Consider the following 57,671-nt stretch of genomic DNA (forward strand, 5'->3'; position numbering starts at 1 on the left):
CGGCCGCCACACCCCAAACACCTAGCGTTTCAGCGTTGATGCCAGCACTCCCCCAGTCAGGCATCGCGCGCACGCCCCGGGGATCGTTTTGCAGCACGAAAGCCATGCCAGCGGTTGCAGCGGTCCCCTGATCGCCAAAGTAGAGCCACAGCGATAGGGTCTCGTTGTGGGTTAAATCAAAGTTATTGTCATCCGTCGACCAAGTTGACCCAAACTGATCTGCGCTGTTTGTTACCACCGCGGCTTGCGTTCCGGGTGCTTCCGGATTCGTCGTATTCACGACGGTAGCAGAGCTCTTACTAGCCGTTGCCACCGTTAAGATGGCGTTGGGCTTGTTGAGTAGAATCCCCTGCGGCGCGGTCGCCAAAGCATGCGGATAATCGCTATCCGCACGCGCCGTGACCGGACCACCCCAACAGGCCAGGGCCAGCAGAATCAAGCCAGCGTCCAACCACCGTCTGAACATGGGAAATCCCCCCTATTCACTTACGAAAGCAGCCGCGGGTGAGGGCCACCAGTCGTGCGGGCGAAATGAATCGTACACGACTGGTGGAGACCTCTGGAAAATTATGACTAAACTAACTGACGAACCAGGTGCTAAGTTGTATAGGTTGCGTGCTCCGACCACAGTCGACTTGCCTGCTACCGGCTACAGTCACCGGAAAATATAACCATAGCTCAATAGCGCGACAACTATAATCAGCACGACCGATCATCCACAACGTTGCCGGAGTCGGAGGCTGACAGATTCGGAGCCCAGTGAAAGCGATCTTAGACCGGAAAGCCCCACCCGGTCTTAGAACGCTGGCCGTCTTTGAGACTCGGTCTAGGAGGCTCAAAGGCGCCCTGAAGACCGCTCCCCAGGCTTCAGGTCTGCCTCACAGGGGCGGAGAACCTGTCAGCCGCAGACGGAGAACACGTACAATCACACTACTCGTCAACATCATCATCGTCGCGGTGCCGGTTGCGGTAGAGCAGGTAACCGATGACGGCAAGCAGAATGGCAATCAGGAGTCCTAACGCCGCGTACAGCCAGTAATTTGGCCGTTTAGCTGGCGCCAAGACCGTCTTGTTCAATCGCTTAACGGTCTGGTCTGCAATCGTGAAGTTACGGGTAAACTGCCAGGTCTGGGCACCCGCCTTGGCCGTTAGATAGAGCGTGTATTGGCCGGCGGGAAGGTTCTGGCTGCCCCACGGAATGCCAAAGTTAAAGTTACTGTTCGGCGCCATCCCCATCCCGCTTTGTTGCTGCCGAATCAGGGTCTTGACCGAACCAAACTTCGTCACACGGGCATTGACCGTGAGTTTTTGCATAATGCCAGGCTGCGGGTTTTGCAGATTAGCCGTGACGTAATTCCGCCGGTTGATCTGCGTGGCCTTGACCTCGTGCAGGCGCAGGTCGGGTAAGACCGTCTGCGCGCTCTCGCGAAGTCGTAAGCCAATGGCATAAGCGAACGCGTTTTGAATCGTGATCTTCGCCGTCGTATGTTTCGCGGCGGCTGGGACCTGTTCCACGTACACCCCACCTAAAATAATTCCCGGTAGCTTCTTCGCAGGCATGGTGTAGGTAAACGTCACCTTTTTCTGGGCATTAGCCGCCACCGTCACCTTTTGGTCGGCCCCCTTAGTGAAGATGTCTCGCGTCCCCACTTTTAACGAAGGGTCCAACTTAGGCTTGACCTGACTGTAATCAATCACCCCGTTATCGTTTGTCACGGCTTGATTGATGCTGACCACGTACTTCTGTTGCCGATCGCTCGTATTGGTGATGACGATTGCCAACTCCTGCGTTTGCCCCGGTTTGACCCGCAAGGCAAAATAGTTCACCTGCTTGTCATCTTGGTTACTTGGGAGCTCGGCTCTCACCGTGTAGCCCACGCTATCCGCATAGGCCGTTGGCATTTGCCATATCAATCCGACTAAGGCTAGACTCAATGCGAGTAAAAGTTGCCATCCTCGTTTCATCGTTGTCATCCCCCCATCAACCGCCAGAAAAACCGGTGCCACGGACATGACACCGTCAAAATGACTTGTGCTGCTTGCTTGCTGGCGGCCTAGTCGTCGCTTTTAGGAAACCCATTTAGCATCAGCACGGCAACTTTCCAAAATTACTGTGGCGTGTCGCTTAACTGCCACGTCAGCGTTGAACTGTAGATACCGCTGACTTGCCCAGCAGGAACCGTTAAGTTGACGTTGGCCAAGCTATACTCGGAATCCCAAATCCCCAAACCACCCTTAGTTGGAGCCGCCAAAACGATTTGCGTCGTCCCGGTCCCATTTAAAGGTGAGTTGGTTGCCACTGGTGCGGTGGACGGGTTCCCCGTGTTCGCTGCGGCCACTTCTGGTGTCCCCAGCGTCAATTGGGCACCGCCTAACGTGTCACCCGCTGCATCCGTAAACGGCGTGTTCTTTAACTGAACGTTCCAACCACTGCCTAAGCCGGGGTTGGAAACTTCAACAGGATTGTCGGCCGATACCGCAAAGTAACTGCCGTTGGTCTTACCGTTAGGAGTGACATTCTTGCCAAAGCTGATGTTTGGCGCCGTATCCAGAGAAATCGTGGCGTTAGGACTCGTGTCAAATTCGGCTGACGTGGTGGTACTTTGCGTCGTTACAGCCGAACTGCTACTCGTCGAATCGCTGCTACTTGTGGTGGTCGTTGTCGAAGAACTACTGCTACTCGTATCAGTGGTTGCCGCGTAAACTGGTGCGGCGGCCAACAAACCAGTGCCTAGGCCCAAAACGGCTAGGGCGCTGAACAGTGAAACCTTCAATTTACGAGTCATTTTACTCACTCCTTCATACTAATATCATGATTACCAGTATTAGAGTAAACGAGGCGCCTCGGTAATGGCTAAGCCCCCCGCTAGCTGACGCCCTAAATTGTTCCGTGCCGGCCACGTTGTTCGCCGACTATCTGACCGAATTAACCTTTCAGTGTCCATACGCTTGATTCAATAAAGATGATAACCGCTATAAATTAAAAAGACCAGCTTTTCGCCAGTCTTTCGTACCTAGACCTTTAGTGGTGAAAGTCCCCCACCTTTAAGCCTAACAACTCATTTAACCATTGATGTGTCGCGTCATCAGCGCTTGCTGAAATCTTAAAACCAAGCGGTGAAAACAACGAACCAACTGCCGACCACTGGACCTGTCCCCCCACAAAGAAGCTGGCGGTCAATTGTTCACGCTGTGTGGGCGTGACGGGTGTCGCCATGGTCGTTAGTAAGTTTACGGCCAGTTGATCGGCCACTAAACCCGCGTAAGCCGTTGCTGTCAGGGGCTTCACGATTTGCCGCGGAACCGATAATGGGACGACCGGACCTTCGCGCAATAATAACCGTTGCCAATTCATAATTTGACCGAGCAACACGCCATAGAATTGCCAGGGGACCTGATTACCGATGCGTTTGAGGGTCGTCGCTGTGATGGCAGCCACGTCCCACTGAACCCGTTGTTGGCCCTGCGCCAATGCCGTTTGCAGCCACTCGCTAAAAAAGCGCTGGACCGTGGCGTCGACTAGCGGCGGAAACTTACTGCCCTGGACCAAATGGTAACGACCGAGTAAAAAGTCCTCGACTTGGTCCCAGTCAATGGTGCGGCTGGCCTGTTGTTGCTTCCGCCGTTTGAGCTGACGTAGCTGTTTTAAACGGCTTGATTTTCCGTAATTTCCTGGACGACTCATGGATTCGCCCTCCGTTTCTTTTTTGTTTTGTTCAATGCTTAGCTAGGTGCACAGGTAATTGCCGCACTGCGGCTGCCAGGGATTCCGCCTGCTGTGGAGACGCTTCAGCCTGTGGAGCGGGCTTCTCGCTCGCTTTGAAGCCACGAAGACCACGTGTCTCCAAAGTCGCCCATCTTGTTAGCTAGCCAGCGGCCAGCTAACAAGATTACCACGGCCGGCTGCATCCCTGGCCTCCTTCGGCTACGATGATGCTTTGCCAAATACTCACGCAAAACACGCAGCGTTACTAGAGAACCTAGCTTCGTGTGACCTACATTATACAACATGACTAGTCAAATATACGCTACAAACCCGGAATCCTCAATTCAACATAAATCGCTGGGAACAGACGTGGCCCTGACCTCCGCATTCAAGAACGACCTCGTCATTTAGCCCTCTTTTTACCGCTAGAAAAGTTGCTGACTCATTCCGAATATCCAATATCCGACCGGAACGAATAAGATCGGCGTTCATAGTTCTCTTGAACTGTAGCAAATTTTACAGTCCAAAACCAACCCAAGTCGGAGGAGGGCAGGGATGTAGCCAGCCGTGAAAGTGGTGTTAGCTGGCATTTTTCAGCCAGCTTACAGCACGGGCGACTTTGAAGACACGCGATTTCTGTGGCTTCAAATCGAGTCGGAAGCCCGTACTCCAGGCTGGAGCGTCCCCACAGCAGGCGGAATCCCTGCCAGCCGGAGTGCGACCAAGTTTGATCAATCTAAGCCCCGACAAAAAGCCCCGCGGATATTTTCCACGGGGCCCCTTGTTGGCGATTAGTCCCTGACAAAATCAGTTGTGCAGGACCAATACCTTATTTTTCTGCCGTTTCACGGGCGTGATATTTTCTGAAGTAAATGAGCGTCATGATAATCAGGAAGACGACCCCAACTAAAATGGAGATGCGCGTTTCGGGATTCAAGAACATGAAGATCAACGTGATGGCTAGAAAGACCAGCGTAATGTAGTTGGACCACGGTGCAAATGGCATCTTGAATGGATGGTTCGCCATGTGCTGTGGATTTTGCTTACGGAACTCAATTTCACTGATCAAAATCACGAACCATGGCACCATCCCTGGCAACACGCTGGAGCTGTAGACCATGACGAAGATTTGACTGGCGTCCTTGAAGTACATCGGCAAAACGACGTTCAAGACGACCCCAATCCCGATCCCGATGGAAATCGCGATGACCGAGTAGAACGGAACCCCATGCCGGTTGAGTAGCGTCACCTTTTTCGGCAACTGACTCTTTTCGGCTAAGGTGTAAGCCATTCGACTCGCGCTGTAGATCCCGGAATTCGATCCGGACAAGGCGGCCGTGATGACCACGAAGTTAATGATGGAAGCCGCGGCAGTAATCCCAATCTTAGCAAACGTCTGCACGAACGGTGAGCCGATCTGGTTGAGTTGGTCCCACGGGTAGATGGAAACGATCACGAAGATGGCGCCGACGTAGAAAATCAAAATCCGAGCAACCGTCGAACGAATGGCCGTGACCAGTGTGTGTTGCGGGTTCTCGGCTTCACCGGCCGTGACCCCGATCAACTCAATCCCCTGATACGACGCGAGCACAATGGCCAGCGCGTAAATGAACCCTTTGGCCCCACCGGTAAAGAACCCGCCATGCGTCCAAAGATTGCTGATGCCGACCGCGTGACCGTGGTTCCCAAAACCAAAGAGAATCACGCCTAACCCCGCGATAATCATTAAGACGATTGTGACCACTTTGATCAGGGCAAACCAGAATTCGAGTTCCCCGAACATTTTAACCGAGATCAGGTTGGCCACACACAAGAAGGTGATGGCGACTAACCCCGGGATCCAGTCCGGCAGGTTGGGCCACCAGAAACGGAAGTACCCACCCAACGCAATCATTTCACTCATCCCAACCACGATGAACTGGAAGATATTACTCCAGGCCGTTAAGTAGCCGAAAACGGGATGCATGTATTCGGAAGCAAAGGTTGCAAATGACCCGGTCGTGGGATGTACGTAAAGCATCTCCCCGAGGGCCCGCATAATTAAGTACAGAAAAACACCAGAAATGATGTACGCGATGAGGACGGAAGGTCCCGTCCACTTGATTGTGGAACCAGACCCCATAAATAATCCAACGCCGATCGTTCCGCCCAACGCAATCATTTGCATCTGGCGAGCGCTTAGTTTTCTTTGCAATCTAATTCCTTCTTTCTATTCTATTGAATATATTTTTGAAATATCGATAAACAATGGCTGACTAAAATTGCTTCAAATCGTACAGACCATAAATTAAAACTTTATGAGAACCAGTTTATCTGGTTCTCGACCGTAACGCAATCTTTTTTTGCTGAAACGACCCCCATGACCAATTTTGCTGCTTAACTAATTTGCAGCCGAACAGCCTAAAATAGAGTGAATCTCTCCACGCCGTAGCTGTCAGAAAATCCGACTGCTGCGATTGACCCTTTACAATAACCACAAAATTTACTCTACTTAAACCAACGATAGCATTGACATATTAACTATTGATCGGTAATCCACTATGTAAGCCGAGAGGTCGGTAAATATGGGCTCAGGCGCGTCGTTCTGCTTAGTTGGTGGTGTTTTTCCACCGGCTTAGCAGAAAACCAAGCTTGAAGACTCGTGATTTTCGAGGCTTCAAGTTGTGTTCGCACCGTTCCAGCCCATATTTTCCGACCGGTAAGGCGCAAGACCATCCACATAAATAGCTAAACTTGTTCTTAATTATGCAGCAGTTCCCCGTTTTATTCAAATTGATCTAAGCAGCAAAAAGGCCGCCACCAGCGCTACGCCGGCAACGGTCATTGGTTAACTTTTTTAGACTAACTTTTCATATACAAAACAAACGTCAGTTGGGTGGTAGACACCCACTAAATCGCCGACCTTTTGGAAACCGAATTTCTCGATCAGGTGTTGCATCTTCTTATTGTCCCGGTGGGTGTCGATGCGAATGCTATCGGCATCGGGATGGTTTTCTGCGATGTAATCGAATAGGTCGCGGAAGAGTTGGGACGCGTAGCCCTTGCCCTGATGATGGGAGAAGATGGCGACCCGGTGAACCGTGACGTACTTGTCGCTGGTCGAGAGCCATTCACCGTCCATGGTGTCGTACGCGTGGTCCGGTGATTCGATGATAGCGGCCACACCTAACGTTTCGTGGTCGTCACTGTTATAAATGACTGCCCGGCCGTCTTCAATGTCACCCTTGATGACGTTGCGGTTGGGATACTCATTTTGCCATTGATCGATACCGGCATCGGCAAGTTGCTGCTTGCCGTCTTCAATGATGTCACAAACTAAGTCTAATTCTTCGATTTTTGCTTTCCGTAAATACATGTCGTGGTCACCTCATTATTAAATTCCGAAACTTTTTAATACCCGTTGCGCCAATTGGTCGATGCGTTGGTAATCGTCATCGTCCGGATTCTGGTCAATTTTGACCGAATCGGCGACCTGTTCACCGTTACTGGAATTTAACTGCATGGTTAAATAATCGACAGCGCGACCAAAGTGCAGGTGTTGTTTGGAGCTGGACCCCAATACGGCAAACTTGGTCCGTTTCAGGTCAACATCCTTCAGGTCGGCAAAGAAATCTTGCGCTTCATCGGGCAATTCACCGTCATGATAGGTGTAGCACGCAATAATCACGGCATCGGTATTGGGCAGGTCAAAGGCATCAGCCTGTGAAATCTCCGTAATGACCGTTTGTGCGTGAGCTGCCAACTGGGCCTGTAAGTGGCCAGCGATGGCTTGGTTACGTCCAGTATGACTGGCATAAATAATCTGAATTGATGGGATCATAAGTTAAATTTCTCCTCGATACAAAATAGCCGGCACACATTGGCGGCACCGGCCAAAAGTAAACTGGTAAGTATTATAGACTATTTTCCAGAAATCCCCTAGCAATTCACATCAAATAATCTTGGCCTTGTGAAAAATCGTGGCGGGTGTAAACGATGCCATTGCACCACTCACTGGACTCCCACTAGAATGCCAAGTCAGCAAACTTTTTTTCATCAAATTCGTTGGTCACACCCGGAACGGCAAACCCACTTAACTGACGGAATTCACGACGAAATTGTTGATACCCTGGGAGATCTGTCGTGAAATTGACCGGCGTGATCTGCGGCAAGAGTGTGGCGACCTGCTCCTGAACGGCTGGCGACAATTCAGTAGCATCTGGGCGTAACCGACCAAGCGTATCGACCTCACGCCGGCTCCCATAAACCATGTCGCGGAACAACCGGTCTTGCTGGTCGATGGGCCGCTCGTGGGTCCCCAGCGCCTGTTCGACTTGGTACAACGCCGTACAATAGCGCGAAAATCCCGGAATGACCACGGACGCTTTGGTCGTCACAGAGCGGTTCACGCTGATCAGCGCTTCCCCACCACTGGGCAAGAGTTGCTTGTGAAGCTGCCGGGCACTGGCCTCCGCCGCCCGTTTTGCCCGGCCCAAGGTCCCATCATGATAAATGGGGGCCGTGACCGCGGGACCTTCATAGGAAAAGAGAATCGTTTTGCAGGTCGGCGCTAACACCCCAGCGGCCTGCAACGATTGCACCCACAACTCCCAGTCCTCGCCGCCCATAACGTGTTCGGTAGCTGAAATTTCGCTTGGCGTGGCCGCCTCAATCGTCGTTGCGAGTAGCTGATTGCGTTCTAGGTCGACCGTAAAATCGGTGACGGGCTTGCCAATGGGTTTGATGACGGAGCGCCAAACCTCATCCGAGTCAAACGGATTCACCCGTTTCGGTGCTGCAATTGAATACACGAGTAGGTCGATTGGCCCATCTAGCTCGGATTGAATGTAGTGGATAACATCACGCTTCGTGGCGGGCAAAAAGGCGTTGGCATTAAAGTTCTTGGCAACCAGCCCCGCGGCTTCGGCGGCCTCCTTGAAGAAAACCTGATTCCACCAACCCGCGGCACCTAAGAAGTCATCCTTGGGTGGCCGCGCATAGCCTACGGAAACGGTCGCAGCGCCTTGACCAAACGCGGCAGTGACACGACTGGCCAAGCCATAACTGGCGGAGCCACCCAGAATTAAGGCGCGCTTGGCACCGGTATACTGGCCCTTTTGGCGCACAACCTCGATTTGTGATTGCAACATCTGTCGCAGTCCTTCTGGATTGACCGACCGGGCCACGTTTCCTTCAATCTTTTCTGTTAGCGTCACTTGCCCCATGACGTTCCCACCTTTCCTGTTCCCTCTAAGATACCACTTTCCTTAGGCGGTCCCAGCGCATTTGCTCATTGAAATACTAATAATCAGATTGTGCGAACTGGTCGCGCTACGGCTGTCAGGGATTCCGCCTGCTGTGGGGAACGCCTCCAGCCAAAAAACGGGCTTCCGGCTCGCCCAAAAGCCGTGAAGACCACACGTCTCCCGGACGTCCCATGCCGTAAGTCGGGAAGGAACCCCGACCAACGCCATTTTCATGGCTGGCTCCATCCCTGACCTCCTCCGGCTTAGATTAGGTTTACCACTAATATGCTTCGAAATCCGTCATTCTCTTCTAGTAGTTATTCGCCATAACACCACGAAAGCTAACGCAGAGTGGTTCTACCCTTTTCTCGTTTGACCAATTATTAAATCCTAAATATTCCCACAATTATTAATAATAAAATTAAATATAAAAAAGCGCACCGCCACCGCCTATAACTCAGGCCGCAACAGTGCGTTGTATTTTCCTTTAGCTCTAATCCGTAAATTCCGATTCCACCAACAACTTGCGAACTTCATCCGTCGTATGCGTCTCCATCAAAGCATTGCGGAGACTGGCAGCGTTGCGCTGGTTGCGGATGTAGATTTTGAAGAACCGCTTTAGTGAAGGGAACCGTGACGTATCGAACCGCTTTTCGAAATCGTCGTACAGGTCAAGCTGGTAGTTCAATAACCCCAGCAACTCCTTGATGTCGTGTTCCTGCGGTTCCTTTTCAAAGGCAAAGGGACTGGTGAAGATGCCGCGACCGATCATGATGCCATCGACGCCCGGATGGTCCTTGGCCAGTTGCACACCTTGTTGGTAGTTCTCGATGTCCCCGTTTAGTTGTAACAACGTGTTCGGCGCAATTTCATCCCGTAGCTTGACGATGTCATCGATCAGCTCAAAATGGGCGGGTACCCGGCTCATTTCCTTTTTCGTTCGTAAATGAATCGTCAACAAAGGAATATCTTGTTGAAAGAGGAACGTCAACCAGTCGCGCCATTCGTCCAAACGACTGTAGCCTAGCCGCGTCTTGACGCTCACCGGTAACCCGGCCGTCTTGGCACCGGCAATGACTTCAGCGGCGCTATCAAAGTTGCGGATCAGGTCGCTCCCACCGTGGTTCTTGATAACCGTGGAATCCGGGCAACCCATGTTCAAGTCGATGGCTTCATAGCCGAGGTCCTTGACGACCACTGCGGCTCGCGCAAAGGCGTCACCCTCATTGCCCCAGAGTTGGGCGACTGGCATGTGGGCCTCTTCAGGCGCGACGTAGAGCCGACCCTGAACGGTGAATTTAGCCTTGGGATGGGTCACACTGATAGCGTTCGTAAATTCGGTGAAAAAGACATCGGGTGCCGCAGCCCGGGCCACGACTCGCCGAAAGATAGCGTTGGTGACGGCTTCCATGGGTGCCAAGCTAAAGAATGGCCGGTTTTCGGCCTGCGCGTGGTCCGCAATATTTTGCCAGTAAGATGAGTCAGACACGATAAAATCTCCTTGATCTCATTAAATTTGATGTTTAGTCCGGTTTTAAGCAGTTCCTACATTCTACCACGTTTCGTCACCGAAACCAGTAAAAAAGAGTTGCCCACAACGGACAGCTCCCCTAAAACCTAGTCTGTACTGACAGTAATATCGCCGTCAGTGGTCGTTAATTTATACTGCGCCTGGGCGTTCTGATGTAACCAATAGCCGCTGTGACGCGCCTTCCCCATGACTTTAATGTCGTCCATGTCCGCATCCTTACCGATAACCTTGGCCCCGGCTGACTTCGCGATGTGGGCTGTAATGTCCCCATCATCTGTGTAGGCCGTCAACGTCTTGGTCAACCGATTATTCTGCAAATGAACATCCCCATTAGACGAGCTGACACGACCGCCGCCTAACTTCGTTTCAGAGACGCGAACGTCCCCATTCTCCGAGACCATTCGATTAGTGTTGGCGGTCAAGCGACTGTTGCTGACCCCAACATCCCCATTTTCAGCGACAACGCTGAGCTGCTGCGCTTTAACATCACTTGCCCAGACGTCACCGTTACTGGAGTTGACCGTTAGCTGCTTGTCGACGCGGACGTCCATCAGGCTAATATCCTTGCTAGCGGCAATCGTCATGCTTTTGGCCTGCAGATTACGCAACGAAATCGCCTGACTCCCCTTTTTTACCGTCACATCGGCGAGCTGCTTGTCCCGCGGCACGGTCACCAGCACGCCACCATTGGTATCGCCACCATCGCCCATGGAAAAACCCGTCTGGCTTAAGTGGGCAGTGGAATTGCCCCCCTTAATCGTGAGGGTTCCCTTCGACACGGTCGCGGTCGGATGGCCTTTGACATTGTCTAAATAACTCACGGTCACGCGATTACTATTGCCGGCCTTGATGGTAACGGGCGCCTTGGCGTCAACCACGATGCGTTGGTAAGCCCCCGGTTGATAGCTCTGCTGGGCCTTGCGAATCACCCGAAATCCCCGCGGGTTATTGGACCACAGCACGCTCTTGTTCCCGTGATTCCACCAACCGACCCCCATTAAAATTAACCCTAAGATAACTAATACAATTGAAACTTTCGTGCTCCGCTTCATAGTTTCCGCCCCCGTTCTGCGCGACTCCGTGGAATAAAGCGGTTATAAATTTTCTTCGCCGCCCACGACAACGCCCATATGACCTTACTCCCGAACCATTTCACGATTAACCAGCCAATCCAGCTGGCCCCCAACGCTGCTAAGCCCATTCCCAAATAGAAAACTCCGGTCCAGGGTGCTTGGAAAAAGGTGGTCACCCCGACCACGACGCCAACGATGCCGACAGCAATGATACTCAGGAAAACGGCAAAGGCGGCCACGACTAAACTAAAAATAACGGCCGCAAACGCGACAAATAGCGCGCCGATAACGATTAAAATCGGAATCGTCACCGGCGTCGACAGCAGGGCCAAAATAATCAACCATACCGTCTTCACATTATTCTTAGTTGCCTGAATGTCCGACCGTGACTTGATGGACTGACTCTCCTGGCTACTCGAACGAATCGAATAGTCGGCCAACACCTTTCTTGCTAATGACCGCGGCGTCCCCAGTTCGTCGACGGCCTGTTCGTACGTTTCAATGCCGGCGTCCATCAAATACTCCTGATAGTACTCGATGACGTCTTGCTGTTCGGCCGTTGTGAGCTGCCCCAGTAGCTTTTTCACGGCCTGAATGTAATCATTCATCTACGTTCCCTCCCAATAACTTGGTAATTGCTTGATTAAAGTCAGCCCACTCGCTTTGAATCTCGGCGAGTCGCTCACGACCACTGTCCGTCAACCGGTAATAGCGTCGGTTACGTCCCTGAAACGGTTCATCGTAAGTTTCTAGCCAGCCATTTTTCTTTAGCCGCCGCAACACCGGATAGAGGGTCGATTCTGAAATGGGAATCACCTGCCGTACCGCCTGTGTCAACGTATATCCGTAATGGTCGCCCTTGGTGAGTAACCCCAAGACACTGCCGTCCAACAACTCCGTTGGAACCTGAATGGCCATTTTCCTTGCCTCCCCGCTATGCTATATGACGTATAATATCAATTCACCAATAATATACCGTGTCAAAGACTATCTGTCAACTTAATTTGGCCGTAAACTTTATAAATCGCGAAAATACTCTAATGACCGTTGATCACTGGATTCACCGATTCTTTATTAATAAACCCGCAGCCCATATAAAATCCCTTATCACCACAGTCATTGACATTCATTCACTGTCCCTGCATACTGGAAAAAATCTCTTGAGGAGGTCGTCGTATGGCAACGAACCAAGCATTATTAATTATCGATTACACGAACGATTTTGTTGCGGATAAGGGTGCTTTGACTTGTGGTAAACCTGGGCAGGTCCTCGCACCAGCCATCGTCAGTCTAGCGGATGACATTCACCGCAAGGGGGGCTGGGTCTTACTCCCAACGGACGTTCACACACCCAATGACCCCTACCATCCAGAAAGTAAGCTGTTCCCACCCCACAATGTCCGTGACAGCTGGGGCCGGGAACTCTATGGTCCGGTCAAAACCTGGTACGACGACCACGCCGCCAATGGGAACGTCTGGCAGTTCGACAAGACCCGCTACAGTTCATTTGTGGGTACCGACCTCGACTTACGACTGCGCGAATGCCACGTGGACACCCTCCACTTAGTTGGCGTCTGCACGGACATCTGCGTGCTCCACACCGCGGTGGACGCCTACAATCTGGGGTACCACTTGATCATCCACGAAAATGCGGTCGCTAGCTTTGATCCGGCCGGCCATGCGTGGGCACTGAGCCACTTTAAGAACGCTCTGGGCGCGGAAATTATCTAACTGGTCATCCTTTAGCTTTAAATTTAAAAACGGCGTCGTCACAGCATTTAGCATGAGCTAATGGTTGTAACGACGCCGTTTTTTTGCACTGCAGTCTCCATTGCAGAATGCACTACCGCGCGATATAATTAATTCCATAATAAGTGATTAGCGGTTTTATATTTAGGTAGAGATAAAAAAGGATGGCAACTATTTATGAAGAGGTTCATCGGAGTTTTAGCCTTGAGCTTGGGGCTAATTGGGGGCGGCGCGCTAAACGCACAGGCCGCAAAAATGACAGCGTCATCGACATCAACGGTGACTAGCAGTTCATCGTCGACCGTCAAAGGTGGCTCGTCATCCACGGCAGAGGCGACCAGCGAGAGCACGACAAAACCAGCAACGCCTGAATACCGGGCGGTGCTGAGCACAAAAAAGGTCAATTACTACACGAAGGTCGGCCTAAACTTAACGCACAACTATAAGGTCTACAAGACCGGTGGCGCCAAGTCCGCGGCAAAGAACATGAAGCCTATTGCGACCGGCCGGCAGTATGCCAATCTAAAGGTTCATATCACCCGTGAACAGAAGATGGCGGATGGCACGTGGTTGAAATTTACATACAATCATACTCAGACTGGCTGGATTCATCGTAATGGGACGGTCAAGAGCTATCGGTATCTGAACATCCCATTGATTGCGCAACGGCCACAATTACCGACCGGTTGCGAGATTACGGCGACCGCGATGATGCTGAAGTACGCGGGCGCTGACGTAACCAAGATGACGCTGGCAAAAGAAATGCCGCGTAGTTCCAACCCTAACAAGGGGTTTGTGGGCAGTCCCTATTCCGAGTCGGGATGGTGGGTCTACCCCAAGGGCCTGTTGGGTGTTGTGAAAAATCACGTGGGCACGGCGAAAGATATGACGGGTGCCTCGTTTGCCACGCTCAAAACGCAGATCAATCAGGGTCACCCGGTCGTGATCTGGGTCGCGGGCGTTGATGGCTTCGTCAATCATGCCATTACGATGTCGGGCTACAGCAAGACGCGCGTGTACTATAACGATCCGTGGACCAAGAAGAAGACCAGTATGACCCAGGTCAGTTTGAACACGCATCGGAGTCATGATGGGTATCGGGCGTTGAGTTATTAGAAAAGGGGAGATTATTTTGAAGAAACAGTGGTTAATGGGACTATTAGTGGCCTTAGGCTTAGGGAGCCTGGGCGCTGCTACACCAGCACAAGCGGCTGGCAATTATTACACAACTAATCCCGGCATTATTCGCGTCAAGAAAACGGTGGCTTATTACAAGGATGCTGCCAAGACAAAACACGACTCTACGGTCAAAGTTGGTCACTACGCCAAGATTTCCAAGGTCGTGACGGTCAAGGGCCACGCCCCCGTTTTAAAGACGAATACTGGGAAGTATGTGACGGCCAATAAGGCATTTGTCGCTAAGACTAGCGGTTATCAAAATCCCAAGGCCTACTATCAAGTCAACTACACGCAGATCAAGCCTTACGGTAAGGTCGGTTATACGGTCAAACGGAACTATGAGGGCATCAAAACTTGGAAGATCATGCGCCGCTTGGGAACTGCCAATGGTTATAACAAGTATAATCAGGCGACCTATAACGCGGTTCGGAACTTCCAGAAGGCCCATCACCTCAAGGTCACTGGCAACGTTAACGAAAAAACGTGGGTCAAGCTCGGCTTTTCCAAATCAAGTTGGACTAGCATCGATGCTTATGTTGCCCCACTTGGCGCCCACGCTTGGAACGGCCGGACGGAACACATCAACGCGATGATCAAGCAGGCTTACCAATATAAAGGCAACCCCTATCTGGTGGGGTCATCATCCAAACCAATTTACGGCACGGATTGCTCAGGATTAGTGATGCAGGCCCTCTACGCCGGTGGCATCAATCCGGCCCCAATCAGTTCCATTCACCACGCCTACCCTGGCAACGAATGGAATTCACGGAACCTGTGGGCCAGCAAGAAGTTCAAACACGTTGCCTACAGCAACCGTCAACGGGGCGACCTGGTCTTCTACTATCAACCAGGCACCCATGTGATCTGGCACGTGGCCATTTACCTCGGCGGCAACAAGGTCATCGAAAGCTGGCCACCACGGATTATGGTGCAACCCATCAAGAACGGCCAACGCTCAGACGTCGCCGGAATTGCCCGGGTATTTAACTAAATCGAACAAACAATTAAGCGGTCACTTCAATTGTGGGGTGGCCGCTTTTGTTAGGCGCTTCGATTGCTATCACTGGGTGGGCATGGTAAGGTCGGGGTACTGTGTAGTTGAACTTTTTTGTAAATAATTTAAAATATCTGACTTCGTTTTACGGAGTTAACCTTGTAGCCTAAATTTTAGACCTGAGGTAAATTCCGTGAATGATGAGTCAGATATTCAGTTCATTATCCAACAGATTCTAAACGATTACCGTGCAGGCAGACTTAAATACTACCTACACGAAAAATCAAGACTCTATCTCAAACAAGAAGGTATCTCCGCTAGCAAAGTGCTTAAGCTGGCAATCGCACAGCTTCCGACCAGCCACTTTTACAGAGGACCATCAGACCATCATTGGCTCCCAAAGTTTGTAGTCTACGAATTCATCGAACTTAATCATGGCGTCAATTTATACGTAAAATTCGACGTTGGTCCTGAATACACCCAACTTGAATCCTATCATCCCCAGGAAAAGGCACTTAATGTGACTTGGTTTTTTCACTAATGAAAGCAGGCAATCTTATGCAAATAATTGATCAGGTGTGTTCTCCAAATATCTTTGGTAAGCCCGTCTACTATAATGTGCTTGAGCTCAAGGAAACCCAGATGATTGGGCATGACCCGCTTACCAATACTCACCGCTACTGGATTCCCGTGGATGCCGACCTAGATGACACCTCCGCCTACATTGATCCGCTCGACCAAATCGACTACAATTTTGAAGCCGATTTTGCCCTCTACCGGGAGAAATTTAATTTTCTTACTGCGGCCGAAATTACAAAATCCCGCGAAAATTTAGGACTGACACCTGATGAGGCTGCCCTTATCCTAGGACTGACTACCGAAAAGCTCTCTGATATTGAAAATGATGGCTGCTTGCAGTCCTTCGACCAAGAAATCCTACTACGCCTGCTGACCACCCCTGACAGTCTCCACCAACACGTTCAGCGATACCACGCCCTCATTGAACTCCGCGCTAAACAGGCTGATATGGACGTTGATGCCTTATTTGCGAAATTAGAGAAAATTAACGCAAAATAGAAAAACCGGCATCGCAATTTTTCTGCGCTGCCGGTTTTAACTTACTGTCTTAATCAATTACAAACGTGTTAAATGAGTTCGGTGCTAAAGTAGCTTCAACACTCTTTGAGGCGTCCTCTGGATCAGCAAACGTAAATGGTAATGCCCGTTCCAAAGCGTTCTGAACGACAACCACTAACTGCCCATCTGGGTTGCGGAAGGCCTTCCCCATCGAGTTGAAGTGACCCGTCGTTTCCAGGACCTGGGCACCCGGCTTAACGTAGTGCGCATAATGACGCATCACGTAGTATTCCGGATTGCGAGTTACCGCTTGGGTCTTGGAATCAATCGAGAACATTGAGTTTTGGTGCCAGCCCCAAGTACTAATGGAATCACCTAAAATGATGTTCCAGTACGTGTAAGCTGTAGCGCCAGCCGTGAAGTAGTGGTTAACCAGGTGGAAAATGTATTCGGCATATACCCAACTATTGTCACCGTAACCACATTCTGATTCGGTTTGAATCAGCTCAATTTCTGGCCATGAGTTGTGGGTCCGTTCAATCGCGTTTTGACCAGCCCACTGGTAACCGATTCCCTTGATGTACTTCCGGGCGTCGTCATCGAACAAGATGTTATCGACATACCGGTTGTAGTTGTCCAGCTTGATGCCAGAGGCATTGAACGACATGTCTTCAGGACCATTTAACGTTCCCAAGAAGATTTCCGTGTCAATGCCTTCCTTTTCAAAGGTTGGCCCAAGGTAATCGCGAATGAAGACCTTCAAGTCATCACTGCTCCACAAGCAAGATGGGAATTTCTGATCGGCGAAGACTTCATTTTGAGGACAAACGCGTTCGATGTGAATGCCCTGTTTTTCATAGGCCCGAATGTACTTAACGAAGTAGTTGGCGTAAGCCTGTAAGTTTTCCGGCGTCATCACAATGCGACCGAAGTTATACACCTTAGGGAACTTCATCCAGGTTGGTGGCGTCCAAGGACTAGCGAACAGTTGCAGGTTGGGTTGATACTTTTTAGCATTATTGATGTATGGAATCAACGTTTGCTTATCATGGTCAACGGAGAACTCTTTCAAGTCATAATCGCCGTCGGTTTCATCGTAGCTGTACCAAGTTTCGGCGAAATCGTTAGCACCGATTGGGGTCCGGTTGAAGGTAAAGTTCAGTTCATCCGGTGAGAACAAATCCTTGTAGATCTCCTGTTGCTTATCGTCGGCCAACTTGCTTAATGGCAAGTAACCCAGTTCATTAAAGCAACCACCGAAGCCCCGCAATTTTTGGAGCCCCTTCCCGGTCAATTGTAGATCCGTGGAAGCCGTCACGTTCGCGGCAGTTGGTGTCTTTTCTTGTAAATAATTATCTGGTGTACTTTCAATCCAGGTGGTCATTACTTTTTTCCTCCTTAGAAATCAGTTCAAGTTATCTTTTGCTTACTTCGTAGAACGAATCATTTGGATAAAGATGCAGGCGAGCAGGACGAAGACAATAGCAATTGGGAAGACCAACTTGTAGCCACCCATGACCACGACGATACTCGTCACGATAGGGCCGACCGTTTGACCTAAAGTCGTCGCAATGTTCAAAATCCCTAAGTCCTTACCAGCTTCTTCTTTGTTTGGTAAGACATCAATGTTAAGCGCTTGGTCAACGGCACCATAAACAGCGTAACCTAAGCCGGCGAACCCAGCAAACAAAATCATGGAGAATGGTGAACGCATCACCCATGGTAATAAGTATCCAATCGCTAACAGCACAGCGGAAACAATAACCGGTAGCTTCCGGCGACCGATGGCATCAGAAATCGCACCAGATGCCAACGACCCAACTAATCCAACAATCATCGTGACCACGGACATAATTGAAATCGTTGCCGCAGCATCCGCCTTGCCTTGACCAATGTAGCTTTCCAAAATATATAATTGATAATTCAAGATCATGTAGTAACTGAAGATTAATAATGTCCGGCCTAAGAAAGCTAACCAGAAGTCACGGGCACCCTTTAACGGTGGCCGGAATGACGCTAATAATTCGGCAAAGCCACCTTCAACAGCGGGTAAATCCTTCGCTGACTCTTCGTGGGGCCAAACGATAACGGTACAGATACCAGCAATTCCCATTAAAATTCCGGCGATAATGAATCCTGGAATTTGAATTGAGATAAACCGAGCCCCAATCAAGGTCCCCACGGAAGTCCCAGTGGTCGTCCCAGCGGACATGAAGGCAGACATTGTGGCCCGCATATCATCGGAAACCCGGTCAGATAGCGTTGCAATGACGGGCGCAATCATCATGTTCAAGCCCACCATGCTAAGGCAGTAAGCAATACCAATGGCCCAAGCGTTGCTCAAAATACCAATTGAGAAAAGTGAGAGGCCCCCAATAATCCCACCAGCAACGACCCATGGTGTCCGGCGACCGAAGCGTGAACGCGTCCGATCAGAGAGGTTCCCGAATAACAGATTTGCTACCAAGGAAGTGATTGCCGTTGCAGCGTTCAAAACACCGAAGATAGCGGTTGACGCGTTGGGACCAACTAAATCCTTTAGATGTTGTGGTAACAGAACGGCTGAGACAATTCCCAGGCCACCCATCCATAACAAGGCGAAGATAAAGAAACTAGCCGAGAAACGAATCTTATGCGATTTACTCATCGTAATTTTGCCTTTTTCATTTTCCATGATGTTTTCTCCTCAAATGTTTGCGCTTTCATTTATGTACCAAAGAAGAGGATTAATCCCCTTCGACGATGGCAACGCCCCAAGGTGCAAGCTGTAATGGTTGTTGCGTTGGCTGACCACTGATCAATTCATTTCCAGAAACTGGCTGTTTAATCGTCTGTTCTGTACTTGAGTAATTAAAGTAGTAGGTCAATGTCTTACCCAAATCATTTTGTCCCTGCTTCACAATGACTGGGAAGTTTTCGGCAAAAGTATTCAGCTTAATTTCCTTAACGTAGTCGCGAACCAAGTCCGTAATGACCTCAGCGGATGGGTAGCAGCCCATATAGATGACGGACCCCTTACCAAATTGGTTCTTGGTAATTGCGGCATAGTCGGACCAGTTCGGGTCATCATAAGTGGCTAACACTTCGGCCGTATCCGGAACTAACAGCTCCATCCAGTCCTTTAAGGAATCATCCTTGACGCCTTGGAGGCTATGGGTTTGTCCCACTAATTTCGTCCCATCTGGGTCAACGAACAGTTCGTAGTGCACGCCGCTGGCTTCGGAAATGATACCAGGTTGGCGGTCAGTGCGGACCTTAACGTGTTCATCGGTAAAACCAGACTTGAAGGTATAGATGACGTGACCGCCGCGTTTGACGTAATCGTTCAACGCCTTTAGGAAGTCATCGCTGATGCTGTAGAGTGCTGGCACAACGATCAACTTGTAGTCGTCCAGCTTGATATGGTGTTCGTCGGTAATGTCCGTCCGCACGTTCAACCGGTAGAACTGGTCATACAGGGACCGGAAGAGATCGTTGTAGTTTCGTTCATCAGAGAATGGGAAGGCGTTGATTGCCGTTAAGCTTTGATTGCTGACCAGGAAGGCCACTTCTGATTTAATCTTGAAGTTCACGAGATGTGACGACAACTTCTTCAATTCGGCACCGGTCTGCTTCACTTCGTTGTAGACTGGGTTGGGCTGGAAGTCGTGACTCAAGATCCCCTTCCAGTAAGTTTCAGCCGAGTTGTGAATGGAATGCCAGTGCCAGTACTCAACCATGTTGGCGCCGGAAGCCAAGTGACTGTAAGCCAATTGCCGCAATTGCCCCGGATAAGGAACTTGTTGCTTAAAGGCTTGTGCTTGCGTTTCCATTACGAGATAATTATCATGTTTAAGGGTTCTCAACTCATCACCGGCAAAAGAGACTTCCGTTCCAGTGAGGTGCTTACGGGAAGGATGATAAATGTCACCCCCGGCGTAATCCAAGGCTTCACTCGCATCGAAGTGGTTCACATCCGGCTGAACACCGTATGAATACCCGCGCCATTCAAAGTCAAAGTTATGGGTAATAAATTGATTTGGTTGCCGATATTCTTTAACCAAATCGACTTGCCATTTTAAATAATCGGTGACGAGTTGTTGGCGATATTTGTCAAATTCCGTTTTCAAGCTTCCGTTGATGGTACCGTCCATGGAAGGAAAATCCTCCCAGGCGTTGATGCGGTTGCTCCAGTAGTCTAAGCCAAATTCGTGATTAAAATGATCCAAGTCGTCATTAAATTCTTGCTTGATATACTGAATGAACCCTTTTTGAACATTTTCACTAGACGTCCCGTAATGCTTAGTTTCGTTATCAACCTGGAACCCGATGACGGCTGGGTGATGGGCAACGTGCGCCATCATTTTCCGAATAATTCGTTCTGCATAGCGCAGAAATGTTGGGTTGCTAATATCGAAAATTTGGCGAGCACCATAAGGCTGGCGCTGGCCGTTGATTTGAACCATGACCTCTGGGTACTTCTTAGCTAACCAAGTTGGGATGGCGTAGGTTGGCGTGCCGACAATCACTTTGATGCCGGCAGCATGCATCGCATCAAGAACTTTATCCAACGGGGAGAAGTCAAAGACCCCATCTTGTTTCTCATAAGTTCCCCAGGTGCTCTCACCGATACGGACAACGTTAATGTTGGCTGCGGTCATCATTTCGATATCTTTATCGAGCCGGTCGACTAGTAAATATTCGTAATAATAGGCTGTTCCGTACAAAATATTTTTCATTTTTTATCCCTCATTCATTTCTTGTAAACGCTTACCGTGCTTATTATTACCGATTTAGCAAAGCTTGTACATGGCTATCTTCGGCCAAAAAAGACCCAAATCAAACTTTTTAAGGAAGGAAAGACCCCATGGATATCCTCAAAAACGCCCACCGGCTCCCGGTTCTTGACTGGAACCTGAACTTCTTCGGCGGTCATTATCAAAAAGTAGCCAATGAGTGGCAAGTCCCAATGGATAAGCACCAGGCCTTTGAGCTGATTTTTGTGATTGAAGGGCGAGAACGCCTCTCCATTGAGCACGAATCCTATACGCTCAACCAAGGTGACTTCGTTTTGATTCCGCCTGGATTTCGGCACACCGCGCACGCCATCGATCACCTCACCTACTTCTGTTTTCACTTTGACCTAGACGAACCCAACTTCATTGTCCAGTTGATTCAGAACTCGCCAATTTACTTTCCTAAGGGAGAGGGCCTGAATCGCGACATCTGCCCTATCTTGCATGAACTGATTGCCCTGGTGTCCCTGGCGGCCGATTATTCATTTAAGGATAAAATGCAGATTCAGATTTACCTTTCGCAGATCCTGATGATCTTCAGTGAGCTCATTCCAGCTAAATCGGCCGCAACCAACGCTAACCAATCACGTTACGCCAAAATCATTGCGGAATCACTAAAATCCACGTTAAATGATGCTATTCTTCACCCTGTCGATGGCGATACCGAACAGATTTCAATCGCCGACCTCATGGCTTCCATTGGTATCAGCGAGGGCTACGGCAACCGGGTCTTCAAAGATGCTTATGGCTTCTCGCCACAGAAATACTTGTCTGAGTTGAAGTTGAAATGGGCCAAGAAAATGCTCTTAAAGCCGCAATTCAGTGTTGCCGAGATTGCAGCAACACTCGGCTACCAGAACGCTTCTCATTTCAGCCGTCAATTTAAGCGCTGGACGAAGATGTCGCCCAAAACTTATCGGCAAATCGTGGCGAAGACTTAATTTTACAGATATTTCCTAAGCAATACACGATTGCGCGTTACTAAACTTGTGAGCTTAGTCTGATTATTCGGACTAAGCCCTTTTCATATTACCCGGTACCTCATTCGCCTTAAATCTCCGCACATTCTAGAAACTATCTATCATCTAAAGTGGTGTTCATTGTAACCCGTTCAGGTCAGCTTTGGGTCATTTCAAGTCTGATTAACCGCTTTCATTAGGTTGGTTGTCCTGTTAAACTAGTGGTGAAAACGTTTCACTACATAACTGAAAAGGAGCTTTTTTATGACATCACCAATTAGCAATGAATTCATTCAACAGTTGACGCTGACCGAAAAAGCCAGCCTCGTTTCGGGTAAAGACTTCTGGTTCACTGCTGGCATTGACCGGTTGAACCTGGAAAAGATCATGATGACCGATGGCCCGTCTGGCTTACGGAAACAAGCCGATAGCGCCGACGCCTTGGGCCTAAACCAAAGTGTCAAGGCCATCACCTTCCCCGCCTCAGCTTTGACCGCCGCTTCATTTGACCGTCACGCCCTGACCACCCTGGGTAAAAACCTCGGTGAAGCCGCCAAAAACGAAGGCGTTAGCGTCCTCCTCGGCCCCGGCATCAACATGAAACGCAGTCCGCTCGCTGGCCGGAACTTCGAATACTTCTCCGAAGATCCCCTCGTTGCCGGCGAACTCGGTGCCGCTTACGTTAACGGTGTCCAGAGCCAAGGCGTCGGCGTTAGCGTGAAGCATTTCGCCGCTAACAACCGCGAAAACCAACGCTTCACGTCCTCTTCCAACATGAGCGAACGGGCGCTGCGTGAAATTTACCTGGCCGCCTTCGAACGCATCGTGGTCAACGCCCACCCCGCAACCCTGATGTGCTCTTACAACGCCATCAACGGAACATTAAACTCACAAAACTTCAAACTACTGACCAAGATTCTTCGCGACGAATGGGGCTTCGATGGCGTGGTCATGTCCGACTGGGGTGCCGTCGCCGACCACGTGGCCGCTCTGCGCGCCGGACTGGACTTGGAAATGCCTGGTAAAGGCCCACAATCAGTGACCGAAATCGTTGATGCCGTCAAGCACGGCGACCTGACCGAAGCCACCTTGGATATCGCCGTTAAGCGGGTCCTCAAGATGGTTCACGACTGGCACGTCGACAGTCAACCCAAGGCTTACGACAAAGACGCGCAACACGAATTTGCCCGTAAATTGGCCGCTAACAGCATGGTCCTTTTAAAGAATGAGGACCACACCTTGCCACTGGCCAATGCCAAAGACGTTGCCATCCTCGGTGAACTCGCCGACAAGCCACGGTACCAGGGGGGCGGGAGTTCTCACGTGAACGCCTACCGCATCACAACGCCGCTGGAAGTCGCCGAAGCCGCTGGCAATACCAATTACCAAGCCGCTTACAGCTTAGACGCCACGGAAGCCGATGCTGATCAAATCGCCAAGGCCGTTGCCGCTGCTAAGCAAGCCGATAAGGTCGTTATCTTCGCCGGTGTGCCCGAAGCCTTAGAATCTGAAGGTTTTGACAAGACTTCAATGGCTCTGCCCGACAACCAAAATGACCTGATCAAACAAGTCGCTACCGTTAACGCCCACACCATCGTGGTCCTTCAAAACGGGTCCGCCGTTGAAATGCCATGGGCCGATGACGTTGCGGCCATCCTCGAAACCTATTTGGCCGGTGAAGCCGTGGGTGAAGCCACGTGGGACGTCTTGACTGGCGCCGTTAACCCTAGCGGAAAATTGGCGGAAAGCTTCCCCATCAAGCTCGCCGACAACCCAACCTTTGGGACCTTCAATGCTAGTCCATTGACCGAAACCTACCACGACGACATTTTCGTTGGGTACCGGTACTACGACCTGAAGCAGCGCGCCGTTCGTTTTCCATTTGGCTACGGCTTAAGCTACACCCACTTCAGCTACCACGACTTAACCGTTACGGACAAGGATCAAAGCGTCGAAATCAGCTACCAAATCACCAATGATGGCGACGTAGCTGGTCAAGAAACATCTCAAATCTACGTGGCCAACCACGCTAGCTTGGTCGAAATGCCCGTCAAGGAACTTCGCGACTTTGCCAAGACCGAACTGGCCGCTGGCGAAACCAAGACGATTACCCGGACGTTGCCACGGCGCGCCTTCAGCTGGTACAACGCTGAGACCAGCAACTGGCAAATGGACGACGGTGACTACACCATTTTCGTTGGCCGGTCATCACGCGACCTTGACCTACACCAAGACGTGACGTTAGCTTGGAACCCCCAAACCGGTGCTCCAGTAACGCCGAACACGTACATCGGCGCCATCATGGCCCGTCCCGACCTTCGTGCTGCGTTGGAAGAAACCGACATGGCCAAGAGTTTCGACGCCCTGGCTGGCAACGACACCAACAGCGAAATGATGAAGAACATGCCACTCCGTTCCGCCATCATGGTTGGGGTCAGTGTTGACCAACTCAATGCTTTTCTTAAGCTTGCTAATCAGGTGAAGTAAACTTAACGATTATCAACTGTAAATAAGGGTCTGAGACAAAAGTCTCAGACCCTTATTGCGCTCCGAATGTATATGGTCGAAACTGCGACAAAAGGCAGTCAACTCCGCTTAGCCCTGATAGACAAACAATCCCAGACTAGGATTATTCGTCTATCGACGTTAATGCTTATCGCCTACCCGCCATTTGTCGCACTCTTTTGTTTTTTGATTAAGTCCAGCCTCTAAGTTCCGTAGTACGCTAAATAATCCGGCCAAACTAAAAACCTAGCCGTTCCCTGGAATCGAGGAGAGCAGCTAGGTTCGTTTTACCTAAGTAAATGTGAAATTCAATACCTTATTTCGTCACTACCGCGTCAAGGTTAAACGCCTTCAATGCCGTGTACCCCGCCTGTGTCAACAGTGGCTGGACATTGGCAATGGCTTGATCAACAGACATTGGTGTAACCGTTGACGAGAGCACTAAATCGACGCCCGCGTTATAAACGGCTTGAATGTTATCGCCAATGCTCCCGGCAATCAAGATGACTGGCAATTGATGTTTCTTCGCTAACCGGGCAATCCCGATTGGCGCTTTGCCCATGAGAGACTGGCCATCAATCTGGCCTTCACCGGTAATGACCAAATCTGCCTGGGCAATTCGGTCATCAAGCTTAGTCAGCCGCATAATCTGTTCAATCCCAGGTTCGAGGCGACCACCCAAGAAAGTCAGAATACCAAATCCGGTCCCGCCAGCAGCGCCAGCACCCGGCAAGTCACCGCAACTACGCTTTTGATAGTCCATGAGCACCTGATTTAAGTGGTCAAGACCGCGATCAAGTGCCTGAATGGTCTCCTTGGTCGCCCCCTTTTGCGGTCCAAAGACGGCTGAAGCCCCCTGTGGTCCGGTCAATGGATTGGCGACATCCGTCAACCCTACGATGGCGGTCGATTGTAGGCGATGGTCGAGTTCCGACAAATCGACGTGGTCCAACTGCAACATCCCGTTGCCGCCGTATGCCAGTTCTTGGCCTTTGGCGTCGTAGAAGTGGCCGCCGAGGGCCTGGGCCATCCCAATACCACCGTCATTAGTGGCACTGCCACCAAGGCCAATGTAAATTTTTTTTGCGCCTTGGTCGAGCGCGGCTTTGACCAGTTGGCCAACCCCGTACGTGGTGGTCAACATGGGATCCAGGTCGTTTTTGGCCAAGTTGAGTCCGGCCGCTTCGGCAACCTCGATGATGGCCGTGGTGGCATCGATCATGCCCCACTGCGCCTGAACCGATTGCCCGAGGGGACCGACAACGGTCTCCTCGCGCATCTCACCGCCAACAGCTGTGAGAACGCTAGCTACGGTTCCTTCACCGCCGTCCGCGATGGGAACGGTCGTCACCTGAATCGTCGGATCTGCTTGATGGGCCCCCGTCGCAATGTAGTTAGCGACTTCGACCGATGTTGCACTTCCTTTAAACGAGTCTGATGCAATTAGTACCCTTGTCATAGCAAAAACCTCAATTCGCGGCTTTAGTCCCCAACAACTTATCCATTTCGGTCTTCATTCCAGCCAAAACATCACCACTAGATGGTTGACTTGGCAGGATTGGCTTGCCGACATTCATACCAAGCAAGTTAGCCATATCCTTCGTTGCAACCGGGAAACTAGCCTTGTTTTGAACCAGACGAGCAGGATTGAAGGCGTATTGGGCCTCACGAGAACCCTTGTAATCACCGGCTTCGAACTTATTGTAAATATCAACAACTTGTTCTGCTAACCCATTGGCAGTGGAGCAAACACTCCCGTAAGAACCAGCACATAGTCCTAAGAAAATTAGTGTATCTTTACCAGTAAATGGCCGGAATTCAATGTCACTAGTCAAACGAACAACTTCTTCAAAGTAGGTCAAATCACCACTGGAGTCCTTGACACCCACAATATTCTTAACGTCATGAGCAAGGTCACTAACCAACGAGGCGTTCAGCTTGTAGCCAACTCGAGGGTTATTGTATAGCAACATTGGCAGGTCAGGAACCGTATCTGCAATCGTCTTAAAGTGGTCGTACAATTCTTTGTCAGTTGGCTTTAAGAACATTGGTTGCAAGACGGAAATTCCGAAGGCCCCTAACCGTTGGGCCATCTTAGCTAATTTAACGCCGTGACTGGTCCGGATAGGTCCCATACCGAAGAAGACAGGAACCCGATCAGCCGTTTCATCGACAATAATCTTGAAGATGGTTTCCATCTCGTCATCAGTCAACATATAGAATTCGGAGTTACTACCGAAGGCTAAGATGCCTTGGACGCCGCCATCGATTACACGGTCAACGACTTCACGTAACTTAGGTTCATTTACAGTTTCGTCATCATTTACGGGAATCAGTAATGGAACGATAATACCTTTGATCCGACTAATATCCATGATTTATTTCGACCTTTCTTTAACGAACTAAAGCGGGTTGCTTAGGATTAAATTTCCAGTTTGGCACTAAGTACTGCATGGTCTTGGCGTCATCACGCGCGCCCAGATTATTTTCGATGTAAACGCGGTTAGCCGCCTTGATGGCATCGAGATCAATTTCAACACCCAAACCTTCATTAGAAGCAGGCACGGTTAATTGGCCATCCTTGATTTGGTAAGGATTCTTGGTCAAGTTTTGACCGTCTTGCCAGATCCAATGCGTATCGATGGCATAAATGTTACCAGGAGCAGCTGCGGCTGTGTTGGCAACCATGGCTAAGGAAATGTCAAAGTGGTTGTTGGAATGAATTCCCCAGTTAAGGCCGAACTCGTGGCACATCTGAGCAACCCGAACGGAACCTTCCATGGTCCAGAAATGAGGATCTGCTAATGGCACGGAGACACTGTCCAAACGAACGGCGTGTGACATTTGACGCCAATCGGTATCAACCATGTTCGTCGCAGTTGGTAAGAACGTTGCCTTTCGGAATTCAGCAAGAATTTCGCGACCAGAGAAACCATCTTCAGCACCACAAGGGTCTTCGGCATAAGTCAAGATCCCCTTAAGTTCCTCAGCATAGTGGATGGCATCCTTTAAGGACCAAGCACCATTTGGATCTAAGTCTAATTTAGCTTCTGGAAAGGCTTCATGCAAGGCCTTGATGGCAGCAACTTCTTGTTCACCATCAAAAACCCCACCCTTCAGCTTGAAGGTCTTGAACCCGTAACGTTTGTAAGCAGCCTGTGCTTGCTTAACAATTGCTTCCGGCGTTAAAGCTGGTTCGCGACGAACGCGACCCCAATCGTCGGAATCGTCATCGTCACTAATGTAGTCAAGGTCGGTCTTGGTCTTGTCCCCCACATAGAAGAGATAGCCCAACACATCAACCTTTTCACGAACTTGACCGTCGCCAAGTAAAGCAGCAACTGGAACGTGAAGATGCTTCCCTAGCAGATCCAGAAAGGCCGTTTCAACGGCAGTAACAGCATGAATGGTCGTCCGTTGATCAAATGTTTGTTGACCCCGACCGCCGGCATCTAAGTAGGAGAACTTGGCACGCATGGCTTGCAGCACACCCTTATATTCACCTAACGTCTTGCCAACAACAAGATCTTTAGATTTCAGGAGAATCTCTGTGATTTTTTCACCACCAGGGACTTCACCGACCCCGATTTGGTCGTTGTCTGCCGTTAAAATCACAATATTACGGGTGAAATAAGGACCATGAGCCCCACTTAAATTCAATAACATACTGTCTTTCCCAGCAACTGGGTAGACATCCATTTTCACAATTTTAGGAATCGTCATGATTTGTTCATCCTTTCACTTTTAGGGTAAAAGAAAAAGGGATATCAACTTAATCCCATTTTCTTTAATTTCATCTCGACTAATTAGTCGATCGTTAAGTCATTGATCTTTTCGTAGAATTTAGCAATTGCAGAGTGATCATCGCTACCATTACCGTCGTTCTTAACAACTTGCAAGATTTCCATGACTTCAGCAGTCAAAGGCAAGCCAACGTGTAAGGCGTGTGACGTGTCCAAAGCATTTTGCAAGTCCTTGATGTGTAAGTCGACCCGGAAACCAGGTTTGAAGTTACGGTCAATCATCATTGGAACCTTGGCATCCATAACAGTACTGCCGGCTAAACCAGTGTGAATAGCGTCAAAGACCATCTTTGGATCCAGACCAGCTTTCTTAGCTAAGGCAAACCCTTCACTAACAGCAGCAATGTTTAAAGCAACAATGACTTGGTTAGCCAACTTGGTTGTGTTCCCGGCACCAACGGCACCAACATAGGTAACAGAACCACCCATGATTTCAAGTAAGTCTTTGTTCTTTTCGTAAAGATCTTTGTCACCACCGACCATGATAGCAATGGAACCATCGATAGCCTTTGGTTCACCACCGGAAACAGGGGCATCCAAGAAACCAACGTTGAGTTTAGCTAAACGCTTAGCAAAGCCTTGGCTAGCTAATGGGTTGATAGAACTCATGTCGATAACCGTCTTGCCGGCAGTTAACCCTTCGGCAACCCCGCCTTCGTTAAACAATGCAGCTTCAACGTTTGGAGAGTTAGGAACCATAGTGAAAATAACGTCAGACTTTTCGGCAACTTCCTTACCAGTCTTAGCCTCAGTAGCGCCATCTGCAACTAATTCTTTAACGGCGTCTTCCTTGAAATCAAAGACCGTCAAGTCGTGACCTGCTTTGACCAAGTTCTTTGCCATTGGCTTACCCATGATACCTAATCCAATAAATCCAAGTTTCATAATAAATGTGCCCCTTTCAATTTCTATCTTTCTACAGTTAAAAGTATAAGTTAATTACCACACAAAGTGTATGGCGCAACTCTCTAAGTTCGACCATGTTATTTAGTCATTTGCACAAATTGGCAACGGTTACAAGATTTAACGGAATGCACCGGTAAGTAGCCCTAAGCCAATCCAAACAAGGCTCATACCCCAAATTGGGATAAACGCGTATTTGACATATTGTGACAAATCAACTGCACCATGGGTCAAATCGACACCAATGTAAATTTGTGGTTGAGCAATTGGTGTTAACAGAGCCCCCATGTTCATAAACAGTGTAATGATAACGATATCTGATGGAACACCGTAAGCCTTCATCAAGGAAACAACGATTGGCATCAGCACGTAGTACCACGTATCGTTGGTGAAGATGAACATCAATGGTGTACTGAAGACGGCAATGATAATGTAAACCCAAGGTCCCATGGAACTTGGAATGATTTTAACCAAAGTGTTAACCATGGCCTTCATCATGCCACTGTATTGCATAACCCCAACAACAACCCCAGATAAAAGGATGGCTGGCATGATTGGCAATAAAGAAGCCGCATATTTCTTCAGTAACTTGTTTTGTTGCTTCAAGTCAGGGAAGTTGTAAGCTAACGCGATAACTAATCCAAAAGCAAAGACGTAATATGAAGGTACAGAAGGCATTAAGCATAATGCCAAGATAACTAAAACAGTCAAGGCCACGTTGATCCAGAAGAACTTTGGCCGTGCCAATTCAGGATCATCAACGATATCACTAATGTCGACCTTGCCGGCAGTCATATCAGTCGTTGCACATTCCTTCTTGATCCGTTTTTGTTCACGAAAACCTAAGAAGGCTGCCATAGCGAACAGGAGAACCGTAAAGATAACTTGTGTTGGGAACATCATACTGAACAAGTGGTTCGCGCCACCAGGAACATTAGGAATTAGAGAAGCACTCCGTAACATCCGCGCACTCCAAGGAACATCGAATGTATTGATGGCCCCAACAGTAGTCAGGAAAACCAGAATAATCGGTTTCATGTGTAATTTCTGGTAAAACGGCAGTAACAGTGGAATCGTAATTAAGTAAATGGATGTGATACTGACATCAAACCCGGTGATCATGGCAACCAGCAAGGTTAAGCAGGTCAAGACCACTGGACTTAAGTTAATATGTTTCAGGATTCTCCGAACAATACCGTTGAAGAATCCTGTATCTGCCATAAGTAAGAAGTATGGCAGCGAGAATAACATGATCAAGGCAACTGGGGTCGTCATCCCCAACCCTTTTGTCAGGTAATCCCCAATCTGTGTCGGTGATGCACCTACCAAGATTGCACCGATGATTGGAATTACCGTAAAGGCAAACATCGTACTGGTCTTTTGTTTCAACAAGACCCAGACAATGACGATCATCATAACGAAACCAATAATTGCCGGATAACTCATTCGAACTCGCCAACTTTCTCAAAACTATATTTTAAGCAAAATGTTATTTAGTGAGCAATGAAACGAAGTAAGCATGCCTTACGCTCCTTATACTATTCGGAATATCAGGAGCGAACAACTGACATAATGCCCAAATTACAGTTTGGATTTTTGTGATTTTGGTTGCGCTTCCTATATAGCAACCAAAGTAGTTATGCGACAGTTGAAAAAAATAATAATCTGCGTTTAAATAGATATCAGGCGCTTTCACTGTTAGCGCAACAAATCTTGTGTTTTACTTGAAAACGTCGCAAATCCGTTTGATGAAAGTATCACAAGCGGTTGTATTGCCCTTGAATAAGCTTCAAATTAACGACCATGATAGCGCTACCATTATACGTTTTAAGCCTGGTTGCTCACTAATCCTCAATTGGTTTTGTTTAAGTTCTGCACCACAAAATGACCAATCCTCTTTCTAACGGCTTGGTCATCTGCCCAGAATTCAGATGTACAGTTTAAAATTTACCCATTAATCAAAAAGTAATGTCAATTGAAGATAATGCTTAACTAATTACTGACTTATTCGCTATTAATGCGTACACTTACTGTTAAGGGGTCATTTATTCTATCTCCCTACATAGTGCCCGACCTGGTACATTTTTTGTATTTTCTCTATATTTTTACGGGGCTCCCCCAAAAACATTTTTTGCTTCAACATGACCCCGTTTCGTTTTACTCTGCCTGATTATTATTGAGAAAGTAGGTAATTTACTTATGAAAATTGATCCCGTATTGGCACAATCCATCGTGAACAAAATGATGGCCCAGATTCCATATAACGTAAATATGATGGATGAACACGGCTACGTAATTGCTAGCGGTGACGAGACCAGAATCAACACCTTACATGTCGGCGCTCTCGACGCAATCGAACAAAAAAAGACGCTCCCAATGGCCAAATCCTTTGGTCAGCATGGCCAACCAGGTATCAATATGCCCATCTTCTTCGACAAGGCAATTGTAGGTGTCATTGGCATCACGGGCGATCCGGAAAAGGTTACCCCCCTCGCTTCTTTACTCCGCGTTGCTACCGAACTTTTACTGAGTCAAAATCAGAATAACTTGCGAGAAAAGAAAAAAGAGACCGCTCTCAATCGATTCCTTTACCAGTGGTCCCAAGTTACGGATCACATTGAGAATAAGACTGACCTTCTGTTAGAAGCTAGTCAATTGAGTATCGACATTCTCAAAGAACGCACAGCGATTGCGGTTCAGTTAAAAGCTCTGCCAATGAACCTATTGGATCCAACTGATTTTCAAATCTCCCTTTCCGCTAATACAGTCATTGTTCTTACCCTTCAATCAGTCACTATCGACCGTTTCACTAGCTATTGTCAGAAAAAGAAAATTGGCTTGGGAATCGGTCTGCCCAACGCTAATATTGGTGTCTCCGTCAACCAAGCGCTTCAAACATTACGTATTAGCAATGTCTTCAACCGACCTGATCAGATTAACTACGGCCAGGTTGCTTTTATTGACACGCTACTCAGCAGTCATCTTTCACTAACTCCCATTGTCGAAAAGTTTCAGGACGCGAACGGTAGCGAATCTGGTAGCGACCTGATCCAAACACTAGGCATGTACATTCGCCACAGCGGCAATATGGTTCAAACCGCAAAAGCCATGCATATTCACCGTAATACTTTAGGTTACCGTCTCAGTAAAATTAAAGAAGATTTTGACCTTGATCCCCACAATACGATTGAACTCTTTGAGCTTTACCTCGGCTACCTGTACTTCAAAGATGCTAGTTACCACCATAACTTGAAGAATCCCGCGACGTCAGGAGTTAATTAATAATTCGACCAGGTTGCACAAGGAATAACTTCTAATCCTGTTAATTCGACTGATTATTTCTGATAATTAAGCGCTTACAATGAAATTAAACTTTGTGAGGAGCTGTTCAAAATGGTCGTTATTCCAAAAGTTACTGATGTTCAAGTTGTCCCCGTTGCTGGTTACGATAGCATGTTGCTGACCCTTAGTGGTGCTCATTATCCTTACTTTACTAGAAATATTGTAATTATTACTGACGACTCTGGTAACCGTGGTATCGGTGAAATTCACGGTGGCGATGTGATTACTAAGTCACTTAATTCATTCAAATCAATTATCATTGGTCGACCGATTACGGAATACCGGGCTATTTTAAATGACATGAAACACCAGGTCGCTCACCCCGATGCTGACAAGGGAGCTGGAATTCAGCAACTAAATATCAGTAATCTTCAGTACGTTGTCCACGCTGAGGCTGCTGTCGAATGCGCATTGCTTGATTTGTACGGTAAATTCGTTAATCTTCCAATGTGCGATGTCATCGGCTCCGGTCGTCAACGCGACGCCGTAGAAATGCTAGGCTACCTCTTCTACATTGGAGACTATACCAAGACGGATCTACCCTACATTCAGAATGACGACAATTCTGATGCGTGGGGCAAGTTACGGCGAAAACCAACATTGACTGTCGCTGGTATCGTCGAACAAGCCAAAGCCATGAAAGAACGTTATGGGTTCCGTTGCTTCAAGCTCAAGGGCGGGGTCTTAGATGGTGCTGAAGAAATGAAGGCCGTTAAAGCCTTGCACGAAGCCTTCCCTGACGCTCGAATTAACCTAGATCCGAATGGCGCCTGGACACTCGACGAAGCTGTCAGCCTTACTAAGGAATATGGTGATGCCTTAACCTACGCTGAAGATCCATGTGGGCCAGAAAATGGTTTCTCTGGTCGTGAAGTACTCAGTTTCTATCAAAATGCGACACACAAGCCAGTAGCAACCAACATGATTGCTACCGACTGGAAACAACTCTACCCAACTCTTCTCATGAAGTCCGTCGACATTGTCTTAGCCGACCCCCACTTCTGGGGAATCGAGGGTAGCCTGCGAGTCGCTAGCATCTTAAATGACTGGGGATTAACTTGGGGATCTCACTCCAACAATCACTTTGACATCACTTTGGCATTGTATGCACAGGTCGCCGCAGCCGCTCCTGGCAACATTACACCAATTGATACTCATTTCGTTTGGCAAGATGGCCAACAATTATGTGATAATGCCTTAAACATCAGAAACGGTGAAATTGCTATTCCAAAGCGTCCCGGTCTAGGTATCGATATCAATGATAGCAAGTTAGCCGCCGCTCACGAACTCTACGAACGACTTAGTTTCCATGGTCGTGATGACGCTAAGGCTATGCAATATCTGATTCCAGACTGGACGTTCGATCCAAAGACGCCAACATTATTACATTAAAACTCAATGCCCAAAACGCCCCAACTGCTTACCGTAGCTGGGGCGTTTTTTTATGGACTGACTTTTGACAGAAAATATTAACCGCCGAGTAAGGGAACAAGTGTCACAGTCACCAACATCATTGGGTTGTTGACATTCTAGTTGTATATATGTTTTAGTCTGAATTTATATTTTTTCTATTCTTTCATCGCCGACTAATTCATTTAGAGAAACGTCAAAACTATCCGAACAGCTACAAGTAACACGCCCCAAAAGCTACGTGACCTGTGTCAAAACTGGTAATTTGAAGACATTCCATGACTAATTATCTATTGAAAAACCAGCTGGTAAATGCTGATTCATCGGCAATTGCAGCACTTTACAACACCCTGACATCCGTCAAATTGGTTGTTTTAAAATAACCGCCAACTTATCGTTACATTCCCAACTTTCACAATTTCATCACATTTTTTTCGTTAAAATATCGAACTTTGTTAACATAACTAATTTATATGAAGTGTATATTGTAGCTGTTACATACTTTTGGGGCGTACTGGGACTTAGGGACCAGTGCCCCCTTTTTTACTATTTTTGAAGGAGATGGCTCATTTGCAATTCAAACACCCCCGGTTGGTTACGCTTGCCGTAGCCTCCCTGGCAATTCTGACGGTTGGCCTCGCTGGTTGTTCCTCGAGTAACGCGTCATCCTCAAGTTATAAGATCAAGAACAACAAGGTCGCGCTAAGCACCGCCCAGATCAAAAAAAATCTGGACACCAAGATCATCACGACGCGGCAAGACGCTCAGAAGAGTTTGACAGCAACGTACAAATCTGCTGCACAAAACGACAACTATACCCTGAGCGAGCCATACGTCAAAATCAACCCTTACAAGTCTTCCCCGCTATCCGCACTGGTTATCTTTAAGACCAGTGACGCGGTCAAAGTCACCTACACCGTCGTCGGCAAGACGGACAAGACGTCCATCACCAACACGGTCAACGGTGGCTACACCAAGACGCACCAGGTTCCCGTCGTTGGCCTCTACGCCGACTACAGCAACCAGGTGAAGATCACCGCCACCACCAAGGATGGCAAGACGACCACGCAGACGCTGACCATGAAGACCAGCGCCCTGCCAAAATACATCAAGGACGCCACCATCACCACTAAAAATGTCAAGAAGTCCAAGATGGACATTGGCAAGAACAAATTGACCATCGTCAACCGGACCACGAAGCAACCATTTGCCATTGACGCAGATGGCGCCGTTCGTTGGTACGACACGAACTATTCCCAACACACCATCGAACAATGGACGAGCGGTCACATCATGATTCTCTCAAAGAAGAATGTGAACTCCGACGTTTATAACGATTTAATTGAAACCGACTACCTCGGCCGCGTTTACGAGGAATACGGTTTTGCCAACAAGACCAGCAGTACCGATGGCGGGGTCGAAACGACCGTCATTCATCATGACCTGGTCGAACTACCCAACCACAACCTGTTAGCGACCGTTTCCGACGGTTCAAAATACAAGGAAGACACGCTGATCGAAGTTTCGCACAAGACCGGTAAAATCGTGAAGGTCATCGACATGAAGAAAATTCTGCCGAAGTCCATGTGGGACAAGTACAAGAAGGGTTCCGATGGCAAGGTCGACTGGCTGCACAACAACGCCGTGGACTACGACAAGAACGACAACTCCATCGTCCTCTCCAACCGTAATCAAGATTTAACGTTGAAACTGGATTACAAGACCAATCACATCAAATGGCTCTACAGCGGCAAGAAGAAGTCCAGCTGGCCTAAGGCTTACCGCAAGTACGTGTTGACGCCAACCAAGGGCACCATCACGACCGGTGGGCAACATGGCCTCTACCTCCTGAACAACGGTGGTAAGAACTCTGCCAACAGTGAAGACTTCATTCTCTATGACAACAACATCAATGTCACTAACGGTGATAAGAGCACGTCTGGCAAGTACTCACAGGCCGTTAAATACCACGTTAACACCAAGAACATGACGATCAAATCGACCTGGTCCTACGGGAAGACCTTGGGCAAAGCCAACTTCACCAGCGTTATCGGTTACGCCGAGCAGCAAAGTAACGGCAACGTTCTGATCGACTTTGGATTCAAGGCCGGTGGTCAACAGAGTAACATCATCGAAGTCACCAAGAGCGGCGAACAGGTCTTCAACGCTACCATGAAGAATGCCGCGGCTAAGGCCTACGCTTACCGTGCGTACCGCGTACCGTTCTACACGTCCAGCTACGTCTTTGACGCCACGAAATAAAGGCTAGTAACCACCTACGTCTGCCAAGATTCCGCCAGCTATGGGGACCGGAAAAGAACTCCGACTAACATCCTTATCACAGCTGTCTCCATAGGCTGTAAATCACAGGGTCCAACTCTTCTTCCTGAGTTGGACCCTGTTTTTATGCCCAATTGGTAAGCGCTGTCATTTTCAGGTAAACTAGACTTATCAGGTTGACGTTTTAACCACAAACTAGCTGATTCACCGACTAAGTTTCCTATTAACCAAACGTTGACCTAACCCATTCCAGAGGAGTGTTTGACATGACAAAAATTATTTTAGACTGCGACCCCGGCCATGACGACGCCATTGCATTGATGCTGGCGCTCGCCAATCCCGAAATCGACCTGCTCGCGGTGACGACCTCGGCCGGTAACCAAACGCCGGAGAAGACGCTGAACAATGCTATGCGCCTGCTGACGCTGATGCACCATCAGGAGATTCCCGTTGCCGGTGGAAACCGCACCCCGCTGCTCAAACCGCTCGAAACGGCCGGCAACGTCCACGGCAAGTCAGGGCTCGACGGCGCTGAGTTGCCTGACCCCGATTTTGCCGTCCAGGACATGACCGCCATCGAACTCATCGCCAAGACGCTGCGAGAAAGCACCGATCCCGTCACGCTGGTCGTCACCGGTCCCATGACCAACGCCGCTCTCTTTTTACGCGTCTACCCCGAACTGAAGGCCAAAATCGACCGCATCGTCTACATGGGCGGTGCCATGGGCTTAGGCAACTGGACGCCATCCGTCGAATTCAACATTTACGTCGACCCCGAGGCTGCTAAAATCGTGATGAACGCCGGAATTCCCCTCACGATGGCCCCATTGAACGTGACTCACAAGGCCCAGATCCTCAAACCGGAGATCGAAGCCATCGGTCAAATCGACAATCCCGTTGCCCACGCCTTCTATGGCCTGCTGAACTTCTTTGAGCTGTACCATGAAAATCCCAAATGGGGCTTCCAGGGCGCCCCTCTCCATGATCCTTGTACGATTGCCTGGCTCCTGCGCCCCGAAATGTTCAAGAGCGACCTGATGAACGTTGACGTGGAAACGCAAGGCGAGTTGGTTCGCGGCGAAACCGTCTGTGACTACTACGAACTCACCGGCAAACCGAAGAACACCGACGTCCTCCTCGATGTCGACCGACTAGCCTTTATTCAACTGATCACGGATTCTTTAAAGACATTTAATTAACGCCAAAAACTGCGTCACCACTACGGTTAACCCCGCTCAGTGGTGACGTTTTTTAGTAACGTGGTTTCCCGCAATATAAATTACGCTATACTAAATGGACAAAATATGTCGCCGAGGTGAACAAAATTGAGACAGCAAGCTTACCCCGCCCACGAACAACTTTTGTTCGGCAGCGGACTAACGATGGTGGCCGGTGCACTAGACGCCTATTCCTATCTGGAACACGGCGAAGTCTTTGCCGGCCTCCAAACGGGGAACCTAATCCTCTTGGGAATCAACTTAGGAAAATTACAGGTGGCCGTTGTCGGTCGCTATTTGACGGCGATGATTGCCTTCATGGTGGGCACCATGCTCATTCGGGGCCTGCAACACTTTCTGGAAAAGAAGCAGAAAAATCTGCAAGCCACCGTTCTTTGGATCGAACTGGTTCTGCTGGTCTGCGTGGCCATCACGACTAGCATCTTGCCGGATATCGCCATTACGGCGCTCTTATCCTTAACGGCCGCCGCAGAACTCCAGGCTTTTCGTAAATTAAAGGGCGCCCCCTTCACGCCACTCATGATGACCGGTAACTTCCGGGCGGTCGCCGAATCCCTCTTTGATGGCGTCCGCTACCGCGATAAGGCCGCTCGCACCAAGGCCACCGACACGTTGGCCGTCATGGGCAGCTTTGCGTTGGGCGCCGCCATTGTGGGCTTATTTTCCAAAACGTTACAAGGCTTTACCGTCGTGATTCCAATTATTATTCTCGTTGCATTGATTGTCTGGCTTCGGCAGCAGACGCAGCAGCGGCGATGGAAGCACTAAGCCATGATTGACAACTTATTTTAAAAAGGGCCTGAGACAAAAATCGTCTCAGACCCTTCTTGTACTCCAATTATACATGGTCGAAACGTGCGACAAAAGGCAGTCAACTCCGCTTAACCCCGATAGACAAACAATCCAAGCCCGGGATTATTCGTCTATCGACGTTAATGCTCATTGACTAACCGCCTTTCGCCGCACTCTTTTTACCTGTAACAAAAAAGGAACGAGACCAGCTCGTTCCTTCCTGTAAACCTCTGATTGGGCTAACTGGGTTCGAACCAGTGCATCACGGGATCAAAACCCGTTGCCTTACCACTTGGCTATAGCCCAAGAATTTCGGTCATTACTGACCCAACAGGATATAATTTTAGCATTGCACCCCGGGTGAATGCAAGTCCTTTTTCGCGATTCTCCAGAAAAAATATTTTGAAATTAGCGCTAATGGTTGACGTTACCGGCATAAAAACGCTACCATAAAATTTGTAAACCGTTTTAAAAAAATGTGAGGTGAGTCCTTTGTCCGAAAAACCAACGATCAAAGACGTGGCGAAAGCAGCCGGCGTCTCGGAAGCAACCGTCTCAAGAGCGCTGAGTCACAGTCCCCGCGTCAAACGCGCTACCCGTGAAAAAGTACAAACGGTAGCCGACCAACTGGACTACCGACCGAACAGTCTGGCCCGCGGCATTCGGGTCAAACAGACCCACACGCTTGGCATGATTATTCCCGACATTCTCAACGATTATTTCACCCAGTTAACCCGGGAAATAGAGGACGCTGCTGGCCGCTCTGGCTACGATGTCCTCATCATGAACACGGATGAAAGTCTCGCCAAAGAGGCACACGCCCTGAACTTAATGCTCGAAAAGCAAGTCGATGGCGTCATCATCGCCAGTGCCGGTGGTCAGACGGACTACGCTAAAATTTTAGGTCCCACCCCCGCCATCTTCGTCGACCGCATGCCCCCGGCCAATATCAAGACGCCCTATGACCGGGTCATCGTCGACAACGTCAAGGCGACCTGCCACATCGTTTCACAGCTGTTAGCTCAGGGGGCTACGCGAGTCGGTATCATCAACAGCGCCGTCTCCTTTACTGCGACCGAACGCCTCGCCGGCTATCAACAGGCCCTCCATGACGGCGGCATCGCCCTCGACAGTGCCATCGAGGTGGCCGCCCGTACCGACAACAGCAACGTTCAGCAAATGACCCGCCAGCTTCTGATCAATCAGAAGTGTGACGGCCTCTTCGTCGGGGACAACACCATCATGGAAGAGGTTTTGCGCAAGCTGACCGAACTCGACCTGCCGAACCTGCAACTCGGCGGCTTCGATGATCAGCTGTGGTTCGACTTCTTACCGCGCCCCATCGTCACGGCCCGTCAGCCTATCAAGCAGCTCGGCCAGACTGTTGTGGACCGCTTGCTGGCCCATCTCGCCGATCCGCAACTCGCACCGCAGGAATTTCGCCTAGACGCCCAAATCATTACGCGACAGTGATCCCGAGAAACTGGCTGGCAAAGTAGGCCGCCTGCGTTTCGTTCAACGTGCACCCCACCAAATCAAACGTGGTTGCCCGCAACTCATCGAACTGGCAGGTACTCAAATCGACCTTCTTCAAGCTGGTCTCAGAAAAATCAGCCTTGTTCAGCTGACATCCACGAAAAACAAGCTTGCTCAGCTGACTCGCCAGACAGTTGAATTCCGTTAGGTCGCTCTGATCAAACATGACCTGGGTCAATTTTGCTTCGTTCACGTTAGCCAACGCCAAACTGCACCCCGTGAACGTCACGTCCTTTAAAGCCGAGTGGTCGAGCGTGCTACCCATCAATTTACAATCGACAAAATGGACGCGATAAAGACTCGCCGCCTCGAACTGACAATTCGCCAACGTACAGTTCTTCAGGACCACATCAGTCATTTCTAGTCGGTGGAAGTCAGCGTTCAGAAAGGTCATCCCCTCCAGCAAGCACTGGTCAAACGTGGGGTGCTCAAGCCGCTGATTCTCCAGAACCTCTTGCTTTAGATGACCGAGTTGTAAAATGTGATCTTCCGCCGAGTAAATGTCAGCGAAGGCGACCGGTTGTAAGGTCGATTCGAGTAATTTTGGCTGATTCATAGGGGAACATCCTTTCGCTTTTGGTAAAAATAGTATAGCACGCTTCTCGTGGCAACCACAATGACTTGTGGCGGCCATTTTTACTTCACCCTAAAATTCTCCAACCAAATTAACCACTAGCCCCCTGAATACGACTCTTCTAGGCATTTCGGTACGTAACCAGTATACTCAGAGTTGGGGAGCAGTTTCCCCGCGCAACTGGTTTTGGTGACACCGATTGATTGGCGATTTTCGCTAGCAACTTAGAAGTCAAAATAACTTTTGAACGACTAGGAGGGCTTTCAATGGATCACAGTCAACTTTCCCGCAAGACACAGCACCGCGCACAACCAACTCTGATGGTGGCCCAACCACAGGCCACTACCTTGACGATGACACCGGAATTAACGCTGGTCACCCCGTCAGGAACCAATTTAGCTCGCCGCACGGAACCTCCTTGCGGTATATCTGGTCAGGACGACCTCGCTAAAGTCCTTCGCGACATTCGCCAGTGTTTATTACTGGAGGCTGCCTATGACTGAGGACATCGCGGAACTCTTTGCGGAACAAACCGCTGCTAAATTTCTAAGCGCGACCCCCACTAATGGCGGTTTCATTGGCGCCGATATCGAACGCCTGCTTGCTGAACGAGCCACCGTGATCTACCGCGACGTGGCCGATGTCAGCTATTATGGGGCGTTGATTCAACTAAAACAACAAAACTTTGCAATTCTCAATACGGCACAACCGCTCCGACAACGTTACTACCACGCGGCGCACACGCTGTGGGACCTCATCGCCACGAGTTATCAAAGCAATGTGACTGCCCGCACCACCTTTACCACCGCAATCATGTTGCCAGCCCGGCACACGGTAGCTACTTGGCATCGCCTTCAACGAAAATCCACTTCACCCGAAACGGCGTTATTACGCTTGGCCGACCAAACAGCCATGCCTTATCACGTGGTCGCCCAACGACTGGCAGCGTTGCATCTGCTGATGCCCGATGACTTGTTATATCGTTCGGAAACCGATTGGCTGGTGTGGCGCACCGCCCATCACAACTTTCCCAGTGCACTCGACCGGCCACTTCACATGGTCCATTTCGACCGGCTAACAACCGATGTCATGCGCTATCTGGAGCACGACCAGTTGACGACCAACGACGCCGCACAACTGTTGCACAATGCCAATCCCGACTTGGCTCAACACTATGCTGCCCGCTTCAACGCGTAGATTACTCTTAAATTTAAAATAGCCATCACAAAAGCCGCTAGAAATCCCAATTTGATTTCTAGCGGCTTTTTTCAGAAATTCCAACGACCTACTTAGCTAAGTCATAGACCGCTCGCGGACCGCCAACATACTTCGGTCGGGACCGCAATGCCGTGACGTGCGCGCCACCCAGTTCACTAATACTTGGTCGAACCGGCACCTGCACAAATTTAACGTGCATGCCGATTGCCGTGTCGCCAATGTCTAGGCCGGCTTGGGCCACCACGTGCTCGACCTCCACGGGATCCGTGAATTGCTGGAATGCCGCCATCGAGCAGGCCCCCCCGGCATGTAACGCTGGCACGACCGACACCATTTCAAAGTCATGTTGCCGGGCAACGGCGCGTTCAACAACTAAACTGCGGTTAATGTGCTCGCAACCCTGCACAGCCAGTTGAATGCCTAACGGGTCAAGCTTGGCCTTCAACGTTTCGACGATGCGGGTGCCCACGTCCAAACTGGAATCCTTGCCAATATGGCCACCAACGACCTCACTCGTCGTGCATCCCAGAACAAATAGGTCACCTGGTTGTAATTTTGCTGCATCTAAAACGTCTTCAATTATAATTGTTAACTCCGCTGTCATTTTTCCCAAATCAATTGTCATGTTAACACTCCTCAAACCAGGTTGGGCTTGAATTTCACGAGGCTCTCAACAATGGAGAGCGTCACGACCATCCCAAAGCCAACCTGAACTAAATTACCAACGATCGATGCCAAGCCCGCCGGCCAACCGAATAAAAGTGCGGTGGCAAAATAGTAGCCAACCACCATAATAGCGCTTCCAATTAACAGTGGCAGTAGCATCGTCTTAAACGACTTCGTATGTTCTGGCGTGAAGTAGCCAACCGCTAACCCCTGCATCCCGTGAATCACCAGTGAAAACAGGCACCATTCCGGATACCCGGATAAGATATCGATCAAAAACCCACTGCCGGCACCAACCATGCCGCCCACCGGGCCACCAAACAAAATGGCACTGGTGTAGATACCGACTTCACAGAGCGTGACCATCCCTTTGGTTGCCGGCACGGGAATCACGAACATAATCGACAAGCCGACCGTCATCGCAATCAACACGGCCGCCAACGTGGTTTGTTTCAATTTTTCATTTCGCATTTACTCTACTCCTGTCGACGACTCGCACCCTGCCAGACACTCCCCAGTTGCTCGCTGATGGCAACGCCGTGTTCAATGCCCGCATGGACAAACTGTTTCGCTTGGGCCACCGCCTGCGGCAACGCCACCCCGGTCGCTAATAGCGCCGTGATGGCTGCGGAAAATGTGCACCCCGCGCCATCTGTCGTCTTCTTTTGAATTTTAGGTTCCGCAAACCAATAGTCCTCTTCGCCATATCGTAAATAGTCGACGGCGACCATTCCCGGCAACCGACTGCCACCCTTGACGACCACATTGGGACAACCCAACGTTTGGATGCGCTGGGCTGCCGTGCGCATCTGCTCGCGCGTGGTGATGGCCGCTACCCCGCTGAGTTGCGCCGCCTCATCCAGATTGGGCGTGGTCACGTACGCCAGTGGTAAGAGTCGTTGCCGCAATGCTGCTATGTAGTCTGTCGCCAAGTCCATGCCCCCTTCTTTGAATACCAAGACTGGGTCCACGACCAACCAAACCGGATACTGCCGCAACTGGTCACAGACGAGGTCTAACGTTGCCACATCGCCTAGCAAGCCCGTCTTCACAAAGCGGACCGGCAACTGTGACAGAATCGACGTCAGCTGTTGGTCGACCACCTCAGGCGCCAATTGCGTTAAATTTACCTTTCCGGGCAAAATACTCGCCACGCTGGTGAGTGCACTGACGCCAAACACGTCGAGTTCCTCAAACGTTTTCAAATCGGCCTGAATCCCGCCCCCAGCAAGACTATCCGACCCGGCAATGGTCAAAACATTTTCCATTTGCTCTCCTCCCCTCACTCTCAAGTATCGCGCACTTTACGGCGACAGCAACCACCAATTGGCTTGTTTTTAATCCAGCCAATTATTATACTGAGAGGGACTTCAAACAACTCTTACGAAAGAAGGCCCGCCCATGCCCAATTGGTACGCCGATCTCCCAGATATTAAACCCAAATACTTAGCCATTAGCCAACTGATCACCAGCCTGATTCAAGAGGACCGGTTATTGCCCAGCCAACGATTGCCCGCTGAACGAGAACTCGCGAAGCAACTCAAGGTCGACCGTTCCACCGTCAGTCGGGCTTTTCAGGAGCTCACCGCCAATGGCCTTCTCGTCAAAAAGGGCGGCAGTGGCACCTTTGTCGCGCCCGTGCCTACCGTGAACACTCTCCCCGATAAGATCAATTGGGGCCAATACTTACGTAACACCACGACTAGTCACTCCCTTATCCAACGTAAACTCACCCAGGCCCGCGCCCTCAATCCCCATTTGATCGACGGTGCCGCCAATGAGCTCCCGATGAACCTGATCCCGCAACTAGGCGATCTCCAATTGAACTGGCAAGACTTTCTGCTGGCCCAACGTCAGGAACAAGACGCGGGCTATCTCCCACTGATTCAGACGTTAGAACGCCACCACACCCAGCGGCGCCAATTTCGCACCGATTGCCAAACGCTCCTCATCACTGGTGGCGCCCAACAGGCACTCCTACTAATTCTGAGCAGCCTGCTTAAGATTGGTGATGCCGTGGCTTTTACTAAGCCGTCTTACTTTGCGACCAGCGCCGTCTTCAAGACGCTTGGTGTCCGACCATTTACTATCCCGTTGACCCCCACCGGCCTGGACCTCGCCATTTTGGAGAAAACGATTCGTCAACACCGAATTAAACTTCTTTTGTTAAACCCCACCTTTCAAAATCCTACGGGACTGCTCCTGTCCCTCGAACAACGTCAGCGCATCATCAAACTCTGCCAAAAGTACCAAGTTGCCATTGTGGAGGACGACGTGTTCGGCTGGCTCAGCACCAAACAGGGCGCCATCCCTACGCTAAAAACCCTCGCACCCCAGAACGTGATCTATATCAGCTCCCTGTCCAAATTGCTAGGATCGAGCACCCGACTGGGCTGGATTGTTGCGCCGGACGCCATCGGTCAGCGCCTGTTGCAGGTCCAAAAGCGGCTCGACATCATCCCCAGTATGCTCGCCCAGGTCATGGCCAATCTGGCACTGACAACGGCCGCCTTCGATCCTGGCATAGCTCAACTCACACAAGAACTCGCCCAACGCCGCCAAGCCACGGTCGCCATCTTTCGCAGTCTGCGCCCCGAATGGCAGTTCATCACACCACAGGGGGGCTTCTACCTCTGGGTCACCCAAACCGACCCCGCAATTTTCGACCACTTATTGGAACGCCAGATTCTAGTCAAACCCGGCACGCTATATGGCGCGCCCAAAACGGCCTTCCGCTTCAACTTTGCCGGCATTGATTTGGAACAACAAGAGCGGCTAAAGAGTTTACTAATTTAGGTTGGTCGGCTACAACCTGACTGGTTAATCAATCTCCAACAACTCTCATGGTAGACATCAAATTTAAGACGCAGGAGGCCAGGGATGCAGCCAGCCGTGGAGGTGGTATTAGTCGGCGTTTCCTCAGCCGGCTTACACCACGGGCGACTTTGAAGACACGTGATTTCCGTGGCTTCAAAGCGAGCGAGAAGACTGGCGCCCTTCCAGGCTGAAGCGTCCCCACAGCAGGCGGAATCCCTGGCAGCCAGAGGCGACCCCTCCAAACTAATCTCGCACTAACACAAACTTAACAGACGTAAAAAAATCAGCTTACCGGTGAGGGGTAAGCTGATTTTTTGCTGATCATCTAGGTTCATTGGGACTGCAGCCCCAAGTCACACACTACTTTAAGATTTGGCAGAACTCAATGGTTTCATGGTTCGGCCCGAGGATGTTGAAGAAACGAATGCCCTTTTCCCAGAACGTTGGGATGGATTGCACCTCGTCATTGACCAGGTCTAAGCCCTGTTCTTTGGCGGCGGCAAAGGCGGCATCGACATCGGTGGTGTTCAACGAAATATGGTTGATCGCACCGGCTGTCGGATTGGTAGGGTCGCCTTCCCAGGTCTCAATCGTTAAGTTACCGAGCCGCATGAAGGCACAGCGGTTTTCACCGTTGGGGAACAGGCCGGCCCGTTCAAAGCCTAGTGATTCGTAAAAGGCCATCGTCTTGTCTAAATCCGCCGTGGGAATCCCCACGTGTTGAATTCCAGTAATAAAATCATGAACTGACATGTTTAACTGACTCCTTTTTTAAACGTAATCGGTATCGTCATTAACGAGTTACCCATTAATGTTTCAGAACAACTTCTTCAAACCGTTGGTCCAAGACCCAGTTACCTTACGGATTAGACCACGTTAACGGAAAGGTTATTTCCCAACGTCGACGGCTTGGTGCTTCAGGTTCGGGAAGATCACCTTGTCAGCAATCCCGGTAATCCCACCTTGAGCAAGGAAGGCAAACACCGTTCCCAGCCCAAAGTTCGTGAATTGACGGGTAATCACCAACGCAATGATCGCCATAATGGTAGGCGGAATGTAGGACGCCCACATCGCCTTAGCAGCTTGCCCCTTGAAGTAACGGAAGCGCAAAATCTGCATCAAGTCATCAGCCGGATGTAACACCAGGTTGACCCGTTGATAGATGGAGATGGCTACGGCGATAAACGCCACACCCAAGAAGTTCAGCGCCACGTAGAAGATGATCATCCCCGTGCCCCGCGCTTCTGGTAGGCCCGCAAAGAGTGCCGGGTACTTGCCATCAAAGAAATCCTCAAACACTTGAATCAAAGCGGAGAACGGTACCATGAAGATCATGTTACCGGCGATTCGCTTCCAATCCCAGTGGTGAATCAAGATGGCGTTTAGCACCGCCGTCAAGAAGCCCATAATCAGGAACGCCCAGAATAAATTCCAGTGAAACGCGGTCCCCAAGTTGGCTTCGGCTGCGGACCAGTACGCTGCCCCTAAAAATGAGGGGTGAATCTTGGCACTAGTGACCAACGTTAACACGTTACCGGCCGAGTTAATGACCAGCGACAGGGCGAAAAAGGCAATTGCCTTTGACATTGAAAGGGTTCGTTCATTTGTCGCTTCCATCGGTGCTGCTCCTTCGTTGAACTTGCTTGCTGCTTCAGCTCTCACATTAATCCCTTACCTTTTTTGTTTAGTCGCTAACTTTAACGACTGCCTTGCTGACGCCCTTAACCTTACCGTTTAAGACGTCTTCGACTTGTTCCAACTTAACTTCATGGCTGATCAGAGATTCAACGTCCAATTCGCCGCTAGCCAATAAGGCAATGGCATCCTTGAAGGCGTATGGGTTGATGAAGGCACCCTGAATCTTCAATTGCTTTTGGTAAACTTCGTAAGTGTTCATGGAGAAGGTTTGGTCTGGCTTCCCAACACCAAACATCAGGACTTGAGCACCCTTCTTCGTGGCTTCAACGGCTTGTTCTTGCGTTTGTGGCAACCCAACGGCTTCAATCACAACGTCGTAATCGGCAGGAATGCTGTCGCGAGTGGTGTTGTAGGTGTTAGTAACGCCAAACTTTTCCTTGTTAAAGGCTAACTTTTCGTCGATGATGCCGGCGAAATCGACTTGGTGAACGCCGTAAGCTTGGAGTAATTGCACGAACAATTGACCCATGAAGCCATCGCCGATAACCAAGGCCTTTTGATAAGGCTTAACATCTAACAAGCTCATGCCGTGAACCGCGCAAGATACAGGTTCCGTGGTGGCAGCGGCCTTTAAGGACAAACTGTCAGGAATTGGGTAAACGACGGATGAAGGGGCCGTGAAGGACTTTTCCAACCCACCATCGCGGGTAACCCCAACGGCTGATAAGTTGTCACACAGTTCGGGACGGTCGGTTCTGCAGTAGTCACATTGGCCACAGTAGATGTTAGGGTCAACGGTGACCCGGTCGCCAACCTTAACGTTGGTAACGTTCTTGCCGACAGCGGCAACGATCCCGGAGTTTTCATGGCCCAAAACGATTGGTGGCACAGCGTTAGCGGAACCAGGAAGGCCAGCGTAGAGCGCCCGGTCAGTCCCACAGATACCAGCGTAAGCGGTGTTGACTAAGACTTCGTCAGGCTTAACTTCTGGTTCTGGCAAATCTTGAATTTCCATCTTTTTGGTTCCAGTTAAAACTAAGGCTTTCATAAAATAAGCGCTCCCTTTTAATTATTTGTTATACTCATTCAAAGCTAAGGCGAAATCGCCTAGCGTGGCTGAGCCGTTATGCTCAACCGATGGCATCACGATGTAGTCGGTCAACTTGCCAACATCCACGTAATTGTTCAGCAGCTTGTCGAACTCGGCGCGAACCTTGACTAAGAAGGCTTCACTGACCACACCACCACCAAAGATGATCTTGTCGGGCCGCAACATCAACGTTTCCTGCAAGGCCGCTTGGGCCACGTAGTACGCCATGATGTCCCAGACGTGGTCGGTCAACGGCACGTCCTTGCCGGGTTTCCCCAGCCGAGCGTCAAACGTTGGCCCACTGACTAGACCTTCCAAGCAATCGCCATGGAATGGGCAAATGCCGGGGAAGTCCAAATCGTCGGGGTGACGCTTCAACCGCACGTGTCCCATTTCGGGATGGCCGAGGCTCCCCACGAAATGACCGTCGATCACGGCACCGGCACCAACGCCGGTCCCAATGGTGAAGTAGACCAATGAATCAACCTTTTCATTGAACAGCGTGGACATCACGTATTCACCGTAAGCCGACCCGTTAACATCGGACGTCCAGTACATCGGCACGTCCAGATTCTGCTTCAAGCGACCGATAAAGTCGGTGTTCGACCAGCCCTTCTTCGGGGTATCGGTAATGTAGCCGTACTTCGGCGAGTTATGCCGCAGTTCGATTGGGCCAAAGGATGAGACCGCAATGGCCTTGATCTCGGGAAACTTTTTAAAATAAGCGATTGATTTGCTCAAAGTCTCTTCCGGGGTGGTCGTGGGAATCACAACCTTGTCCAGGGTGCGGTAATCTTCGTTACCAACCGCACAAACGAACTTTGTGCCCCCAGCTTCAATACTGCCAAGTTGCATACTTGTTACCTCCATATTTGCCGACGAGCTGACCCGCAGCAAAGTTTTTTAATGAACCTCTTCGTGACCGCTACAGTCATTCTTAAATCGCTTACAGTATATCAAGTGGCGGCAAGCGATTTAAAGGGATTTTCGACCTCTTGGTTTTCAGAAAAGGCCGTTTAAACACGTGTTGCCGGAAATGTAATCGTTTGTATTTTTCGTGATATAAGTCACTTAAAGACGGAAATCAAGGTGGAATTTGCCGTTTCGGAAAGCGCTTACATTTTAGTTTCAACTTATTTATGTCGCATAAAAGCCGTCGATTATGCAATCAAAAGACGCGACCACATGCTCGACGGCTAGTTTTTAACTGATGTGTTGTCATGCCGAATTCTCTGGCAGAAAGCGCTTAACCAGCAATTTTCAATTTAGCATTGCAACTTATAACCTTGATTCGCTTTTTAATTTAGAATCTTCTTGTCACAACTCCAAAGTATGTCATAAAAACCTACTTATTAGTTTCAGTCTAGTTTTCCTAAAGGCTGATGATTTTTGAATACTCTCATCCCTTAGCTAGATAGTATTAATCTCTAATTTGTAAGGCCGCATCCAGCGGTTCCCGAACCGTTTCCATCTTGTTAATTTTTGCGTCCGTTGGATAACCTAACCCAATACCCATCAGAATGACCTCATCTTCAGAAATATTAAAATATTGACGTACTATTTCAGGGAATCTAACGAATGAATATGCTGGTAAGGAACTGATGCCACGTTCTTCAGCTGCCAGCAAAATTCCATACCCAAAAGCACCGGTGTCATAGGCACTAAATTGTGTCGAATCTTTAGGAATGGTGATGTACGCAATGGCTGGTGCATTATATAGATTTTTCCCAGCTTCACCAAATAATTGTACGTCATCACCCATGTAGGTAGCCATGCGTTTAAGCCAATCATCGATATTTTTCTGTGGCTTAGCTGCCCATTCTTGTGGAGGGGTTACTTCTGCCCAACTCTTTTTTTGTTGATCAACTGCGTCGGCGTTAGCTTTTCGAATTTGTTTAGCTGTCTCTCCCACAGCCAAATATACTTTCCATGGCTGGGCATTTTCCCAAGACGGCGCATGCTGAGCTTCGGAAATAATTTCTTTTAACTGCTCTAAATCGACCGACTTATCACTAAAGTTACGCGCTGAGTGCCGAGATAATTGGCTACTATTATTTGACATATAATTTGAACTCCCTTTATTCATTCCGTTTGGTAATTAACTAATACTTTTTATTTAAAATTGCCATACCCTCGTTATAAACCGTAGTTATGATTTCCTTAACAGGACGTATTTCATTCACTAACGACACCCCTTGTCCGGGCATAACCGCCCCTTTTACAACGTCCCCATCTTGTGCAGCTAACCGTAAAGTTCCAGTAGCTAACTTCTCAATTTCAGGCACCGCAACTTTAGGCGCATTTTCTTTTTCAACTGTAATCAGTTGATCCGATAATTGGTTGCTAATTTGCCAGCATGGTGAATTGGTGTCACGCCCAGTTACAACAAGATTCTCGACCGTTGAATTTACGACAGCCTTTTTGACATTTGAGTGAATATCACCTTCACTAGCAGCTAGAAAAGCCGTACCCATTTCAATACCACTAGCTCCAAGAACTCTGGCAGCTGCAAATCCTCTACCATCAGAAATACCGCCGGACGCCACGACTGCAGCGTGTTTGACTACATCAACAACTTCCGGAACCAGTGCAATCGTCCCTACGTGGGATAATCGTCCACCACCCTCACGACCTTTGGCAACTATCACGTCTGCACCACTTTCATCAGCAATAATAGCGGCTTTGGCGGTAGCCACTTTAACGATAACTTTAAGGCCAATTTCATGCCAGATATCAAACCATTTTTTAGCGAGTGGTTTATCAAAACCCTCAAATTCTGCATCATCTGCATAAATAAATTTCAAATTATCCTTATCGATCAAATCTGTCATTTGTGCGATATATGTTTCCGCAGATCTGTCGAGTAAAACATTCACGCCAAATGGTTGGTCTGTTTTTTCCTTAACTTTTTTTATCTGTTGGTCAATAATGTCTAGTGTGGCTCCCCCGGCACCAAGGACTCCTAAAGCGCCTGCATTTGCAACTGCAGAGACCAAGGAAACCATTGAAGTCCACGCCATCGGACCAGCAATGATAGGGTATTTCATGCCTAAAACAGTTTTTAAGTCATTCAATTTGTTCACTCCTTAACAATTTGGTACACTAATTGTAAGCGTATTCGATACACATAAGGTAGACGAACCCATTAAAGTGTCTAGAAAGGAAATTGAAGTTTACGATGACAGCTGAAGAAAAAATCATCTCAACATTTCTCGAATTAATACGGACTGAAAACTATTCAAAAATCTCAATTGCACAGATTATGAAAAAATCCGGGCTGACCAGAACATATTTCTATCAATTATTTGATTCTAAATGCGAGTTGGCTCGAAGATCTCTTTTTTCAATCATTAATGAGTTAATGGACCCGCTATCGCACGCACTTATTAACAATGAAAGTATTGACCATCAGAGAATTTTAGAGGCTCTGGACTTTGTAGAAAATCATAAACCAGCCATGCTAACATTAGTTTTTTACCAAGGACCCGATTTCAATTTTCAAGGTGAAATTCAAAGATGGATCAAAAAAGAAATCACAGAGCAGGTAAAAAGAAAGTCTCAATGTGATCAATCAAACGATGATTTTTTTGCAGAGATGTTTTCTTCCTCAGTTGTTAAAATGATTGATTGGTACTTACATCAAGATTCAGTAACGGTTGACCAAATGTCAACACTGGTTGAACGTAGCTTGTCTCAAGGGCTCACCTCGGTAATTTGATTTAAAAAATATTTTCTTTAGCGAACTGCTGACTAATACCTCCTAGATCAATTCTTACACGATTCATGACAATTAAATTGAAGGGCTCCTCAGTCCTGAGCTATACACCAGCCTTTATCTTGACCAACTATTAGCGTATGTGCTAAGCTAGCGCTATCGAAATAACCGAATACTTTTGTTCTCTAGGGTTCCGCCGCAAGGGTCTGGTCCGAGAGGGAACCTGTGGTGACTGCCACAGACACGGAAGGGAAAAAGCCTGGGAGATTTTGTCGTTAGCGACAGAATTTCTCAGGCTCTTTTTTTGCCATTTCGGTTAACTAAAGGAGGACTTTATGATGTGGAAACACTGGCTCACCGTTGTTCTGGGCGCTGTCTTTGAAGTGAGTTGGGTGGTCGGCTTCAAACACGCCAGCACCCTCTTCGAATGGGGAGCGACCGCTGTTGCCGTCTACCTTAGCTTTTACTTTTTGATTCGCGCTAGCCGCCATATTCCCGCCGGAACCGCCTACGCCGTCTTCGTGGGTTTAGGCACCTTGGGCACCACCACCCTTGGCATGCTGGCGTTTGGCGAACCCGTTAGCTGGGCAAAAATCGCACTGATTTTACTCCTGTTATTGGGAATTGGCGGCTTGCAAACGATCACTGAGAAAGGAGCTGACTAACCATGGCTTGGATCTATTTAGTCTTAGCTGGCCTTAGCGAAATGCTGGGCGTGACGTTCATGAACTGGGCCCTGCACCAACGAAAATGGTGTTTGTGGGGATTGATGATTCTAGCATTTACACTGAGTTTCGGTGGTCTCGAATTGGCCTTACAAACCTTGCCGATGGGCACCGCCTACGCCATCTGGACCGGTATCGGGGCGGCGGGTGGCGTCATCACCGGCATGCTGTTCTTCGGTGAATCTAAGGATTGGCGCAAGCTCGGCTGGGTCGCCGTGATTCTGATCGCCGTCATGGGCTTGAAGCTGATCAGTTAAGCGGCCGCACCAGATTGTACCAGGTCTCACCGGCATGGCTGGACGCGGAAACACCTTCGTTGACGTACCCGTGGTGCTCGTAAAACGGGACTAGCTTCTCCAAACAGGTCAGTGTAATCGCCTCACGATGTTGGTCAAAGGCGACCACAGCGAGTGCTTCCAGTAGCTGACCAGCAACGCCCTCATGCCGGTGTAGCGGACTGACAGCCAGACTCAACACGGTCTGGTAGGCATCACCAGCCGCATTCGGCGTTGTCCTTTCAAAGAGATCGTCGGTAAGGTAGCGTTGGTCAAATGCCGGGCCAACAATGTAGCCAACGATTGTTTTCCCCTGCTTGGCAACTAAAAAGGTATCCGGAATCTGTTGGATGCGTTCAGCCATGCTGGCTTCGGTTGCGGCCTCAGCGGGTGAAAAGCCGGCATTTTCAATGGTCATAATTTGCGATAAATCTTGTGGTTGTGCGGGTTGAATAAGTGTCACGGGATGGTTACCTCCTGAAAATTAATATCAAAATTAGTATACCCTGAAAGTTGGATGGTGGGGTAGAAAAATAAAGAATGCTAACCCAACAATAAAGGATGTGCGACTGCTACCGCACATCCTTTATTGCCTTCTAAAACTCGTTAACAATTTCATCCACCGTCACTCGACCGCTCACGAGCACCTCACTCAGCCGCTGGTCCTTGGCTGGGTAACGCCAATAGTTCTGCGCCGCCAAGATTTTAACCGCGCTGGTTTCATCAGCCACCGTTGGCAGTTTCGCCGCATCCCCATAGAAAACCGGGCCTGTCGTAGTCCCCTTGACCAATTGAAGAACGTGGCGGCCCTCATTTTCAAATAACGTCTGCCACGCCAACGCCTGTTGCACACTGGTTGCGGCGTATAAGCAGCTCAACCGGGACGGTAACTCTGGGAATGACTGCACGCGTACCCGTTCCAACACAAGCTCACGTAAGGCGTGGCGACCGCGGTCAGTAGCCGGCAACGTGCTCAATTGTGTCTGTTTCAGGATATCTCGCAGGTTCAAATTAGCCGGTACACCTAAAAAGAACGTGGCTTGCCGATTCAACTGGCCGGCCGAAAAGTCCAGCACTTGACCAACCCGAAGTCGATGTCGCGTGACCAAGTGATAGAATGCCGCCATCCTCCATACCCCCTTTTAGCCTTGCTCTTTACGCCATTTTCTCCTGGCGATACCACAGTCGATTAGGCAAATTCTGCTAATCTAACGACGCAATCCATGTAAGACTTCACTTATTTTTGATAACATTGCGGTAATTTTTGCACGGGTCTTGTCCCCCGCCAAGAATAGCCACTCCCTATTTCCCTGTTATGGTGGCAACCTAACTAAACTCCCGCTAGACAGGAAAAAGCCAACAGGAGTCCATCGACCACTCCTGTTGACTATTTAGGCAATTATTTCGGCATCACTACCGCCAGTTGGCATCATCATGCTGCTGGCCAGTCTTGGCTGTCCCCGGCGAACACGACGGTTTACAGCCTCAGGTAGTCTACTCTTGCTGCAAGTCAGTCCAGTGTTCCCGTGTCAAAATGTAAAGGGCCAGCTGTTCATCGCCCACGGAAATTGGTTGCTTAAAGGTAAAGCCTAACTTTTCGGCAACTCGTTGCCCCCGCTCATTGCCAGGATTGATGCCCGCGGCCAGTTTGGGCAGATTCAGCGTGAGAAAAGCATATTGGACCACCGCTTGAGCCGCTTCGGTCGCGATACCATGCCCCCAGTGATTGCGCATGAGCCGCCACCCAATCTTGATCAAGCTGGGGCTTCCCTCAACCGGCGTCAACATGATCCAGCCTAAAAATTCCGCCGGATCAGCTTGCGAAAAAATCGACCAGTAGCCGAGGCCGTGACCATATTGCTGGTCAATGCGTCGTTTCACATAGGTCACGTGGCGTGGCGAGCCATCCCAGACACCGTAGATAAACTCCGTGACTGCTTGATTCTTATCCATTTCAACGCTGTCTGCCAGGTCTGCTAAAGTTCGTTCCCGCAAGATCAATCGTTCCGTTGCTAAATTGGGCAATGTCAGTACTTTTTCTGCCATGGGTCGTGCTCCTCTCTTGCTGAGTCTGTGAGTTACTTGAAACTTATTCGTCTTTTACATATGTTCAGTATAGACTTTTTACGGACGTTTAGTTCATAAGTCGAATTTACTAATTTTGAAATCAGTTGCTGTGTCAATTGATGTGAGATTGATGTGTTTTTAGGGCGTTCAGGTTCCTCCGCTTAACCCCAATAAGCACCGGACCGAGTTGACCTTTCAAGTTCTACTGTCTTAGACCGTTCGGCTTGGTTCCCATCTGCCTATATCCCGGTCCTGGCGGCTTCCGAAACGTGCTACTACCGGGCAGCCGGTTCCGCTTAACAACGCTAAGCAAATACCCCAAGACCAGGGGTATTCACTTAGCGCCGTTAATGCTCGCCAGCTAAGCGCCCTTCGTAGCACTCTCTACGCAAAAAGCCCCCTCCAGCTGCATGATCACTGGCGAGGACTCTTATTTTAAACATCACGTGCGGGCAAGCCATCTTCATCTTCCCCTAGCAACTGTGACGGTTAAGACCTAATTATTTAGCAAGCTTAGCGCCCTTGTCCACGTAGTACATGGAACCAATGAGGCCCTTAACTTGGAGCTTACCGTTCTTGTAAGTCAAACGTGTAACCGCAGCGTTCTTCAATGGGGCACCCGTGTACTTAGCACCCTTCAACGTTGACAGGTATTCGTTGATGGACATCCCAGAACTAACAACTAATGCGTTACCGCCGCCTTGCTTCTTAGTAGCTTTGGCGATGGTCATTAATTCCTTAGCCATCCGAGCTTCAACTTGTTGTGAACTTTCAGCACGGTCGCCAGCAACTAATTTTGTCTTTTGACTGTCTTGTTGGTCCAAGGTGTAGTAAGCATCTTGTAACTTCGTCCAGTAGTCCTTACCTTGAGCGGCCATCATTTCGTCACCGTTCTTGTAGCCGTAGACGCCGGCAATCAAGGCATTATCAGTAGCGATACTGTCCCCTTCAAAGCTACCGTAGCCGCCTTCACGCAAGTATTTCGACGTGTTGACCTTAACCTTAGAGTTGCCAGAATACTTGAGGGCTTGCTTAGCGGTTACTTGTTGCCGGGTCAAATTCCCCGCATAAGCAACCTTGAAAGTCTTGCCCTTCAAGCCACGGCCCAGGTTGTTGGCAACGGCAACACCGTTACTGGTCAATGGGAAGTCGCTCCAGCCTTGAACACGGCCCATGACGTTCCCAGTGGTTTCACCATGCCGGGTCAAGTAGATTGTTACTGGCTTAGCAGCAGCCTTCTTCTTAGCTGCTTGGGCGGATGCTGGTGCACCCACCATGGCAACTGCCCCTGCTGTTACTGCTAAAATGCCAAGTACCTTACTGAATTTCATCATAAATCTCCTCCGATTATGTATGTAGTTGTGGACGATTACGTCGAGGTCAATCGTTTTACTTAACCCGATTGTTCCCCATTACGGAACCGCTTACATGTATTAATCTAGCACAAACCGATTGCTTGTACAACCTTAAATCGGCAAAAACTCATGCCCTAAAATATTAATCCACTACTTTAACCACGTCTGACGTATGATTTCATCTTTAAAAAACCAATAAAAAATACCCAGCAAACTTTCCACTAGGTATTTTCTAAATCTAATTCATTTTATCAGCATCCAGGCTTTATTCTTCGTAACTCGAACTCTTCACCAACGAAATCCGTTCGCCATTCACGCTGACCCCATACGTTGGAATCGGCCCACTGATGACGCTAACGGACGTCTTGTCGGCACTCAAATCGATTTCCAAGACACTAGCCGCAATCTTCATCCGGTAAGTCAGCCGGCTGATTTCCTTGGGCAAATGATTGGCGAAGTGGACAACTTCATCCTGGACGTAAAACCCAGAGAAACCAGCCACCAACGCCAGCCAGCTACCACCCAAGTTTGCCAGATGCAAGCCATCCGCCGTATTCTTTTGCAGGTTGACCAAGTCCATGCGTGCCGTGTCCATGAAGTACTTGTATGCCTTTTCCGGATCGCCCATCCGCGCCGCCAAGATGCTAAAGATCGACCGCGACAGTGAGGAATCATGCGTCGTCACGCCTTCATAGTAGTCGTACTCCCGCTTCAACTGGTCGACCGACAAGTCCTCCGGGAACAGGTAGTCCGCCAGCAACGTATCGGCCTGCTTCGCCACTTGGTAGCGATAAATGGTCAGCGGGTGGTAGTGCAGCAACAGCGGAAAGTTCTCCGGCGTCGACTTGTCCGCGGGCCAACGTGGCTTGCTTAAGAAGCTGTCGTCCTGCTCGTTGATCTGCAGGTCCGCGCTGTATGGCAGGTAAACGTGGTCCGCCAACTTCTGGAATTTCTCCAGGTCGGCCGGGCCAATGCCGAAGTCCGCCAACTTGTTCGGGTAGCGTTGCCGAATCTCGTTCGCCAGGTAACCGATCAACTCAAAGTTATGCTTCGCTAGGCGATTGGTATAGTAGTTATTGTTGACCAACGCCGTGTATTCATCGGGCCCCGTCACCGTGTGAAATTCAAACCGCGAGGACGCCCCAATCTGATGCCAAGCGCCGAAGTTTTCCCAGAAGCGCGCGGTTTCCAGTACCATTTCAAACCCACACTGTAAAATGAAGTCAAGGTCCCGGGTGATTTCGTAGTACTTGCCGACCGCATAGGCGATGTCGGCATCGATGTGGTACTGCGCCGTCCCCGCTGGGAAGTATGCGGAGGCCTCTTCACCGTTAATGGTCCGCCAAGCGAACAGGGCACCCTTGGTCACCCCCATTTCCCGAGCGCGGGCGCGGGCCTTAGGCAACGTTTGGTACCGATAGTACAGCAATTGCCGGGCCATTGGTTGATTGGTA

At 49.4% G+C, this 57,671-nt stretch carries 53 protein-coding genes, 1 tRNA gene and 1 riboswitch (2 of these 55 running past the window's edge); of the genes, 18 read left to right on the top strand and 36 right to left on the bottom strand.

Features of this window, described 5'->3' with window-relative positions; translation table 11 throughout:
- The 12 genes from JUF10_RS01315 to JUF10_RS01370 form a co-directional block, all read right to left on the bottom strand.
- Positions 1–466, bottom strand: partial view of a WxL domain-containing protein gene (locus JUF10_RS01315; protein WP_203640447.1) — the 5' portion only. The gene continues 1,661 nt to the left of window position 1, outside the view; 466 of the gene's 2,127 nt are visible here — the first part of the coding sequence; it begins with the start codon at positions 464–466; its stop codon lies off the left edge, out of view.
- Positions 467–930: 464 nt separating this feature from the next.
- Positions 931–1,965: a WxLIP family cell surface protein gene (locus JUF10_RS01320; RefSeq protein WP_236008125.1), complete on the bottom strand. Its 1,035-nt coding sequence runs from the start codon at positions 1,963–1,965 to the stop codon at positions 931–933.
- Between the two features lie 143 nt (positions 1,966–2,108).
- Positions 2,109–2,786 (bottom strand): WxL domain-containing protein, encoded by a 678-nt coding sequence (locus tag JUF10_RS01325; RefSeq protein ID WP_203640448.1) that lies wholly within the window; start codon positions 2,784–2,786, stop codon positions 2,109–2,111.
- Between the two features lie 236 nt (positions 2,787–3,022).
- On the bottom strand, positions 3,023–3,685 hold the full coding sequence (locus JUF10_RS01330; protein WP_203640449.1) for a hypothetical protein: 663 nt from the start codon (positions 3,683–3,685) through the stop codon (positions 3,023–3,025).
- A gap of 850 nt (positions 3,686–4,535) precedes the next feature.
- Positions 4,536–5,900 carry an amino acid permease gene (locus JUF10_RS01335; protein WP_203640450.1) on the bottom strand — a complete coding sequence of 455 codons (1,365 nt, stop codon included), beginning with the start codon at positions 5,898–5,900 and terminating at the stop codon, positions 4,536–4,538.
- 642 nt (positions 5,901–6,542) lie between these two features.
- Positions 6,543–7,061: a GNAT family N-acetyltransferase gene (locus tag JUF10_RS01340; protein ID WP_203640451.1), complete on the bottom strand. Its 519-nt coding sequence runs from the start codon at positions 7,059–7,061 to the stop codon at positions 6,543–6,545.
- Between the two features lie 18 nt (positions 7,062–7,079).
- Positions 7,080–7,526: a flavodoxin domain-containing protein gene (locus JUF10_RS01345; RefSeq protein ID WP_203640452.1), complete on the bottom strand. Its 447-nt coding sequence runs from the start codon at positions 7,524–7,526 to the stop codon at positions 7,080–7,082.
- Between the two features lie 184 nt (positions 7,527–7,710).
- Entirely contained in the window at positions 7,711–8,910 is a 1,200-nt protein-coding gene (fabV, locus tag JUF10_RS01350; protein WP_203640453.1) for an enoyl-[acyl-carrier-protein] reductase FabV, read from the bottom strand.
- A gap of 514 nt (positions 8,911–9,424) precedes the next feature.
- The gene (locus JUF10_RS01355; RefSeq protein WP_203640454.1) at positions 9,425–10,420 is read right to left on the bottom strand and encodes a tRNA dihydrouridine synthase; all 996 of its coding nucleotides are present in this window, start codon (positions 10,418–10,420) and stop codon (positions 9,425–9,427) included.
- Positions 10,421–10,548: 128 nt separating this feature from the next.
- The gene (locus tag JUF10_RS01360) at positions 10,549–11,514 is read right to left on the bottom strand and encodes a DUF4097 family beta strand repeat-containing protein (protein WP_203640455.1); all 966 of its coding nucleotides are present in this window, start codon (positions 11,512–11,514) and stop codon (positions 10,549–10,551) included.
- Positions 11,511–12,143, bottom strand: a complete 633-nt coding sequence (locus tag JUF10_RS01365) for a DUF1700 domain-containing protein (protein ID WP_203640456.1) — start codon at positions 12,141–12,143, stop codon at positions 11,511–11,513. Before JUF10_RS01365 ends, JUF10_RS01360 begins: the two co-directional genes overlap by 4 nt.
- On the bottom strand, positions 12,136–12,453 hold the full coding sequence (locus JUF10_RS01370; protein WP_203640457.1) for a PadR family transcriptional regulator: 318 nt from the start codon (positions 12,451–12,453) through the stop codon (positions 12,136–12,138). Before JUF10_RS01370 ends, JUF10_RS01365 begins: the two co-directional genes overlap by 8 nt.
- Before the next feature lie 258 nt (positions 12,454–12,711).
- On the opposite strand from JUF10_RS01370, the gene JUF10_RS01375 reads away from it, so the two are divergent.
- The 4 genes from JUF10_RS01375 to JUF10_RS01390 all read left to right on the top strand — a co-directional run bounded on the left by JUF10_RS01375 (position 12,712) and on the right by JUF10_RS01390 (position 16,534).
- Complete coding sequence (locus JUF10_RS01375; protein WP_203640458.1) at positions 12,712–13,266, top strand: cysteine hydrolase family protein; 555 nt, start codon at positions 12,712–12,714, stop codon at positions 13,264–13,266.
- Positions 13,267–13,461: 195 nt separating this feature from the next.
- Entirely contained in the window at positions 13,462–14,400 is a 939-nt protein-coding gene (locus JUF10_RS01380) for a C39 family peptidase (RefSeq protein ID WP_203640459.1), read from the top strand.
- A gap of 34 nt (positions 14,401–14,434) precedes the next feature.
- On the top strand, positions 14,435–15,454 hold the full coding sequence (locus JUF10_RS01385) for a DUF5776 domain-containing protein (RefSeq protein WP_373301263.1): 1,020 nt from the start codon (positions 14,435–14,437) through the stop codon (positions 15,452–15,454).
- A 561-nt stretch (positions 15,455–16,015) separates the two neighbouring features.
- Positions 16,016–16,534: a hypothetical protein gene (locus JUF10_RS01390; protein WP_203640461.1), complete on the top strand. Its 519-nt coding sequence runs from the start codon at positions 16,016–16,018 to the stop codon at positions 16,532–16,534.
- A gap of 49 nt (positions 16,535–16,583) precedes the next feature.
- Here the strand turns inward: JUF10_RS01390 and JUF10_RS01395 are convergent, their stop codons facing one another.
- The 3 genes from JUF10_RS01395 to JUF10_RS01405 are packed head-to-tail and all read right to left on the bottom strand — an operon-like array spanning position 16,584 to position 21,252.
- Positions 16,584–17,918 carry a glycoside hydrolase family 30 protein gene (locus JUF10_RS01395; protein ID WP_203640462.1) on the bottom strand — a complete coding sequence of 445 codons (1,335 nt, stop codon included), beginning with the start codon at positions 17,916–17,918 and terminating at the stop codon, positions 16,584–16,586.
- A 42-nt stretch (positions 17,919–17,960) separates the two neighbouring features.
- A complete protein-coding gene (locus tag JUF10_RS01400; RefSeq protein WP_203640463.1) occupies positions 17,961–19,208 on the bottom strand; it encodes an MFS transporter in 1,248 nt (415 codons plus the stop codon).
- A 52-nt stretch (positions 19,209–19,260) separates the two neighbouring features.
- On the bottom strand, positions 19,261–21,252 hold the full coding sequence (locus JUF10_RS01405; RefSeq protein WP_203640464.1) for a beta-galactosidase: 1,992 nt from the start codon (positions 21,250–21,252) through the stop codon (positions 19,261–19,263).
- 128 nt (positions 21,253–21,380) lie between these two features.
- Here JUF10_RS01405 and JUF10_RS01410 point away from each other — a divergent pair, with 128 nt between their 5' ends.
- Entirely contained in the window at positions 21,381–22,250 is an 870-nt protein-coding gene (locus JUF10_RS01410) for a helix-turn-helix domain-containing protein (protein WP_203640465.1), read from the top strand.
- Positions 22,251–22,532: 282 nt separating this feature from the next.
- Positions 22,533–24,755: a glycoside hydrolase family 3 C-terminal domain-containing protein gene (locus tag JUF10_RS01415; protein ID WP_203640466.1), complete on the top strand. Its 2,223-nt coding sequence runs from the start codon at positions 22,533–22,535 to the stop codon at positions 24,753–24,755.
- A 334-nt stretch (positions 24,756–25,089) separates the two neighbouring features.
- Here the strand turns inward: JUF10_RS01415 and JUF10_RS01420 are convergent, their stop codons facing one another.
- The 5 genes from JUF10_RS01420 to JUF10_RS01440 form a co-directional block, all read right to left on the bottom strand.
- Positions 25,090–26,232 carry a glycerate kinase family protein gene (locus tag JUF10_RS01420; protein WP_203640467.1) on the bottom strand — a complete coding sequence of 381 codons (1,143 nt, stop codon included), beginning with the start codon at positions 26,230–26,232 and terminating at the stop codon, positions 25,090–25,092.
- A 10-nt stretch (positions 26,233–26,242) separates the two neighbouring features.
- Positions 26,243–27,148 (bottom strand): dihydrodipicolinate synthase family protein, encoded by a 906-nt coding sequence (locus tag JUF10_RS01425; protein ID WP_203640468.1) that lies wholly within the window; start codon positions 27,146–27,148, stop codon positions 26,243–26,245.
- A gap of 19 nt (positions 27,149–27,167) precedes the next feature.
- Positions 27,168–28,496 carry an enolase C-terminal domain-like protein gene (locus tag JUF10_RS01430; protein WP_203640469.1) on the bottom strand — a complete coding sequence of 443 codons (1,329 nt, stop codon included), beginning with the start codon at positions 28,494–28,496 and terminating at the stop codon, positions 27,168–27,170.
- Between the two features lie 83 nt (positions 28,497–28,579).
- Positions 28,580–29,461 (bottom strand): 2-hydroxy-3-oxopropionate reductase, encoded by an 882-nt coding sequence (gene garR / locus JUF10_RS01435; protein ID WP_203640470.1) that lies wholly within the window; start codon positions 29,459–29,461, stop codon positions 28,580–28,582.
- 138 nt (positions 29,462–29,599) lie between these two features.
- Entirely contained in the window at positions 29,600–30,925 is a 1,326-nt protein-coding gene (locus tag JUF10_RS01440; protein ID WP_203640471.1) for a Na+/H+ antiporter NhaC family protein, read from the bottom strand.
- A 753-nt stretch (positions 30,926–31,678) separates the two neighbouring features.
- Here JUF10_RS01440 and JUF10_RS01445 point away from each other — a divergent pair.
- The 5 genes from JUF10_RS01445 to JUF10_RS01465 all read left to right on the top strand — a co-directional run bounded on the left by JUF10_RS01445 (position 31,679) and on the right by JUF10_RS01465 (position 38,517).
- Entirely contained in the window at positions 31,679–32,761 is a 1,083-nt protein-coding gene (locus JUF10_RS01445) for a CdaR family transcriptional regulator (RefSeq protein WP_203640472.1), read from the top strand.
- Positions 32,762–32,872: 111 nt separating this feature from the next.
- Positions 32,873–34,213 (top strand): enolase C-terminal domain-like protein, encoded by a 1,341-nt coding sequence (locus tag JUF10_RS01450; protein ID WP_203640473.1) that lies wholly within the window; start codon positions 32,873–32,875, stop codon positions 34,211–34,213.
- A gap of 579 nt (positions 34,214–34,792) precedes the next feature.
- Positions 34,793–36,493, top strand: coding sequence for an aryl-sulfate sulfotransferase (locus JUF10_RS01455; RefSeq protein WP_203640474.1), 1,701 nt, complete (start codon positions 34,793–34,795; stop codon positions 36,491–36,493).
- A gap of 284 nt (positions 36,494–36,777) precedes the next feature.
- A complete protein-coding gene (gene rihA / locus JUF10_RS01460; protein WP_203640475.1) occupies positions 36,778–37,710 on the top strand; it encodes a pyrimidine-specific ribonucleoside hydrolase RihA in 933 nt (310 codons plus the stop codon).
- A 126-nt stretch (positions 37,711–37,836) separates the two neighbouring features.
- Entirely contained in the window at positions 37,837–38,517 is a 681-nt protein-coding gene (locus JUF10_RS01465) for a YoaK family protein (protein WP_203640476.1), read from the top strand.
- A gap of 258 nt (positions 38,518–38,775) precedes the next feature.
- On the opposite strand, the gene JUF10_RS01470 is transcribed toward JUF10_RS01465, so the two are convergent.
- A tRNA-Gln gene (locus tag JUF10_RS01470) sits at positions 38,776–38,847 on the bottom strand.
- Between the two features lie 186 nt (positions 38,848–39,033).
- On the opposite strand from JUF10_RS01470, the gene JUF10_RS01475 reads away from it, so the two are divergent.
- Positions 39,034–40,014: a LacI family DNA-binding transcriptional regulator gene (locus JUF10_RS01475; RefSeq protein ID WP_203640477.1), complete on the top strand. Its 981-nt coding sequence runs from the start codon at positions 39,034–39,036 to the stop codon at positions 40,012–40,014.
- Here JUF10_RS01475 and JUF10_RS01480 read toward each other — a convergent pair.
- Positions 40,001–40,633, bottom strand: coding sequence for a pentapeptide repeat-containing protein (locus JUF10_RS01480; protein ID WP_203640478.1), 633 nt, complete (start codon positions 40,631–40,633; stop codon positions 40,001–40,003). The genes JUF10_RS01475 and JUF10_RS01480 overlap by 14 nt on opposite strands.
- A gap of 284 nt (positions 40,634–40,917) precedes the next feature.
- Here JUF10_RS01480 and JUF10_RS01485 point away from each other — a divergent pair, with 284 nt between their 5' ends.
- Together JUF10_RS01485 and JUF10_RS01490 are read left to right on the top strand one after the other, a co-directional pair.
- A complete protein-coding gene (locus JUF10_RS01485; RefSeq protein ID WP_203640479.1) occupies positions 40,918–41,154 on the top strand; it encodes a hypothetical protein in 237 nt (78 codons plus the stop codon).
- On the top strand, positions 41,147–41,848 hold the full coding sequence (locus JUF10_RS01490) for a hypothetical protein (protein ID WP_203640480.1): 702 nt from the start codon (positions 41,147–41,149) through the stop codon (positions 41,846–41,848). Before JUF10_RS01485 ends, JUF10_RS01490 begins: the two co-directional genes overlap by 8 nt.
- Positions 41,849–41,936: 88 nt before the next feature.
- Here the strand turns inward: JUF10_RS01490 and JUF10_RS01495 are convergent, their stop codons facing one another.
- The 3 genes from JUF10_RS01495 to thiD are packed head-to-tail and all read right to left on the bottom strand — an operon-like array spanning position 41,937 to position 43,803.
- The gene (locus JUF10_RS01495) at positions 41,937–42,494 is read right to left on the bottom strand and encodes a TIGR01440 family protein (RefSeq protein ID WP_203640481.1); all 558 of its coding nucleotides are present in this window, start codon (positions 42,492–42,494) and stop codon (positions 41,937–41,939) included.
- Positions 42,495–42,505: 11 nt separating this feature from the next.
- Positions 42,506–43,006: an ECF transporter S component gene (locus JUF10_RS01500; protein ID WP_203640482.1), complete on the bottom strand. Its 501-nt coding sequence runs from the start codon at positions 43,004–43,006 to the stop codon at positions 42,506–42,508.
- A 5-nt stretch (positions 43,007–43,011) separates the two neighbouring features.
- The gene (thiD, locus tag JUF10_RS01505) at positions 43,012–43,803 is read right to left on the bottom strand and encodes a bifunctional hydroxymethylpyrimidine kinase/phosphomethylpyrimidine kinase (RefSeq protein WP_203640483.1); all 792 of its coding nucleotides are present in this window, start codon (positions 43,801–43,803) and stop codon (positions 43,012–43,014) included.
- Between the two features lie 133 nt (positions 43,804–43,936).
- Here thiD and JUF10_RS01510 point away from each other — a divergent pair, with 133 nt between their 5' ends.
- Positions 43,937–45,331, top strand: a complete 1,395-nt coding sequence (locus JUF10_RS01510; protein WP_203640484.1) for an aminotransferase-like domain-containing protein — start codon at positions 43,937–43,939, stop codon at positions 45,329–45,331.
- Positions 45,332–45,712: 381 nt separating this feature from the next.
- Here JUF10_RS01510 and JUF10_RS01515 read toward each other — a convergent pair whose 3' ends face one another.
- From JUF10_RS01515 to JUF10_RS01540, 6 genes are all read right to left on the bottom strand, one after another.
- On the bottom strand, positions 45,713–46,105 hold the full coding sequence (locus tag JUF10_RS01515; protein ID WP_203640485.1) for a VOC family protein: 393 nt from the start codon (positions 46,103–46,105) through the stop codon (positions 45,713–45,715).
- A gap of 135 nt (positions 46,106–46,240) precedes the next feature.
- Entirely contained in the window at positions 46,241–46,969 is a 729-nt protein-coding gene (locus JUF10_RS01520) for a DUF6198 family protein (protein ID WP_203640486.1), read from the bottom strand.
- Between the two features lie 67 nt (positions 46,970–47,036).
- Positions 47,037–48,038 (bottom strand): zinc-dependent alcohol dehydrogenase family protein, encoded by a 1,002-nt coding sequence (locus JUF10_RS01525; protein WP_203640487.1) that lies wholly within the window; start codon positions 48,036–48,038, stop codon positions 47,037–47,039.
- Positions 48,039–48,059: 21 nt separating this feature from the next.
- The gene (gene scrK / locus JUF10_RS01530; protein ID WP_203640488.1) at positions 48,060–48,935 is read right to left on the bottom strand and encodes a fructokinase ScrK; all 876 of its coding nucleotides are present in this window, start codon (positions 48,933–48,935) and stop codon (positions 48,060–48,062) included.
- Positions 48,936–49,500: 565 nt separating this feature from the next.
- A complete protein-coding gene (locus JUF10_RS01535; protein ID WP_203640489.1) occupies positions 49,501–50,142 on the bottom strand; it encodes a nitroreductase in 642 nt (213 codons plus the stop codon).
- A gap of 40 nt (positions 50,143–50,182) precedes the next feature.
- Entirely contained in the window at positions 50,183–51,154 is a 972-nt protein-coding gene (locus JUF10_RS01540; RefSeq protein WP_203640490.1) for an NAD(P)H-dependent flavin oxidoreductase, read from the bottom strand.
- A gap of 104 nt (positions 51,155–51,258) precedes the next feature.
- On the opposite strand from JUF10_RS01540, the gene JUF10_RS01545 reads away from it, so the two are divergent.
- From JUF10_RS01545 to JUF10_RS01555, 3 genes are all read left to right on the top strand, one after another.
- On the top strand, positions 51,259–51,798 hold the full coding sequence (locus JUF10_RS01545; protein ID WP_203640491.1) for a TetR/AcrR family transcriptional regulator: 540 nt from the start codon (positions 51,259–51,261) through the stop codon (positions 51,796–51,798).
- A gap of 171 nt (positions 51,799–51,969) precedes the next feature.
- Positions 51,970–52,063: riboswitch (guanidine-I (ykkC/yxkD leader) on the top strand.
- Between the two features lie 67 nt (positions 52,064–52,130).
- Positions 52,131–52,460 (top strand): DMT family transporter, encoded by a 330-nt coding sequence (locus JUF10_RS01550; RefSeq protein WP_308440195.1) that lies wholly within the window; start codon positions 52,131–52,133, stop codon positions 52,458–52,460.
- A 2-nt stretch (positions 52,461–52,462) separates the two neighbouring features.
- Complete coding sequence (locus JUF10_RS01555; protein ID WP_203640492.1) at positions 52,463–52,777, top strand: DMT family transporter; 315 nt, start codon at positions 52,463–52,465, stop codon at positions 52,775–52,777.
- Here JUF10_RS01555 and JUF10_RS01560 read toward each other — a convergent pair.
- The 5 genes from JUF10_RS01560 to JUF10_RS01580 form a co-directional block, all read right to left on the bottom strand.
- On the bottom strand, positions 52,770–53,213 hold the full coding sequence (locus JUF10_RS01560) for a GNAT family N-acetyltransferase (protein WP_203640649.1): 444 nt from the start codon (positions 53,211–53,213) through the stop codon (positions 52,770–52,772). The two genes, JUF10_RS01555 and JUF10_RS01560, sit on opposite strands and share 8 nt — an antisense overlap.
- Positions 53,214–53,391: 178 nt before the next feature.
- Positions 53,392–53,922 carry a DUF2441 domain-containing protein gene (locus JUF10_RS01565; protein ID WP_203640493.1) on the bottom strand — a complete coding sequence of 177 codons (531 nt, stop codon included), beginning with the start codon at positions 53,920–53,922 and terminating at the stop codon, positions 53,392–53,394.
- 367 nt (positions 53,923–54,289) lie between these two features.
- Positions 54,290–54,841, bottom strand: a complete 552-nt coding sequence (locus JUF10_RS01570) for a GNAT family N-acetyltransferase (protein ID WP_203640494.1) — start codon at positions 54,839–54,841, stop codon at positions 54,290–54,292.
- Positions 54,842–55,362: 521 nt separating this feature from the next.
- On the bottom strand, positions 55,363–56,196 hold the full coding sequence (locus tag JUF10_RS01575; protein WP_236008126.1) for a histidine phosphatase family protein: 834 nt from the start codon (positions 56,194–56,196) through the stop codon (positions 55,363–55,365).
- Between the two features lie 286 nt (positions 56,197–56,482).
- A protein-coding gene (locus tag JUF10_RS01580; protein ID WP_203640495.1) for a glycoside hydrolase family 65 protein crosses the window boundary here: on the bottom strand, positions 56,483–57,671 show its 3' portion. The gene runs 1,028 nt beyond the window's last position; 1,189 of the gene's 2,217 nt are visible here — the last part of the coding sequence; the start codon falls outside the window, past its right edge; its stop codon occupies positions 56,483–56,485.

The sequence above is a fragment of the Levilactobacillus andaensis genome (assembly GCF_016861695.1).
Taxonomy (GTDB): domain Bacteria; phylum Bacillota; class Bacilli; order Lactobacillales; family Lactobacillaceae; genus Levilactobacillus; species Levilactobacillus andaensis.

Excerpts from the sequence above, each read along its gene's own strand:
- JUF10_RS01320 (WP_236008125.1), bottom strand. The coding sequence starts at position 1,965 with ATGAAACGAGGATGGCAACTTTTACTCGCATTGAGTCTAGCCTTAGTC.
- JUF10_RS01325 (WP_203640448.1), bottom strand. The coding sequence starts at position 2,786 with ATGACTCGTAAATTGAAGGTTTCACTGTTCAGCGCCCTAGCCGTTTTG.
- JUF10_RS01330 (WP_203640449.1), bottom strand. The coding sequence starts at position 3,685 with ATGAGTCGTCCAGGAAATTACGGAAAATCAAGCCGTTTAAAACAGCTA.
- JUF10_RS01340 (WP_203640451.1), bottom strand. The coding sequence starts at position 7,061 with ATGTATTTACGGAAAGCAAAAATCGAAGAATTAGACTTAGTTTGTGAC.
- JUF10_RS01345 (WP_203640452.1), bottom strand. The coding sequence starts at position 7,526 with ATGATCCCATCAATTCAGATTATTTATGCCAGTCATACTGGACGTAAC.
- fabV (WP_203640453.1), bottom strand. The coding sequence starts at position 8,910 with ATGGGGCAAGTGACGCTAACAGAAAAGATTGAAGGAAACGTGGCCCGG.
- JUF10_RS01360 (WP_203640455.1), bottom strand. The coding sequence starts at position 11,514 with ATGAAGCGGAGCACGAAAGTTTCAATTGTATTAGTTATCTTAGGGTTA.
- JUF10_RS01365 (WP_203640456.1), bottom strand. The coding sequence starts at position 12,143 with ATGAATGATTACATTCAGGCCGTGAAAAAGCTACTGGGGCAGCTCACA.
- JUF10_RS01370 (WP_203640457.1), bottom strand. The coding sequence starts at position 12,453 with ATGGCCATTCAGGTTCCAACGGAGTTGTTGGACGGCAGTGTCTTGGGG.
- JUF10_RS01375 (WP_203640458.1), top strand. The coding sequence starts at position 12,712 with ATGGCAACGAACCAAGCATTATTAATTATCGATTACACGAACGATTTT.
- JUF10_RS01380 (WP_203640459.1), top strand. The coding sequence starts at position 13,462 with ATGAAGAGGTTCATCGGAGTTTTAGCCTTGAGCTTGGGGCTAATTGGG.
- JUF10_RS01385 (WP_373301263.1), top strand. The coding sequence starts at position 14,435 with ATGGGACTATTAGTGGCCTTAGGCTTAGGGAGCCTGGGCGCTGCTACA.
- JUF10_RS01390 (WP_203640461.1), top strand. The coding sequence starts at position 16,016 with ATGCAAATAATTGATCAGGTGTGTTCTCCAAATATCTTTGGTAAGCCC.
- JUF10_RS01395 (WP_203640462.1), bottom strand. The coding sequence starts at position 17,918 with ATGACCACCTGGATTGAAAGTACACCAGATAATTATTTACAAGAAAAG.
- JUF10_RS01400 (WP_203640463.1), bottom strand. The coding sequence starts at position 19,208 with ATGGAAAATGAAAAAGGCAAAATTACGATGAGTAAATCGCATAAGATT.
- JUF10_RS01405 (WP_203640464.1), bottom strand. The coding sequence starts at position 21,252 with ATGAAAAATATTTTGTACGGAACAGCCTATTATTACGAATATTTACTA.
- JUF10_RS01410 (WP_203640465.1), top strand. The coding sequence starts at position 21,381 with ATGGATATCCTCAAAAACGCCCACCGGCTCCCGGTTCTTGACTGGAAC.
- JUF10_RS01415 (WP_203640466.1), top strand. The coding sequence starts at position 22,533 with ATGACATCACCAATTAGCAATGAATTCATTCAACAGTTGACGCTGACC.
- JUF10_RS01420 (WP_203640467.1), bottom strand. The coding sequence starts at position 26,232 with ATGACAAGGGTACTAATTGCATCAGACTCGTTTAAAGGAAGTGCAACA.
- JUF10_RS01425 (WP_203640468.1), bottom strand. The coding sequence starts at position 27,148 with ATGGATATTAGTCGGATCAAAGGTATTATCGTTCCATTACTGATTCCC.
- JUF10_RS01430 (WP_203640469.1), bottom strand. The coding sequence starts at position 28,496 with ATGACGATTCCTAAAATTGTGAAAATGGATGTCTACCCAGTTGCTGGG.
- garR (WP_203640470.1), bottom strand. The coding sequence starts at position 29,461 with ATGAAACTTGGATTTATTGGATTAGGTATCATGGGTAAGCCAATGGCA.
- JUF10_RS01440 (WP_203640471.1), bottom strand. The coding sequence starts at position 30,925 with ATGAGTTATCCGGCAATTATTGGTTTCGTTATGATGATCGTCATTGTC.
- JUF10_RS01445 (WP_203640472.1), top strand. The coding sequence starts at position 31,679 with ATGAAAATTGATCCCGTATTGGCACAATCCATCGTGAACAAAATGATG.
- JUF10_RS01450 (WP_203640473.1), top strand. The coding sequence starts at position 32,873 with ATGGTCGTTATTCCAAAAGTTACTGATGTTCAAGTTGTCCCCGTTGCT.
- JUF10_RS01455 (WP_203640474.1), top strand. The coding sequence starts at position 34,793 with ATGGCTCATTTGCAATTCAAACACCCCCGGTTGGTTACGCTTGCCGTA.
- rihA (WP_203640475.1), top strand. The coding sequence starts at position 36,778 with ATGACAAAAATTATTTTAGACTGCGACCCCGGCCATGACGACGCCATT.
- JUF10_RS01480 (WP_203640478.1), bottom strand. The coding sequence starts at position 40,633 with ATGAATCAGCCAAAATTACTCGAATCGACCTTACAACCGGTCGCCTTC.
- JUF10_RS01485 (WP_203640479.1), top strand. The coding sequence starts at position 40,918 with ATGGATCACAGTCAACTTTCCCGCAAGACACAGCACCGCGCACAACCA.
- JUF10_RS01490 (WP_203640480.1), top strand. The coding sequence starts at position 41,147 with ATGACTGAGGACATCGCGGAACTCTTTGCGGAACAAACCGCTGCTAAA.
- JUF10_RS01495 (WP_203640481.1), bottom strand. The coding sequence starts at position 42,494 with ATGACAATTGATTTGGGAAAAATGACAGCGGAGTTAACAATTATAATT.
- JUF10_RS01500 (WP_203640482.1), bottom strand. The coding sequence starts at position 43,006 with ATGCGAAATGAAAAATTGAAACAAACCACGTTGGCGGCCGTGTTGATT.
- thiD (WP_203640483.1), bottom strand. The coding sequence starts at position 43,803 with ATGGAAAATGTTTTGACCATTGCCGGGTCGGATAGTCTTGCTGGGGGC.
- JUF10_RS01510 (WP_203640484.1), top strand. The coding sequence starts at position 43,937 with ATGCCCAATTGGTACGCCGATCTCCCAGATATTAAACCCAAATACTTA.
- JUF10_RS01515 (WP_203640485.1), bottom strand. The coding sequence starts at position 46,105 with ATGTCAGTTCATGATTTTATTACTGGAATTCAACACGTGGGGATTCCC.
- JUF10_RS01520 (WP_203640486.1), bottom strand. The coding sequence starts at position 46,969 with ATGGAAGCGACAAATGAACGAACCCTTTCAATGTCAAAGGCAATTGCC.
- JUF10_RS01525 (WP_203640487.1), bottom strand. The coding sequence starts at position 48,038 with ATGAAAGCCTTAGTTTTAACTGGAACCAAAAAGATGGAAATTCAAGAT.
- scrK (WP_203640488.1), bottom strand. The coding sequence starts at position 48,935 with ATGCAACTTGGCAGTATTGAAGCTGGGGGCACAAAGTTCGTTTGTGCG.
- JUF10_RS01535 (WP_203640489.1), bottom strand. The coding sequence starts at position 50,142 with ATGTCAAATAATAGTAGCCAATTATCTCGGCACTCAGCGCGTAACTTT.
- JUF10_RS01545 (WP_203640491.1), top strand. The coding sequence starts at position 51,259 with ATGACAGCTGAAGAAAAAATCATCTCAACATTTCTCGAATTAATACGG.
- JUF10_RS01550 (WP_308440195.1), top strand. The coding sequence starts at position 52,131 with ATGATGTGGAAACACTGGCTCACCGTTGTTCTGGGCGCTGTCTTTGAA.
- JUF10_RS01555 (WP_203640492.1), top strand. The coding sequence starts at position 52,463 with ATGGCTTGGATCTATTTAGTCTTAGCTGGCCTTAGCGAAATGCTGGGC.
- JUF10_RS01560 (WP_203640649.1), bottom strand. The coding sequence starts at position 53,213 with ATGACCATTGAAAATGCCGGCTTTTCACCCGCTGAGGCCGCAACCGAA.
- JUF10_RS01565 (WP_203640493.1), bottom strand. The coding sequence starts at position 53,922 with ATGGCGGCATTCTATCACTTGGTCACGCGACATCGACTTCGGGTTGGT.
- JUF10_RS01570 (WP_203640494.1), bottom strand. The coding sequence starts at position 54,841 with ATGGCAGAAAAAGTACTGACATTGCCCAATTTAGCAACGGAACGATTG.
- JUF10_RS01575 (WP_236008126.1), bottom strand. The coding sequence starts at position 56,196 with ATGATGAAATTCAGTAAGGTACTTGGCATTTTAGCAGTAACAGCAGGG.